Here is a 57025-nt window from a genome sequence, read left to right on the forward strand (position 1 = left end):
TTATCTATTTTAAAGAGCGTTGCTGACTTAGTTTGTTTGGCTAGCTGCTTCGTTGTTTTGAAGCGCTGCCCGTGTCAGCGAGGGCGTATATTAAGGATCTACAGATTTAGTGCAAGTACTTTTTCAAAAAAGTTTAAAAAAATTCCTTCAAACTGCAAAAACTAACTGACTTCAATAATGCGAAGCTCTTTCGGCATTGAAAATGAGATGTTTTCTTCACGCCCATCAAGCTCTTGGGGCGCTTCACCACCTTCTTGCTTCAAACGCTCAATCACTTCATTAACAAGAACTTCAGGAGCCGAAGCGCCCGCAGTAATACCAATGGAGCCAATACTTTCTAACCACTCCGCTTTTACCTCCGACGCATTGTCGATCAGGTAGGCTTTTGTCCCCATGCGCTCAGACAGCTCACGCAAACGATTGGAGTTAGAACTGTTCACAGACCCAACGACTAAAACAAGGTCACATTCTTGTGCCAATGTTTTTACTGCATCTTGTCGGTTTTGAGTGGCGTAGCAGATGTCGTCCTTTTTAGGGCCCTGAATCAGTGGAAAGTGCTGACGCAATGCATCGATTACGACAGAGGTATCATCCATTGATAACGTTGTTTGGGTCACAAAGGCCAAACGACTTGGATCATCAACTTTTAACTTAGCCACATCCGCTGGGGTCTCGACTAGGTAGATCGCTCCGCCTTTTGAAGCGTCATATTGTCCCATAGTGCCTTCTACTTCGGGATGGCCATCGTGACCAATGAGCACACATTCCATGCCATCTCGAGAGTAGCGTACAACTTCCATATGCACTTTGGTAACTAATGGGCAGGTAGCATCGAAGACTTTTAAACCTCGTCGGTCCGCTTCGGCACGAACTGCTTGAGAAACACCATGTGCACTGAAGATCACAATGTGGTCATCAGGAACTTGATCAAGTTCGTCAACAAATACGGCTCCGCGCTCTTTAAGAGACTCTACAACGAATTTGTTGTGAACCACTTCATGGCGCACATAGATAGGTGCTTCAAAGATATCAAGACAACGATTTACGATTTCAATCGCACGATCAACCCCAGCACAAAATCCACGCGGGTTCGCCAGTTGAATAGAAAACGACATTACGCCTCCTCTACCGCGATGATTTTCACGCGGTAGGATAATGTATGGCCTGCAAGTGGATGATTAAAATCCACCTCAACTTGGGTATCGCCGATGGTTTTGATCACACCTGGCAATTCATTTTTAGCGGAATCAGCAAAGGATACGACCATGCCTTCCTCTAGGTCCATTGAGAATGAACTACGCGGAAGTGTCTGGACATTACTTGGGTTATGGGCGCCGAACGCTTTTTCAGGCGCCATTTTGAAGTTCGCCTCTTCGCCCACCTCTAAACCAAGCAACACAGCCTCGAAATCCGGCAATAAACTCCCATCACCAAAGACAAACTGAGCAGGCTTAGCGTCAAAATTGGAATCCACTATCTGTCCGTCTTCCAACGCCAATTCGAAATGCAATGTAATCCGGCTTTGCTCGTTAATACTCATTCTGTCTTACCTTTTGGGTCCTTAAACAAGAGCCCTTCCACTAACATTAAAATCACACCTATGGTAATCGCACTGTCTGCCACGTTAAACGCAGGAAAATACCAGGTGGATTGCCAATGTATTTGTAAAAAATCAATCACATGGCCATAGGCCAATCGGTCGTGTAGGTTACCAATGGCTCCCGCCATAATCAGCGTCAAAGACAAGGCTTCGAGCTTCTTAGTATGGCCGATGTTCGCTAAACGCCAACTGATACCAACTACGACACCCAACGCAATCAAGGAAAAGAACCAACGTTGCCATCCACCAGCTTGAGCAAGAAAACTAAATGCCGCGCCCGTGTTGTAACGTAAGGTCAAATCAAAGAAGGGCAGGATAGAGATTTCCTGCCCGTAGTGTAAGTTCGCCTCAATAGCCTGCTTGGTGATCCAATCTAAGGCATAAAGAGCGATTGCCAGCGCCCACCAGCGCTGGACTCGTTTCAACATCACTGACATAAGCATTATGCGTAGTGACGCTCTTCGCCCTCACCTTCCGGCAAGTTCGAAATGCATCGATCACACAATTCAGGGTGCGCTTCACGCTTACCGACTTCTTCACGGTGGTGCCAGCAACGGGCACATTTATTGTGCTCTGTAACTTTTACAACAACCTTCAAGCCTTCTAGCTCAGACGCTACGGCATCAGCCGGCGCTTCTGCTAAAGGTGCGACTTTTGCTTCTGAAGAAATCAGCACAAAACGCAGCTCTTCACCCAATTTGGCAAGGGTTTCTTCCAACTTGGCATCACAGTAAAGAGTGATTTCTGCGCTTAAGCTGGCTTTGATCTTGCCATCTTTACGTGCCGCTTCTAATACTTTGTTTGTTGCCATCTTGGCATCAAGTACCTGTTTCCAGAAATCACGACCAAGGGCCTCATCACCACTTAGTTCAAATAGACCTTCATACCAAGTATCAAGGAATACTGACTCCGAATGTTCACCTGGTAGAGCTTGCCAAATTTCATCCGCGGTAAAGCTTAAGATTGGCGAGATCCAACGAGTGAATGCTTCTGCAATATGATACAGAGCCGTTTGCGCTGAACGACGTGCTAAGCTGTCTTCTTGCGTGGTGTATTGGCGGTCTTTGATGACATCCAAGTAGAAGCCACCCAAGTCCAGAGAACAGAAGTTCTGGATTTTCTGCACCACAGAGTGGAACTGGTACTCGTTGTAAGCTTCGTCAATTTCTTTTTGCAACTGTGCCGCACGATCAACAATCCAGCGATCTAAGGCGATCATGTTTTCTGGCGCCACCAAATCTGTTGCTGGGTTGAAACCACTTAGGTTTGCCAACATGAAACGAGCAGTGTTACGGATACGACGGTAACCGTCTGCCACACGCTTCAAAATCTCGTCAGAGACGGTCATTTCACCAGTGTAATCTGTTGCCGCCACCCAAAGGCGAATGATGTCTGCACCTAGGGTTTCCATCACTTTTTGTGGTGATACGACGTTGCCAAGGGACTTGGACATCTTACGACCATCACCATCAACCGTGAAACCGTGCGTCAGCACGCCTTTATAAGGCGGTACACCACGGATTGCGATAGAGGTTTTCAAAGACGACTGGAACCAACCACGATGCTGGTCTGAACCTTCAAGGTAAAGATCTGCTGGGAAGCTTAGTTCGTCACGTTGATCGATGACTGAGTAATGGGTCACACCAGAATCGAACCACACATCTAAGGTGTCAGTAACTTTACTGTACTTATCTGCATCATCACCTAGTAACTCTGCAGCCTCTAGATCGAACCATGCATCCATACCTTCTTTTTCGATACGCAGGGCAACTTCTTCGATCAAACGAGGCGTTTCTGGGTGAAGCTCTTGAGTTTCTTTATTGATGAACAAAGCAATTGGCACACCCCAAGTACGCTGACGCGATACACACCAGTCTGGGCTGTTGTTCAACATGCCTTCCATGCGGTTTTGGCCCCATGCAGGTGTCCACTTAACCCCTTTGACCGCTTCTTTGGCGTCATCCAAAAGACCTTTTTCATCCATACTTACGAACCATTGAGGCGTCGCACGGAAAATCAAAGGTGTTTTAGTACGCCAGCAATGTGGGTAGCTGTGGAAGATCTTAGATTGGAATACTAGGGCGTTATTACGACCTAGGGCTTCCAGCACAGCATCGTCTACCTTGTAGACATGCATGCCTGCAAACTCGCCGGCAGCATCCGAATAAACGCCGTTATCTTGAACTAGGTTAATGGTGCCGATTCCGTTTGCACGACCAACGTTGAAGTCATCCACACCATGATCAGGTGCCGTATGCACACAGCCCGTACCCGCTTCAGCGGTTACGTGCTCACCCAATAGAACAGGGATATCACGCTCCATAAATGGATGATTCAACACAACACCCGCTAGGTCTGCGCCCACAGCGCGACCAACGATACGATACTCTTCGTGACCGTAGCGTTGCATGATGCCTTCGACCATGTCTTCAGCGAACACTAGACGCTCTTTACCTGCTCCCATATCCACTTCAACTAACGCATAGTTGAACTCAGGATGGATAGACACTGCCTGACTTGCAGGCAGTGTCCAAGGGGTTGTGGTCCAGATCACAACCGACACCTTGCCTTCGCCTGTTACATCAGAAAATTTGCCAAGGAAAGCGGCTTCATCTTGTGGTGCGTAGCGTACGTCTAACGACAAAGACGTTTTGTCTTGGTATTCCACTTCCGCTTCTGCCAAAGCAGATCCACCGACCACACTCCAGTAAACAGGCTTAAAGCCTTTCACTAGGTGGCCATTTTCAGCGATCTTGCCCAGCGCGCGGACAATGTTTGCTTCCGTTACAAAATTCATGGTGAGGTATGGGTTTTCCCAATCTCCCATCACGCCAAGACGGATAAAGTCTTTCTTCTGCTCTTCAATCTGCGTGTAGGCGTATTCACGGCATTTAGCGCGGAATTCTTTAAACGATACTTTATCGCCCGCTTTACCGATCATCTGCTCAACTTTGTGCTCGATGGGCAAACCATGACAGTCCCAGCCAGGAATGTAAGGCGCATCGTAGCCACTAACGGTCTTAGATTTAACAATAATGTCTTTGAGGATTTTGTTAACCGCGTGTCCAATGTGAATGCTGCCGTTGGCATATGGAGGGCCATCATGAAGAATAAAGGACTTACGACCTTTACTCGCTTCTCGTACTTTGTTGTACAAGTCCATATCTTGCCAGCGCTTAAGCATCGCTGGTTCACGTTTTGCCAAGTCGCCGCGCATAGGAAAGGCGGTTTCTGGCAAATTCAGCGTTGATTTATATTCACTCATGGTTTTTCGATTTATCCTCAAAGATCATCGGTCATGGATTAGAGAAAAAGCGAAGCGCTTCTTCTTTGTCACATTGAATCTGTTTTTCTAACTCTTCCAAGCCATTCATTTTGCGCTCGGGTCGAATAAAGTGGCGAAAGGTGACTTCAATATATTGATCGTACAAATCGCCCGTAAAATTAAATAAGTGCACCTCTAAAATAGGTGTTTTACCTTCAACGGTTGGGCGCACTCCAATATTTGCAACACCTTCATAAAGCTGGCCATTCACAGGCACCGTCACCGCATACACACCAGACAGTGCTGGGGCTGTACCTTTCAGATACACATTCGCCGTTGGGAACCCGAGTCTACGAGCTAACTTCTGCCCACCCACAACGCGGCCACTCATGGTAATTGCATGACCAAGGGCTGCTTCAGCGGACACCATATCACCCTGCTGGAGATGCTGTCGCACCAAGGTACTGCTGATACGCAAACCTTCCACATTCAGAATCGATGACGTGTTCTCCACATCGAAGCCATGCATAGCGCCAAATTTTTCTAAATAATGAAAGTCGCCGTGGCGGTCACATCCAAAACGGAAGTCATCACCCACCACTAAGTGTTTCACACCTAGACCGTCATGCAGTACCTGCTGACAAAAGGCATTCGCGTCCAAATTGCGCAAACGGTTATTGAAAGGAACACACAGAACATAATCGATGCCCTGTTCCTGAAGCAAAACCACCTTATCACGTAAACGAGACAAACGACCTGGGGCATTTTGCGGTGCAAAGAACTCTCGTGGCTGAGGCTCAAAAATCATAATGCCTGCCGGCGCCTGATAACGCTCAGCAAGAGCTTTCACTCGATTAAGAATCGCTTGATGGCCTAGATGCACCCCATCAAAGTTACCAATCGTGAGCACACCAAATTTGTGCCTTGCTTGGATATTATGAATACCCCTAACCAGTTCCATACCACTCCGTACCGGCAACTGTTTCGTCTACCGCTGAAAAAATAACCGCGATTATATAGCAGTCCCCTTCGCAAAGGTAGGGATCTGCTCATCTCAACGTCAATCCTCTACCCTTAAATGGCGCACCCTTAAGCCAGACGCCATTAAGCCGAGCCCATAGACAGCCACACCCACCACTACCAGTAACAACATATGCTGCACACGCAGCCAATCGGAGAGGTCCGTCCATTCAATTCCACGTGAACTGTAAAACCATAACCAAACACCTAAACAGGCAACACCTACCAAGAGTACTCGCAATAACACCCACCATTGTCTTGAAAACACATGGTAGCCATCTCGACGCAACCCCCACCACAACAATCCAGCGTTAAGCGCAGCAGAGAGACTTGTCGCGAGAGCCAGCCCCACATGCCCTAGGGGCCAGACCAAAATCAGGTTAAAGACCATATTGGCCACCATAGCGATGATGCCCACCTTCACCGGCGTTTTTGTGTCTTGGCGGGCGTAGTAACCTGGAGCCAACACCTTTATCAACATCATAAACACCAAACCTAGGGAATAGGCCTGCAGACTTCTAGCCGCCATCTCCACATCACCAACGGTCAACTCTCCGCGATAGAAGATGGTCGCAATCAAAGGCTTCGCCAACACAAACAAGGCAATAGAAGATGGAATCGCGATTAACAAAAGTACCCGCAACCCCCAATCCAAGGTATCAGCAAAGCGCTGACCTTTTTCTCCCGCAAAGCTTCTAGACAAGGACGGCAAGATCACCGTACTGATAGCAATCGCAAAAATCCCCAGAGGCAACTCGTACAAACGATCCGATAAATACAACCAAGTGATGCTGCCAGTCTCTAGAAAAGACGCCAGCACTGTGTCCAACAACAAATTAATCTGACTTACCGACACGCCAAACAAGGCAGGCCCCATCAACAACAAAATGCGCCTCACACCAGGATGAGAGAACCCAAAAGTCGGCCTAGGCAATAACTTAAGACGTGCCAAAAACGGCACTTGAAAGAGCAACTGAATCAAACCAGCAAAAAACACGCCCCAAGCGACCGCCAATTCAGCCTGCCCAGCAGTACGAGCAAATCCTAGAGTTGCCACCAACAAAGAGATGTTTAGAAAGATAGGTGTAATAGCAGGCACACCGTATTCCCCATGGGAATTTAGAATCCCTCCAGCCAAAGCCGTCAAAGAAATAAACAACAGGTATGGAAACGTCACCGTCAGCAAGGTTGCCGACAACTCAGACTGAGCCGCATTGTCTGCAAACCCCGGAGCGAACACAAACACCACCCAAGGTGCCGCCGCCATAAACACTGCGGTAACTAACAAAAGCACCAGCGCCAAAGAGCCAGTTACCGCCGCCACAAGTTCACGAACAGCATCGTGCCCATGATTCACTCGATAATCACTTAAAACCGGAACAAACGCTTGAGCAAAGGCCCCCTCAGCAAACAAACGTCGAAAAAAGTTCGGAATTTTAAACGCCACATAAAAAGCATCCGCACTCGCACTGGCACCTAATACGTAAGCCAAAGCCGAATCTCGCGCCAGACCAAGGATACGCGACAGGAAGGTACACACTGAAACCAGAAGCCCAGAGCGTAAAAGTGAACGAGGTTTAACCGATGGAGTGTTGGACATAACATCATGATCTAGCGAAAAATTTGGCCAAGAATAGCATTTCAATTCATAGCAAACAGCTTAAAATTACACTATCCCCCACTAATAATCTGTGTTTTGGGGTTGTAGCAATGCTAAAAACTGGTAAAATCCGCCGCGAGATTTTCAAGTTAAACTTGACATTCACAAGCGACGCAGCAACCCGTTGTGCCGTTTTAATTATAGAAATATTGAAGGAGCCAGACTGTGGCAAACTCCGCCGGTTCAAAAAAACGTGCGCGCCAGGCGATCAAGCGTCGCGCTCATAACGGTAGCCTGCGCTCTATGGTGCGCACATACTTGAAAAAAGTAGATGCAGCTATTGAAGCAGGAAACCAAGAAGAAGCTCAAGCAGCATACTCTGTTGCAGTGTCTAAACTAGACAAAGCAGCTGACAAAGGCCTATACCACAAAAACAAAGCAGCTCGTCATAAGAGCCGCTTGAATGCTAAAATCAAAGCATTGGCCTAATCCCATAAAAAAACCGGCGCTAGCCGGTTTTTTTATGCCTAGAATTTACTAGCCAAACAGTAAGAACAACCACACCACCGCAGCCAACCCAAGTGTTAGCATCACTGCCGCAGAGCCTAGATCCTTCGCCCTTCCTGATAACTCGTGTTTTTCATCACTAATACGATCAACAATGGCTTCGATACTAGAGTTAATGGTTTCCACCACCAACACCAACCCTACCACAAAGATCATTAAAGCCTTCTCAAGGGCCGTATCACCCAGCCAAAGCGCCAAAGGCAGCGCCACAACAAACAACCAGACCTCTTGACGGAATGCCGCCTCATGCTGCCACTCAGCCTTAATACCTTGCACCGAGTAGCGCATCGCATGCATCACACGAATCAAACCAATCTTTCCAGGTTTTGCCATGACGAGCCCATTTCCCCTTAAATAATCACCAAGTCGTCGCGATGAATCAGCTCAGGCTCACCTTCATATCCTAAAATCGCTCCACGCTCGGAGGAAGGCTTACCTAACAACTTCAAGGTTTCCGCGATGCTATAGTTCACTAGACCACGAGCCACAAGCCGCCCCTGCAAGTCGACACACAACACCATATCACCACGGGAGAAAGTGCCTTCTGCATCCTTCACGCCAACCGGCAACAAGCTAGTACCCGACTCACGTAAAGCATTGACCGCCCCATCATCTAAGATCAAGGCACCACGACTCTTAAGATGTCCTGCTAGCCACTGTTTACGAGCAGCCAAGCGACCGTGCTCAGGCTGTAACCAGGTACCAATTCGCTCACCCAATGACACTCGAACAATCACTTGCTCAACACGACCAGAAGCGATCACCGTATCGGCACCAGAGCGCGCTGCTAAGCGCGCCGCGCGCACCTTAGTCAACATACCACCGCTACCTAGAACACCAGCACCACCGCTGGCCATAGCATCCAAACTCTCATCGCTGGCAGAAGCATGCTCGATCAATGTTGCATCTTTATGATCACGTGGGTTTTTGTCGAATAAACCTTGCTGATCCGTCAGGATAATCAAAGCATCCGCTTCCACTAAATTGGCCACCAAAGCCCCTAACGTATCATTGTCACCAAAGCGAATCTCATCCGTCACCACCGTATCGTTTTCATTAACGATCGGCACAGCGCCAAGACTTAACAGAGTACGCAGGGACGAACGGGCATTGAGATAACGACGACGGTTAGATAAATCCTCATGGGTCAAAAGAATCTGAGCAGTCACCAAACCATGGTCTTCAAAGTGAGTTTCGTAGATGCCAACCAACTCCATTTGACCCACCGCAGCGGCCGCCTGAAGCTCGTTGACTTGTGTCGGTCGAGATGAAAAACCTAGGCGCTTCATACCAGCAGCAATGGAGCCAGAAGACACCAAAACCACCTCTTTACCTTGTGCACGCAGCTCTGCGATTTGAGCAACCCACTGCCCAATTCGCGCCACATCTAAACCCTGACCATCATTGGTCAACAAAGCACTGCCTATTTTCACAACCACGCGTTGCGCAGTTGCGATCTTCTCTCTCGTTTCCATCTACTGCTTATCTCACTAAGGGTTAACGAACGTACTCTACGTCCACATCGTAATCATCGTCATCGAAATCATCATCGTCGTCTTGAGCAGACTTACGACGGCTGGCGCGCAGTTCGCGAATACGCTCGCGCCCTTCTTCATCAATCAAATCACGGATTGCACGCTCTTCAGCAGCGGCGTCAGGGTCTTCCAATAGCAACTCACGCTTCTCATCTAACGCTGTCATGAGGTCTAGACAAAGCACCTCCGTGCCTTCGCCAGAGATTGCAGAGATGCGGTAAGTTTTGCCTTCCCAGCCCAAAGCATCAATCACGCTCTGACAACGAGCTTCACGCTCGTCTTCTGGCACCATGTCCAACTTATTCAACACCAGCCAACGGTCACGCTTCTCAGCCAAGGTTGGCGAGAATTCGCGCAATTCGTTCACAGCAATAACAGCCGCTTCGGCAGGAGTCGTTTCATCCCAAGGTGCCATATCAACGATGTGCAACAAAATACGGTTACGCACCAAGTGCTTGAGGAATCGAATCCCTAAGCCAGCACCTTCTGCCGCTCCTTCGATGATTCCCGGAATGTCAGCAATTACAAAACTTTGGTGTTTCTTAACCTTCACCACACCTAGGTTCGGCACCAAGGTCGTAAACGGGTAATCCGCCACTTTAGGCTTCGCAGAGGACACTGAACGAATAAACGTCGACTTACCCGCATTTGGCAAACCCAGCAGACCCACGTCCGCTAATACTTTCATTTCCAGTTTCAGGTTACGCTCTTCACCAACAGTGCCTTTTGTGGTTTGTCGAGGCGCACGGTTGGTACTGGATTTAAAGCGCGTATTTCCTAGACCTTTGTGACCGCCTTGAGCCACTTTTAAACGCTCACCCACAGCCACCAAGTCACCTAACGTTTCGCCGGTGTCTTCATCAATAACCGTGGTGCCTACTGGCACTTTAATCTCTAAATCTGGCGCTTTCGAGCCAGTCATGTCACGGCCCATACCGCCTTGGCCATTTTCCGCGATGTACTTTTTAGTAAAGCGGAAATCGATCAGGGTATTCAGGGACTCATCCGCCACTAGAAATACACTACCGCCATCACCACCATCACCGCCGTCAGGACCACCTTTGGCAACAAACTTCTCTCGCCAGAAGCTTAAAGCGCCATTACCACCTTTACCTGCGCGAACGTAAATCGTGGCTTCATCAACAAATTTCACAAAATCACCTCTTAGGTGCGTTATCAGGGTTCAATTTCCCTGATTATAGAATTTTTCCAAAAAAAAAGCCCCGCATTGCGGAGCTCTTTTTGATAATTCGCTTAGCGATTAGGCAGCTACGACAGAAACTGTACGACGCTTGAATTTACCTTTCACTTCGAATTTCACTTGACCTTCAGCAACTGCGAATAGAGTGTGGTCTTTACCAACACGTACGCCTTCACCTGCGTGGAATTCAGTACCACGCTGACGAACTAGAATGTTGCCTGGTACAACAACTTGGCCGCCAAAGCGTTTAACACCTAAGCGTTTCGACTGACTGTCGCGACCGTTTTTAGTACTACCACCAGCTTTTTTGTGAGCCATGATTTACTCCTAACTTTTGAATCTTTAAACGCTTAGTTGATACCAGTGATTTTCACTTCCGTGAACCACTGACGGTGACCTTGACGTTTCATAGAGTGCTTACGACGACGGAATTTCAAGATTTTCACCTTGTCACCACGGCCGTGGGCAACAACTTCAGCTGTTACTTTAGCGCCTTCAACAACAGGTGCGCCAACTTTTACGTCGTCGCCGTTGCTAACAAGAAGAACATCGTTGAACTCAACAGCGTTACCAGCTTCAACAGCTAGTTTTTCTACTTTAAGAGTTTGACCTTCTTGTACGCGGTATTGCTTACCGCCGGTTTTAATCACTGCAAACATGTTTATCTCCAAATAGATCTGCCCGGCTACTGGATTGTATTTGACCTACTTCTAGTGGCTAATAAATGTAAATCTTATCAAAGACTTACATCCGACCATATGATAGGGAGCAAAATATGGGCAAATCGGACGCCGAATTGTACAAAACGAAGCCAGTAAAAACAAGCGCATTCCGCTTTAGTAAGGGATTTTTACGGTTTTAACTTGACCCACTATGGGAGCTTACCTAGCATGTTCGCCAGCTGCTGTTCAGCTTACTGATTTTTTAGCTTCGGAAGTTCCATGCAACCTACTCGAATTCATGATGTGGTGGCCGACGAGTTTGGCCAAGTAAATGACTATATTCTCTCGCAACTTAAAAGCGAAATCCCTCTGATAGAGCAAATCGGCTATTACATCATCAGTAACGGCGGCAAGCGATTACGCCCTCTGATGGTTCTCTTGGCGGCCCGAGCGGCACAACCCAGCTCACAACTGACAGAGACAGCCTTAAGTAACGCTGTCAAAATGGCCTCTATTATAGAGTTCATCCACACTGCGACACTGCTGCACGATGATGTTGTGGATGAATCCGATATGCGTCGCGGCAAAAAAACCGCCAATGAAGAATGGGGCAATGCTCCAAGTGTATTAGTAGGCGACTTTCTCTACACTCGCGCCTTTCAAATCATGGTGAACGTAGGAAGTTTCCGCTGCATGGAAATTCTGTCTGGCACCACTAACATCATTTCCGAAGGGGAAGTGCAACAGCTTATTAACTGCGGCGACCCAGATACTACGGAAGCAAGCTACATCAAGGTCATTCAATACAAAACCGCTAAGCTATTCGAAGGCGCCGCTTTGTGTGGTGCCGTTGTAGCGGAAGCCGACAATACGGCCCAAGAAGCATTACGCCAATACGGTATGTATGTCGGCACAGCATTCCAGCTGATTGATGACGTCATGGACTATGTTTCTACAGCAGAAGAAATGGGTAAAAGCGTGGGCGATGACTTAGCGGAAGGAAAACCGACTCTGCCGCTCATTTACACCATGCAGCACGGCACAGATGACGCCAGAGCCCGTGTGCGCTCAGCGATTGAAACAGGCGGCCTTGAAAATCTAGACGCTATTCTCGAGGATGTAAGAGCGTGCGGAGCAATCGAGTACACTGAGGCGGAAGCACGCAAACAATCAGAGTTGGCCATCGAAGCCATCTCAGTGCTTGCAGACTCCCCTTACAAAACAGCTTTAATCGACTTGGCAAACGCTGCCATTAACCGTCGTAATTAATAATAAAATCGGCATTGCTCTCTTGAGCAATGCCGTCCTTCCCGTGATCCATAATTCCACGCACCAGTTTTGCTGTCTGTTCTGGGAATTGTTGCATAAAGCAATGCCCCCCCTTCACTTCAACCAAGTGCACATTAGGATTAATGCGATTAATCAGCTGATAAGATTCACGGAAGGTGTCATAGGTATCGGTGCCCCACAGAATATAGGTCGGCGTTGTCACCTTTTTTAACGTACTCCACAGTCGCCTAGGGGCAGAACCAAACACCGCGGCCTCAAGCCAAGTAGGACAATTCAATACCCTTTGTCCGTTATCGTCATCATGCGTGGAATACTCGACATAGTCTCGTAGACCTTGATCCTCCCACCCCTTAAAGGTGCCGCGCCCTTTAAGGGAGTTAAAAGCCTCTTCTGCGCTTGCCCATGAATCACGACGCCGCTCTGTTTGTCGAACTAATGGCAGCTTATGGCGCATGCCAGACATGCGCACACCTCGCAAAATCCAAATCATCCGAGGCGGGTATAGGGCTGGATCCAAGAGGATATTATAGCGGAACAATGAGGGATCCTTAGCACTCATCAGCAACGTCATACAGCCACCGAAGCTATGCCCCATACCAATTAAGGAGCCCAAGGGATGATGCTCTCTCAAGCGCGTCAGAGATTCATGGAAGCGTGCTGCTGAGCCATTCCAACCCACAAACTCAGGGCCAGCTGGCGACAAACCATGTCCCGCCGCATCTTGTAGCAACAGATTTTCGTCCTGAATCAGCTTTTCCAGCATCCCCTCGTAGGTCCGTACCGCAAAGCCATTACCATGGAGAAAATGCACCGTGTTTGGAATGTTTTCCTGTTGGTGTAAATGATATGAGAGTAAGCAATCGGAGGTTTCCGAGAGACCTTGATGAAATGAAAAACGGCTCAAAACCTTCCCCTCTAGATGCAACGCAATAATTTCTGACGACCCATTAGGTTGCACGAGATTTCAAAACAGCGGAAGGTTCAAATGTAAATTTTCAGTATTGTTTACCTAAATGAACAAAAAAACCGCACTTTTCGCGACTCATAATTGGTTTTTTTCCGCCCAAACATTCATATTGAGGTCTCGAACCGATATAATCCTCTGGATTTTTATACTGCTAACTGGACCACACGTTTCACTCCTTTAGAGCACTAAAGCGAGGGCGGTGGAAATAGGACTATAATGACTACAGCTTCATCGTTTGAAAAAGACGAACTTCTAAAGTGCGGATACGGAGAAATGTTCGGCGCAGGAAATGCTCAGCTTCCTGTGGGCAACATGCTTATGATTGACCGAATCACGAAAATTTCCACCGAAGGCGGAGAATTCGGAAAAGGTGAGATCATCGCTGAACTTGATATCACTCCAGACCTTTGGTTTTTCGAGTGTCACTTCCCTGGCGACCCGGTAATGCCTGGCTGTCTTGGCCTAGACGCAATGTGGCAACTTGTTGGCTTCTTCCTTGGTTGGAAAGGCAACAAAGGCCGCGGACGCGCTTTGGGTTCTGGCGAAGTGAAATTCACCGGTCAAATTCTTCCTACTGCTAAGAAAGTGACGTTCCGTATCGACCTAAAACGCGTCATCGAACGTAAGCTTGTAATGGGCATTGCAGACGGAAGTGTTTCTGTTGACGGCCGCGAGATTTACACAGCGAAAGACCTACGCGTAGGTCTATTCACTTCAACAGATAACTTCTAATAGATATAGAGTATAAGAGGCACATTAATATGCGTCGTGTAGTGGTAACTGGTTTAGGCATTGTTAGCTGTCTTGGCAATGACAAACAAACTGTTCTCGAATCTCTTCGCGAAGGCCGTTCTGGTATTCGTTTCGCTGAAGATTACAAAGAAAAAGGCTTCCGCAGCCATGTGTGTGGTCGTATCGATCTAGACGATAGTGTGATTGATCGTAAAGTTCGCCGTTTCATGGGTGACGCTGCGACTTACGCATACGTGTCTATGCAGCAAGCCATCGAAGATTCAGGCCTAAGCGAAGAGCAAGTCTCTAACATCCGCACTGGTTTGATCGCAGGCTCTGGTGGTGCATCCGCACAGAACCTAGTTGAAGCTGCAGACACGCTACGCGAAAAAGGCGTAAAGCGTGTTGGCCCTTACCGTGTTACTCAAACAATGGGGAGTACTGTTTCTGCTTGTCTTGCAACACCTTTCAAAATCAAAGGTGTTAACTACTCCATCACTTCTGCTTGTTCTACAAGTGCGCACTGTATCGGTAACGCGATGGAGCTAATCCAACTAGGCAAACAAGACGTCGTATTTGCTGGTGGCGGTGAAGAAGAAAGCTGGACTCAAACTTGTATGTTTGATGCGATGGGCGCTTTGTCTTCTAAGTACAACGAAACACCTGACCAAGCCTCTCGTGCTTATGATGCCAACCGTGATGGTTTCGTAATCGCTGGCGGCGGTGGCATTCTAGTACTTGAAGAACTAGAACACGCGAAAGCTCGCGGCGCTAAGATCTACGCAGAAGTTGTAGGCTACGGCGCAACCTCTGACGGCTACGACATGGTCGCTCCTTCTGGCGAAGGCGCTGTACGTTGTATGCAAATGGCTATGAGCACTATCGATGGCAAAATCGATTACATCAACACTCACGGCACGAGCACACCTGCAGGCGACATGAAAGAGCTTCAAGCTGTTCGTGAAACCTTTGGTGACGACATTCCTAAAGTCAGCTCAACTAAGTCTTTGTCTGGTCACTCTTTGGGTGCAGCCGGCGTACACGAAGCGATTTACAGCTTGCTAATGATGGAAAACAAATTCATCACGGCATCCGCGAACGTTTCAGAGCTAGACCCTGAAGCAGGCAACATTCCCGTTGTAACCACTCGTGAAGACAATGCTGACCTGAACCTAATCATGTCTAATAGCTTTGGCTTCGGCGGCACAAACGCCAGCCTAGTGTTCAAAAAGTACGACGCTTAATTGCCTAGGCATTAAGCTTCACGCTTACAAAAAAGCCGCACAGTTCAAACTGCGCGGCTTTTTTATTACTCTTGAAAGGCCAACCTTATGGATGCTGCCGCATGGCTTCACGCATCCAGATTTCCATTTCTTCATGGATCTGATTGGTGTCCTTTCCGTCCACTTCGATCAATGGCCCAATGGTAACGGTAATCTTACCCGGATAGCGTAACCAAGTACGTCCAGGCCACACATGGCCAGCATTATGCACCAAAGGCAAAATGGCAGTACCAGAGGACGATGCCAACATAGCAGCCCCTTTGTTAAACGCTCGCTCCTGCCCTGGCAAGGTACGAGTGCCTTCAGGAAAGATCAGAACGGAACGGCCAGCCTGAATACGCTCTTTACCTTGTTTAAGAATCTGCTTAAGGGCACCCGCACGTTTAGATCGATCGATGGCAATCGGCTGAACCATACGCAATCCCCAGCCGAAGAATGGAATCGATAACAACTCTTTCTTCAACACGGTAGAGATCGGCGTTTTAATGACTTGCAGCAAGTAGGTTTCCCACTCGCTTTGGTGGTTCGATGCCAACACCACAGGTCGATCAGAAGGGATATTGTCACGCCCAATCACTTCGACCTTCACCCCACAGATCACACGAAACAAAAACAGCAACGCATGGTTGTGTAGATTTAGCAGTGGCTGGCGCCATGTCATTGGCAGCAACCAAGCCACCAAAGGGGCAAAGATTCCTGTAAACCCCGTTAGTACACCATATACCACAGCAAACAGGGTGGACCCCACCAATGCTCGCAGCGTTTTTTTCGGTTTCATCCGGCTCTCCGTATCCTTTTTATTTAGACTCGCTTAGACCTTTTGCCTGCTGCTGCAGTAAAGGGTTGGCGTACATCGTCAAGACTGTCTCGCGCAGTTCTTCAGGACACGTTTCCATGTACTCTTCAAAAATACGGTCTCCAGCAGCTTCGCCTTTTAACATTTTAGACGCCGCAATATTGGTCGATTGAATGGCGTAATGGCCAATGATCTGACGATCTACCTCAGCCACCATGGCATCTGGTGTGTCGCAATTCTCCGTGATCACATCACCAAACGTAACAATGACCTTACCCTTACGCCCTACAATGCCTTTACGAATACTGTCGATGTCTTCGAATTCCGTTTTCTCATAGGCCCCAGTAGTGGATTTTTGATGCAACTCTCGAGCTTTCTCAAAGGCACAAGGATCATATTCATAGGAGATAGAAACAGGTACGATTTTTAGGTTTGCCATGGCCTCAGGGAAGCTGACCTTCTGCTTCTTCTGACTCATGAAAAACATCTTGATGATGGCTGGATCCGTCTGATCCATGCCATCTTTCGCACGCCCTTCTTTTTGAGCGATCCAGATGTTGCTGTGCTCTTTGGTAAGAGAGTGAGTGATGTAATCAGACAGCTGCCCAAATGCAGCCATCATCTCACGTACGCCATTAACAGAGCGCTTTACAATAAAGCTCTTATTTAAGCGCATCAGGTCAGACACAAAGGGACGACGCAATAGGTTGTCACCTATAGCAATGCGCACCGTGTCTAAACCGTTTAGGTACAATCCATAGTTTACAAAAGCCGGATCCATGGCAATGTCTCGGTGGTTTGATAAAAACAGGTAACCCTCGTTTTTCGCCAGTTTATCAATACCGCGATATTCTACGTCTGTCGTAGTGGTATTGATCATACGTTCCATGTAGCTGGCCACTTGCATTTGGAAGGAACGCACATCACTGATTTTGCCCACTTCCTTGCGCAAGACGCGCTTTACTAGCACTGCTAGCAAACCACGTGTCCATTTCGGCCATTTGGCAAATTTAAAGCCGACAATCGTATCGATAAAGTCCGGCGTATTAACCAAATTGTCCAACACCCCGGCGACCTCATCGTCGTTGTAAGGGCGTATGTCATGAAACTGATCCATTGAATTTTCCATTCAGATTTTCGTTATAATTTATAAGGTACAAATGTCGAAGCCAGCATCCGTTAACATGGTTTTGTTAGCGCTTGCAGTGACAACGGCGGTGTTTTCGTTCTCTTTGGTCAGGTACAGCTTGGCAACACGTTGCAAGTCTTCAATCGTTACTGCCAAGATGCCTGCACGGAAGGCCTCACGGTAGGCTTTCGTTCGACCATGAAGTTGTAGGAAGTAGTCTCCTTGCGCTTCACCGGCTGGCGAGCCTGGCTTATCCATGGAACCAATCACGCCCAATACCGCTTCTTCTAAGGCGTCCTCTGTGTGTTCGTTGCTAAGCAACCACTCAATGGACGCATCAAAGTCCGCTAGGGTTTCTAGCAAACGCGGATCACGGTACGAGTAAAAGCGAAAAGCGCCAGCGCTACCATCAAATGTCGCGCCACCACCGTAAGCGCCACCCTGCTCACGGATCGCACGATGTAGATAACCATTGCGCAAGAAGCCACCTAAAACGGTTAATGGCGCCACATCCGGGTGCTCACCCGCTACGGCCTTAAAGGCTTTCGCGCAGAAGCTCACTTGTGTGGCCGTCACCCAAGCTTGCTTCACTGTGTTGTCCACAGCCGGCAAGGCAAAGGCGGTCAATTGCTCATGGTTCTCAATACTCGCCCAAGCTGGACGAATCGCTTCCAGCAGCGTTTCTTTATGGTGGGGCTCTGCCACCAATAGAACACGCTTCGCACATTGCTGGAGTTTTTCGTGAATGGTTTTTAGGGTTTGACACAAAGCAGTTACAGCCGCTGGATCGGCTTTTAACGCATCATCCATCTCAATCAGGTTACGGATGCCTGTCATGCCTCCCCAAGCTTCTTGCTGGGCAGCGAGACCAGACATACCACTCGTAGCTGCACTCATGGCTAGAGCGTGGCCCTGACCTGTCACGGAACGTTCGCGACGGGCACGGCGCTGAGCAATCAACTCTTTAATACGCCCTACTTCATCAAAACGGACGGATTGAAAAGTATCCACCATCAGTTTTGTCATGGCCGCAGTATTCGGCACAAGGGCCTTAGAACTTAAGACGAAGTAACCGCTCACTCGCTGCTTATCTATGATCTCAGGGCGAATAGAAGAATGCGCTCCCAAACCACCACAAACCTGAGCTTGGCGTGACTGGATCGCCAGATAGTCGTCTTCACCAACACCTAGCTCCGTCATTAACGAGCTATAGAGAGGCAACACATTCGTTTCGTCTTCGGTGAGTTTTGGCAGATCGACAACTAATTGTTGATAGACCAAGCCGTTCGTCCCTTGCGGGTAGAAGGACACTGGCAGTGCAGCGTCTATGGCTTCATGCTCGTATTCAGGCAGGGCTGCTGGCACATCTTCCATGCCAACCTTTGGCAGAATGCTCATGTCATCCACTTGCTCTTGTCGAGCTTTCAAGGCTTGGCTGCGCTCAATGATGTACTGAGTTTGCTCTTCTGAAAGCCCAGCTTTGATGGCACTAAGGCGATCTTTTTCTGCTTGATTACGACGTGCCTCAAGGGCTTCGTCTGGACTCAAGGTCAAGGTGATTCGGTGAGCATTGTCGAGTAACAAGCGTTTCACCAAGGTTGGAATATAGTCTTTATCGGTAACCTTCTCGCGCATTTGCTCGATCACAGGATCCAGATCCAATTGCGCAATCACATCGCCAGAATGAACGGCGGTAGACAAGGCCCCTAGAATCAGCTGCAACCCGTAGGGATAGCTATCACCGCCAATCTCTCGCTGACTCAACTCCAATTGATGCAGCATGGCATCAACCATGTCTTGCTCAACACCATTTTCTACGATGTCTTCTAAGGTAGACAACACCAAGGCTTCTACGTTTGTGGTATCCTCACGCTTCACTCCTTCCAGGCCACACATGAAGCTCATTTCTTTGTTGCTGTCTTCAAGGCCACATAAAGGAGATGGGGAGGAGCCAAGCTCAGAGTTTTCTAATACACGACGTAAGGGTGACGCAGAGTTATCCAGAAGGACGCTCGATAACAAGGACGCTTCAAATTGCTGTGCTAAGTCGATACTTTCACCCAGCAACCAACCTACGACTACGTGGGAGGCATTTTCTTTCGCCTCTTCTGCAGCATAGCCTTCTTCCACTCGTAAAGGAGAGAAGTAACGCTTCGCGTTCGGTACACTGACTTGATCTTTGTCGTCTAGGCGCTCAAAGCGGCTTAAGACTTTTGCTTCAAACTCTTCTTGCAATTCATCCGCCGGAATATCACCAAAGGTCATAAAGACCGCGTTCGATGGATGGTAGTGTTTACGGTAAAACGCCATCAGTTCATCGTAAGACAGATCCGGAATATCGGTTGGCTCACCACCTGAGTTGAAATGGTAGGTATTGCTAGGAAACAGGTATTTGGTCACCGCTTGCCATAGAACCGATGTGGTAGAGCTCATGGCCCCCTTCATTTCATTAAACACCACACCTTTGTAGGTCAGTTCAGAATCAGGGTTAGTCGGTTCCGCGAATTCGAGTCGGTGCCCTTCTTGGGAAAAGTCTAATGGGTCCAGACGAGAAAAGAACACCGCATCTAGATACACATCCAGTAAGTTACGAAAATCCTTCTTATTTTTGCTGGCAAATGGGTAAGCCGTCCAATCAGATGAGGTAAAGGCGTTCATAAAAGTATTTAACGAACGACGAATCATCATGAAAAACGGATCACGCACTGGGAAGCGCTCAGAGCCACATAATACGGAGTGCTCAAGAATATGTGCCACGCCGGTTGAATCCGTCGGCACCGTTTTTAGGCCAACGAGAAAAACATTTTCATCGTTTTCAGAGGCAATGTGAAAATGCTTCGCACCAGTCACCTTATGCTCATACTCTTGCACCGTTACATTTAACGCTTCCACAAACTCGCTGCGAATAGCTGTAAACGCTGGGTGGTGTGCATTCTTCACTGTCATGTTTTACCCCTATTAAAATCTTTTTCTATTACTAGAATCATTGGGAAGTTTTTCGCAATCTCAAGCAATAAAAGCATGCAGATTATACCAAGAATGTGATTTTAACTGCACGAAATACCATCAAATACCTAGCGCTTTTGATGACGTTCCCAGTTTTCCAAACGGGCTTTTTCGCTTTTACGGAACAGGACGTAAACAGCCCCTAATCCCCCGTGGTGTCGCTGGGCACTGTGAAACGCCATCACGTCATCCAGATCCCGTAACCACTTATTGATATAACTCTTGATGGTCGCTTGATTATCCGGCGTACGATCGCCTTTTCCGTGAACAATAATGCCAACACGAATGTCATTTCGCATACAGTCTTCGATAAACTGAAACACATCTCGACGGGCTTGATCCACGGTACGGCGATGGAGATCTAAACGGGCATCCACGCCATATTTCCCCTGACGCAAACGCTTAAACACGCCGTCTTGCACCCCTGGACGCTTATATTCCAGCATGTCATTGGGATCGACACGTTCCACATAGTCTTTGGACAAATGATTCCGATCTTCAACCTTCGCAATCAGGGCTGCTTTTTGCCGCTCCGTAAAATCAATCTCACCTTGCTTTTTACCTAGGTAGATCTCAGTCTTTTTTAGAGGTTTAATACCTTGAACCTCTTGTGCGAACAAAGAGAAATCGCTGTCATCCTCTTGCATACTTCACCTCGATACCCACCTTCCCTAACCCTCTTTCAAGGACAAAAAAGGCTCCCAAAGGAACCTCAACAAACGAGAAGGAAGGAGTTAGAGCCCACGAACCCGCCGCAAGCCCTAATAGCTGTTATAAAAATACTCCTATTATAACAGCTTCACGTTCGAACAACGAACACACTTCAAGACCTATTCTTTGGCAGTTTGTCGTTTTACTGCCCCAGAGAATTGAAAGATCAAAAAGCCAATAATCGATAGCAAAATGGCGATTTCATATCGACTGTAGGCCACCGACACACCAATCGCACCAGTGTTCCAAATACCCGCCGCTGTAGCCGTCCCGGAAATAGAGTCACCACTTTTAAATATAGCCCCGCCACCGATAAAGCCCATCCCTGTGATCACGGCGTACATCACTCGAGCCTCCGCATCAGATCCTTCATATACGCTCATTCCAACTAACATAAAAGAGCAAGACGCTATCGTTACCAATGGAAAGGTTCGCAACCCAGCACCACGATCATGGTGCTCACGATTTAACGCAATCGGCAGAGACAATAGAAACGCCACACCCATCTGGGTTAAATGATGGAGAATCAGAGAGAAGTCCAAATCCAGCATATTGATATCCTTTCAACCAATGATTTTTGTGACATTTAAGCTTACGGAGTGAATTACATATACGATAGTTCCAGTATCAAAATTCACGCTATATGAACAGAATCACCACAATTAAGGCACTAAACAGGGGGATTTCAGAAAGGGAATATAGGAAAAGTACGACGACAAGAGTCTCCCCTTCCCGTCGCAAAGTGTGCATAAGTTAAAGCAGGCTGGCAGCGACCTCGTCTACCGTTTGATCCAGCACCAGCATATGACCCGCAAAGTGCGTAAACAAATAGGCGCCTCCACTATTAGGCAAGACCGCTTGCGGAGTTACTCCACAGGCCCAGAACACCGGCACATAGCCCTCTGGCACGCCACCAAACACACCAAAGTCAGGGTTCTCTAAAGTGTCAATGCCGATCAGCGCAGGATCGCCAATATGAACTGGCGCCCCATGGCCTGATGGGTAGCGGGCAGTAATGGTTGTCGCCAGCGCCACCTTGTCCGCCGCTACGGGACGCATACTCACAGCCATATTGCCCTGAATAGCGCCCACCGACTGACATGGAATATTGGAATAATACACAGCAGGAGCTTCCGCACTCACAGGAATACCTGCTCGGTTTAATGGGGCATCAAAGGTATGACTACAACCCAGCAAAAACGCAACAGAGTCGTCTTGCCAGTACTCGGTCAGATCCAGTGTTTCACCAACATACTCCCCCTCTTTCCACATGCGATAACGGGGTAACATGGTGCACACATTAATCTCAGACCCTTGAAAATGAATCACAGGGTCCCCTACTTCAGACACCGCCAATAGTGGGCAGCTTTTAGGGTTACGCACACAAAACAGCAGGAAGTCGTAGGCTTGATCCTTTGGTACAACAGCCAAATTCGCCTGCTGATAATCACCCAACATACCCGAAGTTGGCTGATCCCACTCGCCCTTTGCAATACTAAGGCGTAACTCTAGAGGCGTTTTAAAATCCTCTTTCTTCATCACTCATTCCTTCCAAAAAATAACACTCAGTAGCTAAATTAGCCCATCACCAACTCAGGCAACCAAGTCGCCACACCCGGCACCAAGATCAATACCCCGATCATGATGAACAAGCCAATGACAAACGGCGTCACGCCAATGATAGTGTCGTGCATAGGGCCAGAGCCGCGAACGTTTTGAACAACAAACAAATTTAATCCCACAGGCGGTGTAATCAGCGCGGACTCAATCAAAACAATCACCAAAATGCCGAACCAAATGGGATCAAAACCGAGCTGAATCATCACGGGAGCGATAATCGGCACCGTTGTGATCATCAGAGACAGAGTTTCCATAAAGCAGCCCAGCAATAGGAACAGACCAATCACTAACAACAGCATCATGTTGGGACTGATACCAAGACTGTAAATGGAACTTACCAGGGCGTCGGTGAGCCCTACAGCCGTCATGACAAAGTTTAAGAAATAGGCGGCCAACACAATCAACATAATCATCGCGGTGGACTTAACCGTATTTTCCACGGCTTCTAACAGCACTCGCCAAGTAAGCCTTTTACTCGCTGCGGCTAAGATCAGCATGGCAACCACACCCAACCCAGCAGATTCCGTGGGCGTAGCGATGCCCGCATATATCGAACCGACCACCACCAGAAACAGTAATAACGGCGGCAATAAATGCACTAAGGAACGCACACGATGGGACCAACTGGCAGGCTCTCGCTTACCTCCCCAGCTTGGTTTCAGGACACAAGCGACCACCAAGATAATCATGAAGATCAAGATCAAACAGATCCCTGGCAATAAACCAGCAAGATACAAACGTGGCACAGAGGTATCCGTTAGCACACCATAGATAATCATGTTGACGGATGGTGGAATCAGAATACCCAAGGTACCACCAGCCGCCAGTGACCCGATAAACAAACGCTCGTTGTATTTGTGCTTTCGCGCCTGAGGTATAGCCACCGTACCCACCGTAGCGGAGGTCGCGACACTTGAACCACTGGTAGCGGAAAACAGACCACATGCCACGATGTTGGCATGATTCAAGCCACCTGGTAGCCAATTCAGCCAAACCGTCAGGGCATCATACATGCGCTCTGCATACCCAGAGCGCAACAGCAATTCCCCTAATAGAATAAACAGAGGGATCGATACCAATAGGAACTCATGACTCGTTGACCAAGACACTTCCCCTAGTGCTCGGGTCACAGGTAGGAACGAATAGAATTTATCCAGCACCACACCGAGCAAACCAATACTGGCGGCCACCGGGATCGACAGCGCCAATAAAAACAACAACACCGATACAGCGGTTAAAATCATACATCCTCCCGATGTGTCGACTGGGATTTAGCAAACGAGGCTTCTTCTTGGGCTTCATCCAAACCAGACTTAGGCGCCAACAGCTGCTGCACACGGTCAACATCCCCTTTCACTAAGGCAAAAAGGCTATTCCACAACAGCGCAATCAGAGTGATAAGAAACAAACAAAAGCCCACAAACCAAAGCCCTTGGGGCAACCAAAGAGGCGTTTGCAATGGTGTATTACTCAAAGAGTTCATATCCCAAGAAGCAAACACAACCTCCCAGCTGTAGCGCACCAACAAGCCCACAAAGGACGCCAGAGCAACCAAAGAAATAATGTTAAAAACTGCCTGAATGGCACAAGGAAAATATTGATAAAGCACATCGATGCGGATATGGCTGCGATTCAATAACACTGAAGAGCTGCCCCAGCTTACTGCGATGGCCAAGGCATAACCGGAGAGCTCATCTGAGCCCCCCATAGTCAGGCCAAATAACTTACGCACAATCACATCGCCGGAAACCAACAAAGCTGCCAACAGCACGGTAATGCCGGCTACTCTGGCGGCCCAGCGGGCCAACCAGTTGCAGATTGCTAATGCTTGATCACCCATCATTATGGGGCAGCCTTAACATCAACCACTTGACCTACTGTGTCATTCCACGCCTCAACACATTCGGCTGTACAGCGCTCCGCCCACTTTGGCACCACTTCTGCCAATAGAGTTTCATGCAACAAAGCACGGTCTTCGTCATCCGCTTTCACCAGTGTCATAGCGCCTTTGTAGCCAATCTCACAGCTATCTAGCCCCTGGTTACATTCGTACCCCTGCTCTGTTTGGTACTTCACTTCGTTCCAAATTCGGGATTCGAGTGCTGCCACTTTATTTTCAATGTAAGCCTGTGTTTCTGGGGCGGTGTTGTTCCAAGTTTTATTGCTCACCACAAGAACAATTTGGTTCCATGCAATAGGTAGCTCCACGATGTGGTCAGACACCTCATACCACTTAGCCAAGTTGCCTGAAAGTGTGGCCGTAATCGCACAATCAACAACACCATTTTGCAGTGCAGGCACCACCTCACCAAATGCCATCGTTACGCCAGTGCCGCCTAGGGCATCAACGAATTCCGCTTGAGTACGAGACGATGTTCGAACCTTCTTACCTTTCAAGTCGGCCAGATCTTGGATATCCCCTTTACAGTACAGAACCTGAGCTGGGTTAGGCCAAAGGCCCAATAACTTAGCATCAAACTTATCGTCGTAGACCTTACTCAAATAAGGTTTAAAACCATCTGTCACGGCTCGAGCACTGTCATAATCCGTTGTTAAGCCTGCCAAATCGATGGCTTCGTTCACTGGATCATCGGAAGACATATAGGCCATGATGGTAGCGCCGTATTCAATGACACCTTGCTTCACCAAACGTAAAATCTCACCACCTTTGAGACCCATCTCATTAAATGGACGGATCTCCGCCGTCACCTGACCGTTAGAATCTTCTGCCAGTTCTTCACCGAAAAATGGCGCTTCAAAATCTCGGTAAGAAGCAGACGTCCCCACCGACCCGACCACTTTCAAATGTGTCGCAGGCAATTCATCCGCATACGCATTGATCGCCAACATACTCGTAACCACCATAGGCAACAGCTTTTTCATGAAAATCTCCGTTGATCTAGACAAATAATTGTTCATTATTTCTTTACAGCAAAAGACGCAATCATCTAATTAACTGTAAAAAAACCTCCTCACAGCGTATTTTCATCATTTACCATGAGATATATTCTGTCTATCGAAGATTTTTAGCCCTACCTGTTAAGAAAAAATAAACAGTTAATGCCCATTTTTTAAGCAGCTTTCTTCACCAACATTGGTCACCGCACAACCTTGAGGCACTTATGAACACAAAATTTGTTGAAACCTTCCTCCAGCTAGCTGAGGTTAAAAGTGTCCGGCAAGTGGCTCGGCAAATGCACACGACCCCTGGCACCGTTTCCATGAGAATCAAGAAGCTCGAGGAGCAAGTGGGCGTGACCCTATTTAACTGGAACCACAAGACTCTCGAGATCACTCCAAAAGGCGCTCAACTTATTAGCTATGCCCAAGCCATTATGGAAGCGACCGAGGCATTTAAAAATGCCAGCTCCACTAAGACCCATACGTCGAAACTAAGGCTGGGGGTAAACGAGTCGATTGTGCTGACAGTGTTGCCAAAAATTATGCGATTTTTAGAACGACTTATTCCGGGGATTCAAATCGATCTCAGCGTAGACCTGACCACGAATTTGAAGGAACGCCTCATATTGCGTGAACTAGATATCATCATGCATGTCAGCGGCGACCAAACTGCGACCCCCTTCTTTAGCAGCTACGACATTTTGGAATTCCCGCAGCATTGGATATCTAAGCCAAGATCTTTAGGGGTTGACCAGCCCCTTGACCAGTTACTGAGTAAGCAGTTTATTACTCAGATGCGAGGAACTGTTCCCTATGAATTAGCCCTCGATACCCTGCGGCAGCTTAGCGAAAAATATGGCCTGCCAGCTTCAGATATTCGCGTATCGGGCTCCCCTTCTCTGGCCGCCATGATCTCCCTCGTTAAAGGCGGCATTGGAATTGGCATCATGCCCGCCATACTGGTGAAAAAAGAACTCCTAGAAGGCGAGCTGATCGAACTGAATCATCCAACCATTCCTGCCACCAAAGTCAGTTTGAGCCATATGCGCAATGCCTCCCCAGCAATCTGCTCGACGGCAGACTTGATCAATAAGATTTGCGCCCACTACTGCCGAAAAGAAAGCCGTCATTACATTCGATTTGTTGGGGACAAGAGTGCGATTCAATACAAACCTTACTAGCCTTGAATCTTTCTCCACAACAAACATCCAGACACAAAAAAACCGCTTAATAGCGGCTTTTTTGAGCAAAACTCTTTAACATTTGTCTTTGGTTAGAACGGAATATCGTCATCAAAGTCGTCAAAGTTTGGCGCAGGCTGCTGAGGCTTAGCCGGCTGCTCTGGCGCTTTTTGTTGTGGCGGCTGTTGAGGTTGGTTACCCCAGCTACCAAATGATTGAGGTTGCGCAGCTGGTGCTGCTTGTTGAGGCTGGCCGTAACCACTTTGTGCTGGCTGCTGACCGTAACCACCTTGCTGAGGCTGTTGCGCTGGTTGCTGGGGCGCACCGTAACCGCCTTGTTGAGGCGCCGACTGCTGTGGCTGACCACCACCGTATCCACCACCCATGTTGTTGTCGTAACCACCTTGCTGACCGTCAGCACGGCCGTCCAACAGTTGCATCTCATTGGCTACGATTTCAGTGGTGTAACGCTTGATACCGTCTTTTTCCCACTCACGAGTGCGTAGAGAACCTTCTACATACACTTTAGAGCCTTTCTTAATGAAATCACCTGCGATTTGACCTAGGCGGTAGTTACCACGATCCATGAAAGCAACGCGGTGCCACTCTGTACGTTCTTGCATTTGACCTGTTTGACGGTCACGCCAGCTTTCTGTTGTTGCTAGGTTCACGTTTGCAACGGCTGCGCCAGATGGCATGAAACGCACTTCTGCATCACTGCCTGCGTTGCCAATCAAGATTACTTTATTTATTCCACGTGCCATGAGGTCACTCCAATGCTTTAACTGTCTAAAATCTTATAACTGAATTTGCGGTGCCACTTGCTGCAGTGCCGCTTTATCTAACTGCTGTTTATCTACCTTCAGATAAGCAGTCTGCTCATCTGCAAAAATCTGCATATCTTCCACTCCTTGGATCGCTTTTAACTGCTCCTTCAAGCGTTCTATATCCTGTTCACTGTGCGTCGCGATACTGAATGCCATACTAGCAATTTTTCTCGGCACAGGCTGTAGTAAGCTAACAATTGACCAAATAAGCCACATACCACCAATCACTGAAAACATGGTCTCTACAGAAGTGTTTTGTAGCAACCAACCGCCGCCAGCACCACCCACAAAGGCCCCCATAAACTGGTGGGTTGAGAAGACCCCCATGGCGGTGCCGCGATAGCCCACCGGTGCCAATTTACTTAAGGTTGATGGCAAAGTGGCTTCAAGGGTATTAAAAGCAACAAAGAACAAGCATACCGCAATTGCAAACAACCATAAATGTGTTGTCCATTCCATTAACAGGGTTGTCAGCCCCATTAAGAAAATCACCAAGGTAAGCACCTGTTTCATCTTTCCTTTACCTTCCGCGGCAATGACCAAAGGCAACATCGCAATGAATGCCGCCGCCATGACGACCAAATAAAGAATACTGTGCTGCCCTAAGGCTAACCCATAGCGCTCAACCAACATGGAGGGGATAGCCACAAACAAAGCCGTTAAACTTCCATGCAATAACAACACGCTCACGTTTAGGAAACGCAAGCGACCATCTTTTATGACACGCCCCAAAGCCTGATAACTGGGGGTCGTATCACGACGGAAGGAATGCTGCGTGACATTTGGCACCGCCCAAATCACCAATGCCATACCAACAAAGGAGAAAGCAAAGGACAAATAGAATAACCCAGACAACCCAACCCATTGGAACAAAATAGGACCTAGAATCAGCGACAACATAAAAGATGCACCAATGCTGATCCCTACCGTTGCCATGGCTTTGGTTCGGTTTTGCTCTTTCGTCACATCGCTAAGCAGAGCCATCAAGGTACTAGCAATCGCCCCTGCCCCTTGAATCGCCCGACCAATAATCAAGCTAGCAATACTGTCTGCGTTGGCACAAATGACGCTTCCCAAAGCAAAAAGAATCAAGCCAAACAGAATGACTTTTTTACGACCAATCTTATCCGACATCATCCCCATGGGGATCTGTAACGACGCTTGTGTAAAGCCGTAAATACCAATAGCCGTCCCGATAAGCGCCGCATCGGCACCATCAAGGCCATCAGCGGCAACACTGATGACAGGCATTATCAGAAACAAGCCCAACATACGGAACAAATAAACCAATGCGAGAGCTAATACTGAACGACGTTCGATGACATCCATAGAAGTTACTACTTGCGTATTAGGAGATGATTGTTGAAAGATCCGGGATTTTACTAAAAATACCGTTGAAGCTCTATTTCAAGTACTGTAAAAATAGACAGTTATTCTATTTTGAATGATTTTTTCCTTGGTTGCATTATTTTTGGAGACGCATGGATACCATAACGATTCGCGGTGCGCGGACACACAATCTAAAAAACATCGATTTAGATATTCCTCGCGACAAGCTCGTAGTGATTACAGGGCTATCGGGATCAGGTAAATCGTCACTGGCTTTTGACACTCTTTACGCGGAAGGACAACGTCGTTACGTTGAGTCCCTTTCTACGTATGCACGCCAGTTTTTATCCATGATGGAAAAGCCCGACATCGACCATATCGAAGGCTTATCCCCAGCGATCTCCATCGAGCAAAAGTCTACCTCCCATAACCCGCGCTCTACCGTGGGAACCATCACCGAAATTTACGATTATCTACGTCTGCTGTTTGCTCGTGCAGGTCAACCACGCTGTCCAGATCATGGAGAGCCACTAGAAGCTCAAACCATTAGTCAGATGGTTGATAAAGTTTTAGCGCTGCCCGAAGAAAGCAAAATGATGCTGCTCGCCCCCATTGTCAAAGATCGTAAAGGTGAGCACTTACACACCATCAGCGAGCTACTTTCCAAGGGGTTCGTCCGTGCACGAATAGACGGCATTGTCGTTGATCTAGACGATGCCCCCGCCCTAGAAAAAAACAAAAAGCACACCATCGAAGTGGTCATTGATCGTTTCAAAGTACGTTCAGACCTACAGTTACGCCTCGCAGAATCCTTTGAAACCTGCTTGGCCCTATCTGATGGCATTGCCAAAGTCATCAACATGGATGACGAGAAAGACGAACTGGTATTCTCAAGCAAATTTGCCTGCCCTGTGTGTGGCTACGCTATCACCGAGCTTGAACCCCGCCTATTCTCCTTCAACAACCCAAATGGCGCATGTCAGACTTGTGACGGCTTAGGCACCCACCAAGTCTTTGATGCGGATCGAGTGATTCAAGATGAAAACCTGACCCTAGGAGAAGGCGCTATCCGTGGCTGGGGCCGTCGCAGTATATTCTACTTCCAGCAGCTCAATGCCTTAGCGAACTTTTATGGCTTTGATATCAATGCCAAGTTCAAAGACATACCTAGTCACTACCAAGATAAAATCCTTAATGGTTCAGGCAAAGACAAGATCGACTTTGTCTACATCAATGAGCGTGGCGATAAAATGACACGCTCCCATGCCTTTGAAGGGGTTTTACCTAACCTAAATCGTCGTTATCTAGAAACCGAGTCAGACAGCGTTCGTGAAGACTTGTCACAGTACATTAGTGTGAAGCCATGCCCAAGTTGTCACGGTACCCGATTAAATCGTGCAGCACGTAACGTCTTTATTGCCTCTGAAACCTTACCGGACATTGTTAAAAAGCCCATTGCAGAATGCCTAGAATACTTCGAGACATTACAGTTAACGGGCGCGAAGGGCGAAATCGCCTCAAAGATCCTAAAAGAAATCCGAGACCGACTCACTTTCTTAGTGAACGTAGGCCTGGACTATTTAACACTCGACCGAAAAGCGGATTCATTATCCGGTGGTGAAGCTCAGCGTATCCGTCTTGCGAGCCAGATTGGCGCTGGGCTAGTAGGTGTCATGTACATCCTTGACGAACCCTCCATTGGCTTGCACCAACGGGACAACGAACGGTTAATCGCCACACTCACTCGATTACGAGACCTAGGTAACACAGTCATTGTCGTTGAGCATGATGAAGATGCAATACGCATAGCAGACCACGTTGTGGATATCGGCCCTGGCGCAGGTGTTCACGGAGGACAAGTGATTGCGTCCGGTACGCCAGATGACATCATGGCATGTAAGAACTCAGTTACCGGGCAGTATTTGACCGGTGAACGCTCAATCAAGATTCCAGAGATAAGGCAGAAAGCCACAGGAGGCCAGCAACTTACCTTGCACGGGGCCAATGGCAATAACTTAAACGATGTGACCCTGAATATCCCTGTCGGTGTCATGACATGTGTCACAGGGGTTTCCGGCTCTGGTAAGTCGACACTCATCAACGGTACCCTGTTTCCACTTGCCGCAACCGCTCTAAATGGTGCCACCACACTCAAACCAGCAGGCTATGAGAAAGTAGAAGGACTGGATCATTTTGATAAGTGCGTGGATATTGACCAAAGTCCTATCGGTCGAACGCCACGTTCTAACCCAGCCACTTACACTGGCATTTTCACTCCTATGCGGGAACTATTTGCTGCGACACAGGAAGCACGGTCACGTGGCTATAAACCAGGACGATTCTCTTTTAACGTAAAAGGCGGTCGCTGTGAGGCCTGTCAAGGTGATGGGGTGATCAAGGTAGAGATGCATTTCTTACCTGACGTGTATGTCCCTTGTGATGTCTGTAAAGGTCAGCGGTACAATCGTGAAACATTAGAAATCACCTACAAGGGTAAAAATATTCACGAATGTCTGGAAATGACCATCGAGGAAGCTCGAGAGTTCTTCGACCCAGTCCCGTCAATCGCTCGCAAACTCCAAACCCTCATTGACGTTGGCCTTGGCTATATTCGTTTGGGGCAAGCAGCCACCACACTCTCCGGCGGCGAAGCCCAACGGGTAAAACTGGCTAAAGAGCTATCCAAACGAGATACCGGCAAAACACTGTACATCTTAGATGAGCCAACAACAGGCCTTCATTTCGCAGACATCGAACTGCTGTTGTCGGTACTGCACCGTTTGCGTGATCACGGCAATACGATTGTTGTCATCGAGCATAATCTTGATGTGATCAAGACTGCGGATTGGATTGTAGACCTTGGTCCTGAGGGAGGCAGCGGAGGCGGCTATATTATTGCTGAAGGCACACCGGAAGAGGTTGCTAAATCTGAGGTTTCCCACACTGGTCGATTCTTAAAAACCATGCTGTAACCATGACAGTGCATAAAAAAGGGACTGCTTAGCAGTCCCTTTTTTTTATCTCAGCTTTGAATATCTTGATAGATACCGCCAAAACGAAAAAAGCCGGGCAAAGCCCGGCCTTTTTAAGCAAATGCTAATTACTCAGCGTCTGCAGCTTCCGCAACTGGACGATCAACCAGTTCTACGTAAGCCATAGGTGCATTGTCACCTGCACGGAAGCCACATTTAAGAATGCGAACATAACCGCCAGGACGACCTTGGTAACGAGGACCAAGCTCAGAGAACAATTTACCTACTGCATCTTTGCTGCGAGTGCGAGCAAAGGCTAGGCGACGATTCGCAACGGAATCTTCTTTCGCCAATGTGATCAAAGGCTCAGCAACGCGACGAAGTTCTTTGGCTTTCGGCAACGTAGTTTTAATAACTTCGTGCTCGAATAAAGAAGCAGCCATGTTTTTGAACATCGCTTTACGATGTGAGCTAGTACGGTTTAAGTGACGTCCACTCTTACGATGACGCATTATACATTCCTTACCAAACTACGGTGGTCAGGGAACAATGATCTAGCGAGCTAGAACTTTGCTATCATCTTTCAAACTAGCTGGTGGCCAGTTTTCCAGACGCATTCCCAATGACAAACCGCGCTGTGCTAAAACATCTTTAATTTCAGTTAATGATTTCTTACCAAGGTTAGGCGTTTTAAGTAGCTCAACCTCTGTACGCTGAATCAAATCACCAATGTAGTAGATGTTTTCTGCTTTCAGACAGTTAGCACTGCGAACGGTTAGCTCAAGATCATCAACCGGGCGTAGCAAAATCGGATCAATCTCATCCTCTTCTTCTTCAACCACTGCTTCGCTTTCGCTTTCAAGCGCAACGAAAACAGCAATTTGTTGTTGAAGAATAGTCGCAGCACGACGGATAGCTTCTTCAGGGTCGATAGTACCGTTAGACTCGATGTCGATGACAAGCTTGTCTAGGTCAGTACGTTGCTCTACACGAGCATTCTCAACACTGTAAGCAACACGGCGAACAGGACTAAAAGAGGCATCCAGCTGCAAGCGACCAATAGGACGAGTCTCATCGTCGCCAGCAACACGAGCGTCAGCAGGCTCATAACCACGACCACGAGACACTTTGATCTGCATATTAAGTTCAGCAGTATCATCCAAGTGACAAATCACGTGATCAGGGTTGGCGATCTCGGAATCAGCAACCAACTGGATATCACCAGCAGTTACGACACCAGGACCTTTCTTACTTAGTGTTAGAGTTGCTTCATCTTGCCCGTGTAGAGCGATCGCAACTCCTTTTAGGTTAAGAAGAATTTCAATAACGTCTTCTTTTACCCCTTCAATCGCACTGTACTCATGCAATACACCGTCGATTTCTACCTCAACAATTGCACAACCAGGCATAGAAGACAAAAGAATGCGGCGTAGCGCGTTACCCAGAGTATGACCAAAACCACGTTCTAGTGGTTGAAGCGTTACTTTGGCGCGGGTGTTGCCCAATTCTTGTACTTCGATGTTGCGTGGGGTTAACAATTCGCTCACTGAACGCTGCATAGATCCACCTATTTCTTAATCCTAACCATCTAGCTATTACTTAGAGTAAAGCTCGACGATTAGGTTCTCATTAATTTCAGCTGATAAATCGGCACGCTCAGGAGCAGCTTTGTAAGTTGCTTCTAATTTAGTTGAGTCAACTTCGATCCAATGGATCGGCGCACGATTTTTAGATAGCTCTAGTGCGTTTTGTACACGCAACTGCTTCTTAGCTTTTTCACGGATAGACACTACATCACCAGCTTTAACTTGGAATGAAGCAATGTTTACCGATTCGCCGTTAACTAGAATAGCTTTGTGGCCTACTAGTTGACGAGCTTCCGCACGTGTAGAGCCGAAGCCTGCACGGTATACAACGTTATCTAGACGTGATTCCAAAAGTTGCAGAAGGTTTTCACCTGTAGCACCTTTAATACGAGCAGCGTCTTTGTAGTAGTTGCGGAATTGTTTTTCAAGAATGCCGTACATACGGCGAACTTTTTGTTTTTCACGTAGCTGTAGACCGTAATCAGAAAGACGACCACGACGTGCACCGTGCACACCAGGAACTGTTTCTGCTTTACATTTTGATTCTAGAGCGCGTGAACCACTTTTAAGTTGTAAGTCTGTGCCTTCACGACGAGACAATTTACAAGTTGGACCTAAATAACGAGCCATGTGTCTGTCTCCTCTTAAACGCGACGTTTCTTAGGCGGACGGCAACCGTTGTGCGGGATTGGCGTCACGTCTGTGATGTTGTTGATGCGCAGACCCAATGCATTCAATGCACGAACTGCGGATTCACGACCAGGACCAGGGCCCTTGATCATAACGTCAACGTTCTTTAGGCCGAACTCTTGAGCAGCAGCTCCGGCACGTTCTGCAGCTACTTGAGCCGCAAATGGTGTACTTTTACGAGAACCGCGGAAACCAGAACCACCGGCAGTCGCCCAAGACAATGCATTGCCTTGACGGTCGGTGATAGTCACGATCGTATTATTGAAAGACGCGTGTACGTGAGCTACACCGTCTACGACCGACTTTTTGACTTTTTTCTTGGTACTGCGCGTTGCTGGCTTAGCCATATTGCACTTTTCCTATATCTAATGCTCAGCTCTAGCAGACTTAATGCACTAGAGCGAAACGCGTTAAATTACTTACGAATAGGCTTACGAGGGCCTTTTCGTGTACGAGCGTTCGTTTTGGTACGCTGACCACGAACTGGTAGGCTGCGGCGGTGACGGATGCCACGGTTACAGCCTAAGTCCATCAAACGCTTGATAGACATGCTGACTTCACGGCGGAGGTCACCTTCTACAGTAAACTTAGCAACTTCGCCACGTAGACGGTCGAGTACTTCGTCGCTCAAAGAACCGATTTTAGCGGTTTCTTCGATACCTGCTGAAGCGCAGATAGCTTGAGAGCGAGTGCGACCGATCCCGAAGATGTAAGTTAGAGAAATGACCGCATGTTTATTGTCAGGAATATTGACACCGGCTATACGGGCCATTCACATTACTCCGTTGTTATGGATGAATAATTCATCACTTTGCTTTCATGAGGGCGGCTGATTATGCCAGCGTTGCGGACAAAAATCAACCACCCTCCCATCATCGAATAATCTTGCTATTAGCCTTGACGCTGTTTGTGTCGAGGCTCAGTGCAGATCACTCGAACTGAGCCGTTACGACGAACGACTTTACAGTTACGACAGATTTTCTTTACAGATGCACGTACTTTCATGTTCAACTCCAACCTATGCTTAACGCATTAGGCCATTTGGACCATAACCAGTCAGATTAGACTTTTTCATTAATGATTCGTATTGATGGCTCATTAAGTGACTTTGTACTTGAGACATGAAGTCCATTACTACTACCACTACGATTAACATCGAAGTACCACCGAAGTAGAAAGGAACGTTCCACGCCACAACAAAGAATTGAGGCATCAATGACACTAGAGTGATATACAAGGCACCAAATAGCGTCAAACGAGTCATAACGCCGTCAATGTATCGGGCTGTATGGTCGCCTGGACGAATGCCCGGCAAGAACGCACCGGACTTTTTCAAGTTATCTGCCACATCTTTAGGGTTGAACACCAGCGCTGTATAAAAGAAGCAAAAGAATACAATTGCTATCGCAAACAACAGCACATAGAGCGGTTGCCCAGGAGCTAGAGCTAAAGAGATATTTTGCAACCATTCCATTCCTTCACCTTGACCGAACCACTGGCCGATCGAAGCAGGGAAAAGAAGGATACTAGAAGCGAAGATTGGTGGGATAACACCCGCCATGTTCACTTTTAGAGGCAAATGGCTCTTTTGTGCGGCAAACACCTTTTTACCTTGCTGACGCTTAGCATAATTGACCGTAATGCGACGCTGACCTCGTTCGATGAAAACAACGAACGCGATGGTCGCAATGGCAAGGATGCCAATCAACAACAAAGCAAGGATATTGATATCACCTTGACGGGCCGATTCGAATGAACGACCTAGAGCAGATGGCAAACCAGCGACGATACCTGCAAAGATAAGGATAGAAATACCATTACCAATGCCCTTCTCAGTCACCTGTTCACCCAGCCACATTAGGAAAACTGTACCAGCTACAAGCGTTACAACCGCAACGGCGTAAAACTCTAAACCTGAACTGAAAGAGATTCCTTGGCTAGCAAGACCAACGGCCATACTAGCGGACTGAACCAAAGCAAGTAAAACAGTGCCGTAACGCGTATATTGCGTAATCTTACGACGACCTGCTTCACCTTCCTTTTTGAGCTGCTCTAGCTGCGGGCTCACCACTGTCAACAACTGCATAATGATCGAGGCAGAAATATAAGGAAGGATACCCAGAGCAAAAATACTCATACGCTCCAATGCCCCACCCGAGAATACGTTGAATAAACTCAGGATTGTGCCTTCATTCTGGTCAAATAAGGCAGACAAACGGTCAGGATTAATACCTGGAACCGGAATGTGTGCACCAATTCGATATACAATAATTGCTATAAAAACGAAGCGGATGCGAGCCCAAAGCTCGCCAAGTCCGCTTTGCATTCCAGCTGGTAGTGAACCACGCTTTGTCATCTATTCCTCGACTTTTCCGCCAGCTGCTTCAATAGCAGCACGAGCACCTTTAGTAACTTTAAGACCACGAACTGTTACCGCTTTGTCGATAGAACCAGACAAGATAACGCGTGCTGACTTAATTTTGTCACCTAGGATGTCGGCGCCTTTAAGAGCAGCCAAATCTACAACTTCTGCATTTACTGCGGCTAGTTCGTTAAGACGAACTTCAGCTACATACTGAGCCTGACGTGAAGTAAAACCGAATTTTGGCAGACGACGCTGCAACGGCATTTGACCGCCTTCAAAACCTGGTTTAACAGAGCCACCAGAACGAGACTTAAGACCTTTATGACCACGTCCGCCTGTTTTGCCCAAACCGCTACCAATACCGCGGCCTACACGTTTAGGAGCATGCTTGCTACCTTCGCCAGGGCGAATAGTATTTAGGAACATGTTACTCTCCTACCACTTTAACCATGTAATAAACTTTATTGATCATGCCACGAACAGAAGGAGTATCTTCTAGTTCACGAACTTGACCGATCTTTTTAAGACCCAAGCCTTTAACTGTTTCACGGTGCTTTGGAAGACGACCGATTGGGCTACGAGTCAATTGAACTGTGATGGTTTTGTTAGCCATTACACATTACCCCAAAATTTGATCGACAGACTTACCGCGTTTTGCAGCGATTTGCTCAGGTGCACGCATGTCAGCCAAACCTTTGATCGTTGCGCGAACAACGTTTACAGGGTTAGTTGAACCGTAGCATTTAGCTAATACGTTATGTACGCCTGCGATTTCAAGAACCGCACGCATTGCACCACCAGCGATAACACCAGTACCTTGAGAAGCTGGCTGCATGTATACCTTAGAGGCACCGTGCGCTGCTTTAACAGGGTATTGAAGAGTGTCACCATCTAGAGCAACAGTTACCATGTTGCGACGAGCTTGTTCCATCGCTTTCTGGATAGCTTGAGGAACTTCACGTGCTTTACCACGACCGAAGCCTACTTTACCGTTACCATCACCAACGACTGTCAAAGCAGTGAAAGAGAAGATACGACCACCCTTAACTACTTTAGCAACGCGGTTTACTTGTACTAGCTTCTCTTGTAGATCACTAGTTTGTTGTTCGTTAACTGCCATTTGCTACCCCTTAGAACTCTAGACCAGCTTCACGCGCTGCATCAGCAAGCGCCTGAACGCGACCGTGGTATTTGAAGCCAGAACGGTCAAATGCTACAGCGCTTACGCCAGCTGCTTTTGCACGCTCAGCAATAAGAGCACCTACTTTTGCTGCTGCATCTTTGTTACCAGTTGCAGTTGCACGTAGGCTCGCATCTAGAGTAGAAGCGCTAGCTAGCACTTTGCTACCACATGGCGAAATAACTTGTGCATACATGTGACGAGGTGTGCGATTTACAGTAAGGCGATTCGCACCTAGGTCACGAATATGCAAACGCGCGCGGCGCGCACGACGAATTCGAGATTGTTTCTTAGTGTTCATGAATGCTTACCTACTACTTTTTCTTAGCTTCTTTACGACGAACAGTTTCGTCAGCATAACGAACACCTTTGCCTTTGTATGGCTCTGGTGGACGGAAGCCACGAACTTCAGCAGCCGCTTGGCCTACTGCTTGTTTGTCGATACCGCGAAGAACGATTTCTGTTTGAGAAGCACATTCAGCAGTGATGCCGGCTGGCAACTCGTAATCTACAGGGTGAGAGAAACCTAGAGATAGGTTCAACACGTTACCTTTTACTGCAGCACGGTAACCAACACCTTGTAGTAGCAGACGCTTTTCAAAACCTTGGCTTACGCCAACAACCATGTTGTTCACTAGGGCACGAGTAGTACCAGCTAGTGCATTGGTTTGTTTTGCACCATCACGTGGAGCAAAAGTTAGAACGTTGTCTTCTTTCTTAACTTCAACGCTTGCGTGTACGTTAAGCTCTAACGTGCCTTTGCCACCTTTGATAGCAACAGCTTGGCCGTTAAGAGTAACTTCTACACCACTAGGAAGCGTCACGGGACTTTTAGCAACTCGAGACATACTAACTCCTAGAATACTGTGCAGATTACTTCGCCGCCGATACCAGCAGCGCGAGCAGCGCGGTCAGTCATAACACCTTTAGAAGTAGAGATGATAGCCACACCTAGGCCAGCTTCTACTTTAGGTAGTTCGGCAGTCGCTTTGTACTGACGTAGACTTGGACGTGAAGCGCGTTTAATTTCTTCAATAACTGGCTTACCGTCGAAGTATTTAAGTTCGATAGTAAGAGTCGGCTTAACACCTTCTTGAACAGAAACGCCAGTTACATAACCTTCTTCGCAAAGAACGTTAGCAACAGATACCTTCATTTTTGATGAAGGCATAGTGACAGATGTTTTTGCAGCCATCTGTCCGTTACGGATGCGAGTGATCATATCCGCAATTGTATCTTGCATACTCATTTAAGAGCTCCTAATAGAAAAAACCATTGTGCAGCAAATAGAGCTCGCGCATAGTACACAGCAGCGAGCGGAATGTCCAGTATTTGGACACCCCCCCACTGCGATGTATTATGATCGTGCTCTACTTGCTTACCAACTAGCTTTCTTCAAGCCTGGTACGTCACCACGCATCGCTGCTTCACGTAGCTTGATACGAGACAAGCCGAAGCGACGGTATACGCCGTGTGGACGACCAGTAACCTGACAACGGTTACGCTGGCGTGAAGAAGATGAATCGCGTGGAAGCGCTTGCAATTTAAGCGTTGCTTCCCACTTTTCATCGTCCGATGCATTAACGTCGTTAATGATCGCTTTTAGAGCAGCACGCTTTTCAGCGTACTTAGCTACTAATTTAGTGCGCTTAGCTTCGCGTTGAATCATTGATACTTTAGCCATGATTCCTACCTCTTATTTCTTGAAAGGGAAACTAAAGGCGGCTAGCAAAGCACGACCTTCTTCGTCGGTACGAGCAGTAGTAGTAATGGTAATATCCATACCGCGTACACGGTCTACTTTATCGTAATCGATCTCTGGGAAGATGATCTGCTCTTTAACACCCATGCTGTAGTTACCGCGTCCGTCAAATGACTTCGGGTTCAAACCACGGAAGTCACGGATACGTGGAATAGCAACGTCAACCAAACGGTCGAAGAAGTCCCACATACGGTCGCCACGTAGAGTAACTTTACAACCGATCGGGTAACCGTCACGGATTTTGAAGCCCGCAACAGATTTGCGTGCTTTAGTTACTACCACTTTTTGGCCGCTAAGTGCTGTAAGATCATTTACCGCATTTTCAAGAAGTTTCTTGTCTGCGATAGCTTCACCAACACCCATGTTCAACGTAATTTTAGTGATTTTAGGCACTTCCATCACGTTTTTGTAGTCAAACTGTTCAGTCAGTTTTGCAACTACTTGATCTTTATAAACTTGCTTAAGTCTCGCCATGGCTATAATTCTCGCTCTTAGGCGTCAATCGCTTCGCTGTTAGATTTGAAAACACGCACTTTAGTGCCGTCTTCGTTCACTTTAAAGCCGACGCGATCCGCTTTACCTGTAGCATTGTTAAAAATGGCTACGTTAGAAACCTGAATAGGTGCTTCTTTTTCAACGATACCGCCAGTCGTACCCTTCATAGGGTTTGGCTTTTCGTGTTTCTTGATCATGTTGATACCAGAAACAAGAATACGGTTCTCGTCTACTACTTTAACAACTTTGCCGCGCTTGCCTTTATCTTTACCAGCAATTACAACGACTTCATCGTCACGTTTAATCTTGCGCATTTTTGGTCCCCTCCCTCTTACAGCACTTCTGGTGCAAGAGAAACAATTTTCATGAATTGCTCAGTACGCAACTCACGTGTCACAGGGCCAAAGATACGAGTACCGATTGGTTGCCCTGAAGCGTTAAGTAGAACCGCAGAGTTTACATCAAAGCGGATTACAGAACCATCTGGACGACGCACACCTTTCTTAGTTCGAACGACAACTGCGTTCATAACTTGGCCTTTCTTAACACGACCACGTGGGATCGCTTCTTTAACTGTGACTTTAATTACGTCACCAATAGCAGCGTAACGACGATGAGAGCCACCCAGTACTTTAATACACTGAACGCGCTTCGCGCCGCTGTTATCTGCTACATCAAGCATCGATTCTGTTTGAATCATTTCTGCTCTCCAATCAAATTAGATAACAAGTCTCATGAAGGAAGGAGCTGCTTATACAGCAGCTGCTTTCTCAACAACCTGAACCAGCTTCCAAGTTTTAGTCTTGGAATAAGGACGTGTTTCCACAACCTTAACTGTATCGCCTACTTGGCACTCGTTGTTTTCATCATGAGCGTGCACTTTAGATGAACGACGAACGAACTTACCGTATAACGGGTGACGTTCAGTACGCTCAACTAGTACTACGATGGACTTATCCATCTTATCGCTTACTACTTTACCAGTAGCTGTACGAGCTTGAGTTTCAACACTTGCCATCTTAGTTACCTGCCTTATCATTTAGCACGGTTTTAACACGTGCGATATTGCGGCGAACTTGCGAGAGCAAATGAGTTTGAGCCAACTGACCAGTGGCCTTCTGCATGCGCAGAGTAAATTGCTCACGTAGCAGTTCGATCAAGGTCTGCTGTAGCTCAGCTACAGACTTTTCTTGCAATTCTTTTGCTTTCATCTACATCACCGTACGCGTTACGAAAGTTGTGGATAGAGGAAGCTTAGCGGCTGCTAACGCGAATGCTTCGCGAGCTAGCTGCTCAGAAACGCCCTCAACTTCATAAAGCATCTTGCCAGGTTGAATCTGTGCAACCCAGTATTCTACGCTACCCTTACCTTTACCCTGACGAACCTCTAGAGGCTTCTGAGTAATCGGCTTATCAGGGAATACACGAATCCAGATTTTACCACCACGCTTGATGTGACGAGTCATTGCACGACGCGCCGCTTCAATTTGACGAGCAGTAATACGACCACGTTCAGTGGACTTCAATCCGAATTCACCAAAGCTAACTTGGTTACCGCGAAGTGCTAGACCGCGGTTACGGCCTTTCTGCATCTTACGGAACTTAGTACGTTTCGGCTGTAACATGACTTACCCCCTACTTAGACTTCTTCTTTTGTGCGCCTTTTTCAGCACGCACTTGTTCAATACCGCCCAAGATTTCGCCTTTGAAGATCCACGTCTTAACGCCAATAATGCCGTAAGTTGTGTGAGCTTCATAAGTAGCGTAGTCAATGTCAGCGCGTAGAGTGTGTAGAGGCACACGACCTTCGCGGTACCATTCTGGGCGTGCAATCTCAGCACCACCTAGACGACCACTTACCATAACCTTGATACCCTTCGCACCAGCACGCATAGCGTTTTGTGTAGCACGACGCATAGCGCGACGGAACATTACACGGCGCTCAAGTTGGCCAGCAATGTTTTGCGCAACCAATTTAGCATCAAGTTCAGGCTTACGAATTTCTTCGATGTTGATGTGAACTGGAACACCCATCATTTCTGATACAGCGTTACGTAGTTTCTCAACGTCTTCGCCTTTCTTACCAATCACGATGCCCGGACGAGCAGTGTGAATGGTAATACGAGCAGTTTGTGCAGGACGCTGGATCTCGATGCGAGAAACAGAAGCCTGTACTAATTTTTCTTCAAGGTACTTACGAACCTGAAGATCGTTTAAAAGTTGCTTAGAGTAGTTTTGGTTGTTCGCATACCAAGTAGAAGTATGGTCTTTAACTATCCCTAGGCGAATTCCAGTTGGATGAACCTTCTGACCCATTGGGTATCTCCTAATTAGTCAGCGACTTTAACTGTAATATGGCAACCGCGTTTTAGAATACGATCAGCACGGCCTTTAGCACGAGCTTTGATACGTTTTAGAGTCATAGCCTCATCAACGTAGATCGTAGAAACACGCAAGTCATCGATATCAGCACCTTCGTTATGCTCAGCGTTAGCTACAGCAGACTCTAGTACTTTCTTGACAATTGCTGCCGCCTTTTTAGGACTGAACGCCAAAATGTTCAGTGCTTCGCTTACAGATTTGCCGCGGATTTGATCTGCTACCAAACGGGCCTTCTGCGCTGAGAGGCGAGCACCCTTCAATGAAGCGCTTACTTCACTCATGATTAATACCCCTTAATTACCGTTTGGCTTTCTTGTCCGCAGCATGACCCTTGTAGGTACGGGTCGGAGCGAACTCACCCAATTTATGACCGACCATATCCTCAGATACTAGAACTGGGACGTGTTGGCGACCATTATGGACAGCGATAGTCAACCCTACAAACTCAGGGAAGATAGTAGAACGGCGCGACCAAGTTTTAATTGGACGACGGTCATTCTTTTCTACCGCAGCCTCTACCTTTTTCAACAAATGAAGGTCGATAAAAGGACCTTTTTTTAGTGAACGTGGCACAGTCGTTTCCTCTTATTACTTAGTACGACGACGTACAATAAGTTTATCAGTACGTTTGTTCTTACGAGTTTTGTAACCTTTCGTAGGAACACCCCAAGGAGTAACTGGGTGGCGACCACCTGAGCTACGACCTTCACCACCACCGTGTGGGTGGTCAACCGGGTTCATTGCCGCACCGCGAACTGTAGGACGAACACCGCGCCAGCGCTTAGCACCAGCTTTACCTAGAACACGTAGAGTGTGCTCAGAGTTAGATACTTCACCTAAAGTTGCACGACACTCGGTTAGAACTTTACGCATTTCACCAGAACGTAGGCGAAGAGTTACGTAACGACCTTCACGAGCGACAAGCTGAGCAGAAGCACCTGCAGAACGTGCGATTTGCGCACCTTTGCCAGGCTTAAGCTCGATACAGTGAACCACACTACCTACAGGGATATTTTGCAAAGGCAAAGTATTACCTGCTTTGATAGGAGAGTTCGCACCGTTGGAAACAACAGAACCAGCTTCCATACCTTTGGAAGCGATAATGTAACGACGTTCACCATCAGCGTATTTTACTAACGCAATGTTTGCAGAACGGTTTGGATCATATTCCAAACGCTCAACTACCGCTGGGATACCGTCTTTGTTACGACGGAAATCTACGATACGGTAATGCTGCTTATGACCACCACCTACGTGACGCGTAGTGATGCGTCCGTTGTTGTTACGACCACCTGATTTGCTTTTTTTGTCAAGCAAAGGAGCGTATGGCGCACCTTTATGCAAATCATTGTTAACAACTTTAACAACGTGACGACGGCCTGCAGACGTTGGCTTACTTTTTACAACAGCCATTGACCTATCTCCCCTTATTCAGCGCCCAAGAAATCAATTTCTTGGCCTTCTGCCAAACGTACGTACGCTTTTTTAACGTCACTACGCTTGCCCAGGCCACGAACTGTACGCTTTGTTTTACCTTTGTGGTTCAACGTACGAACAGACTCAACTTTGACTTCAAACAACGCTTCGATTGCTTGTTTAATCTCTGGTTTAGTCGCGTCTTTAGTTACGCGGAAAACGTACTGACCGTTGCCTTCAGCTACGATCGTTGCTTTCTCAGAGATGTGTGGACCTAACAACACTTTATAAATGCGTTCGCCGATCATGCTAGTGCCTCCTCAACTTGTTTCAGAGCACCAACTGTCACCAACACTTTGTCGTAAGCAATCAGGCTAACAGGGTCAACAGACGCTGCATCAAGAACATCAACGTTTGGAATGTTACGCGCAGCTAGGAACAAGTTATCGTTCAGCTCGTGCGCAACAACAAGCGCGTTTTCAACATTCAATTCAGCCATTTTAGCTTTGAAAAGCTTAGTTTTTGGAGCTTCGATTGAAAGCTCTTCAACTACAACAAGACGGTCTTGACGAGCAAGCTCAGACCAGATGGTGCGCATCGCTGCACGGTACATCTTCTTGTTTACTTTCTGAGAGTGATCTTGTGTTTTCGCAGCGAAAGTCACACCACCAGAACGCCATAGAGGACTACGGATCGTACCAGCACGTGCGCGACCAGAACCTTTTTGTTTCCAAGGTTTACGGCCACCACCAGCCACTTCAGAGCGAGTTTTCTGAGCACGAGTACCTTGACGAGCACCAGCCAGGTAAGCTGTAACAACCTGGTGAACTAGCGCTTCGTTGTATTCACGCGCGAAGGCTACATCAGAAACTTCTACAGTTCCTTCAGCACCTGTAAGATTCAAGTTCATTGTCTACCCCTCTTAGCGAGCTTTAACTGCTGGTTGAACGATTACGTCACCATTAACAGCGCCAGGAACCGCACCTTTTACAAGGATAAGGTTACGCTCAGCATCAACGCGAACAACTTCTAGAGACTGAGTTGTTACTTGAGCTGCGCCCATGTGACCAGCCATCTTTTTGCCTTTCCAAACACGACCAGGTGTTTGACATTGACCGATGGAACCAGGAGCACGGTGAGACAATGAGTTACCGTGTGTAGCGTCTTGCGTACGGAAGTTATGACGCTTAACGCCACCTTGGAAGCCTTTACCTTTAGATTGACCAACAACGTCAACTTTAGAAATAGACTCAAAATCCGCAACTGTTAGCTCGTCGCCAACATTGATTTCTTTTTCGTCACCAGAAAGGCGGAACTCCCACAAACCACGACCCGCTTCTACGCTAGCTTTTGCAAAGTGACCTGCAGCAGCTTTTGTTACACGGTTAGCACGGCGAGTACCAACAGTTACTTGAACAGCTGAGTAGCCATCAGTATCTGCAGTTTTCACCTGTGTTACACGGTTCGGTTCAACCTCGATGACGGTTACTGGCACGGATACACCATCTTCGTTGAAGATACGTGTCATTCCGGCTTTACGTCCGACTAATTGAATAGCCATTTTATACCTCAATTGCCAGTTGTGTACGGGGCTATCACCCGCTACGGCTGATCATTCCAGATCATTCCACTAATGTGCTTAGGCCAACAGATTCCTGCTGGTTATCGCACCCCTAAAACTTTGGGGATTAACCCAAAGAAATTTGTACTTCCACGCCTGCCGCAAGATCTAGCTTCATTAGAGCATCAACTGTTTTTTCTGTTGGCTCAACGATGTCTAGAACACGTTTGTGAGTACGGATTTCGTATTGATCACGCGCATCTTTGTTTACGTGAGGAGAAATCAGTACTGTGTAACGCTCTTTGCGAGTAGGAAGTGGAATTGGACCACGTACTTGTGCACCAGTGCGCTTAGCAGTGTCCACAATCTCTTGCGTTGAAGCATCGATCAAACGGTGATCGAAAGCTTTCAAGCGAATACGGATTTTTTGGCTTTGCATTTCCAACTCCAAATACTATGTTCGATAGGCTGATTGAACAATAATTAACCTACCATCCTTATTTAAGGACGGCGAATGTTAGCCGCTTAGAAATTGGTTGTCAAGTAACCAATTAAAAAACGCCCAATACAAAAAAAGGCCGCCCAAAGAGCGACCTTTTTCGTAAAGCTAAATTAATTAATGCTTAAAGCAAAAATTATTTAAGAACTTTAGCTACAACACCAGCACCTACTGTACGACCACCTTCACGGATCGCGAAACGTAGACCTTCGTCCATCGCGATTGGGTGAATTAGAGTTACAGACATTTGGATGTTGTCACCTGGCATAACCATTTCTACGCCTTCTGGAAGCTCACAAGCACCAGTTACGTCAGTTGTACGGAAGTAGAACTGTGGACGGTAGCCTTTGAAGAATGGAGTGTGACGACCACCTTCATCTTTAGACAGAACGTATACTTCTGCTTCAAACTCAGTGTGAGGAGTGATAGAACCTGGCTTAGCCAATACTTGACCACGCTGAACGTCATCACGCTTAGTACCACGAAGTAGTACACCACAGTTCTCGCCTGCACGACCTTCGTCTAGAAGCTTACGGAACATCTCAACGCCAGTACAAGTTGTTTTAGTAGTATCTTTGATACCAACGATCTCAACTTCTTCACCAACCTTGATGATGCCGCGCTCAACACGACCAGTTACTACAGTACCACGACCTTGGATAGAGAATACGTCCTCGATAGGCATGATGAATGCACCGTCGATCGCACGCTCTGGCTCAGGAATGTACTCGTCTAGAGTTTCTACAAGCTTCTTAACAGCTGTAGTACCCATTTCGTTACCGTCTTCACCGTTCAATGCCATAAGAGCAGAACCTGGGATGATTGGAGTGTCATCGCCTGGGAAGTCGTATTCAGAAAGAAGGTCACGTAGTTCCATTTCAACTAGCTCTAGCATCTCTGCGTATTCTTCAGAGTCTGCACCGCCACAGTCTTCAGCAAGAAGGTCTGCTTTGTTTAGGAATACTACGATGTAAGGTACACCTACCTGACGAGAAAGAAGGATGTGCTCACGAGTCTGAGGCATTGGGCCGTCAGTTGCACCACATACTAGGATAGCGCCGTCCATTTGAGCCGCACCAGTGATCATGTTTTTAACATAATCGGCGTGTCCAGGACAGTCTACGTGTGCGTAGTGACGAGTAGGAGAATCGTACTCAACGTGAGAAGTCGCGATTGTGATACCACGCTCACGCTCTTCTGGAGCATTATCGATACCGTCAAATGCTACAGCTTCACCGCCAAATACTTCTGCACATACACGAGTAAGTGCTGCTGTTAGGGTAGTTTTACCGTGGTCAACGTGACCGATTGTACCAACGTTAACGTGTGGTTTACTACGTTCGAACTTTGCTTTTGCCATGATACATACACCTTATGATTAGTAAGTATGATGATTAAATTTCATTTTTGATGATCGCGTCTGCCACACTAGCTGGCGCTTCAGCGTATTTTAGGAATTCCATTGCATAACTTGCACGACCTTGCGACAAACTACGCACATCCGTTGCATATCCAAACATTTCACCCAAAGGCACTTCTGCTCGAATAATTTTTCCGGATGAGGAATCTTCCATACCCTGAACAAGTCCTCGACGACGATTCAGGTCACCCATCACGTCACCCATGTACTCTTCAGGGGTTACAACTTCTACTTTCATCACAGGCTCAAGAACACAAGGATCAGCATCTGCTGCGCCTTTCTTTAAACCTTGAGAAGCTGCAATTTTAAAGGCCATTTCATTAGAGTCAACATCATGGAATGATCCATCGAATAGCACTACTTTCAACCCAAGTAATGGGTAGCCAGCAATAACACCATTCTTCATTTGCTCTGAAACGCCTCGTTCAACTGCTGGGATGTATTCCTTCGGAATAACACCTCCGACAATCTCGTTAACAAACTCCAATCCTTCCTTTTCAGTTGGGATTAGTTTCATTACGACATGGCCATATTGACCACGACCACCAGACTGCCGCACAAATTTGTGGTTAACTTCCACTTCTTTGCGAATTTTCTCACGGTAGGAAACTTGAGGCTTACCAATGTTTGCCTCCACCTTGAATTCGCGTTTCATTCGATCCACTAGGATATCAAGGTGTAGCTCACCCATACCAGAGATAATGGTTTGACCTGTCTCTTCGTGAGTTTCAACGCGGAAAGATGGATCTTCCTGCGCTAACTTACCAAGAGCAATTGCCATTTTATCCTGATCAGCTTGAGACTTCGGCTCAACGGCTACAGAGATTACGGGTTCAGGGAACTCCATACGCTCCAAGACAACAATATCTTTGCCGTCACACAGCGTATCACCCGTGGTTACATCCTTCATACCAATCAGAGCTGCAATATCACCCGCCCTAACTTCTTTGATTTCTTCTCGGTTATTAGCATGCATTTGAACCATTCGGCCAACACGCTCTTTCTTATGTTTAACTGAGTTAAACACCGAGTCACCAGAGTTCAGAACTCCAGAGTAAACCCGTACAAAGGTTAATGTACCCACAAATGGGTCTGTCGCAATTTTAAACGCCAATGCAGCAAATGGCGCACTATCATCCGCTTCACGCGTGACAGGCGTTTCAGCATCTTGTAAAGTGCCTTCAATCGCCTTCACCTCAAGCGGTGACGGAAGATATTCTACAACAGCATCAAGTACCGCTTGCACACCTTTGTTCTTAAATGCAGAACCACAGGTAACCAATACGACCTCGTTTGCAAGCGTGCGAGCACGCAAGCCAGCTTTAATATCTTCAACGGACAAGTCTCCTTCTTCAAGGTACTTATCCATTAGCTCTTCATTTGCCTCAGCGGCGGCTTCGACCATCTTCTCGCGCCATTCTTCAGCGGTAGTAACAAGATCAGCCGGAATATCTTCCAAGCTGTATGTCATACCCTGATCTTCCTCGTTCCACATAATGGCTTTCATCAGAAGCAAATCAACAACACCCGCGAAGTTCTCTTCGGTTCCGATGTTGATTTGGATAGGCACTGCGTTAGCATTCAAACGCGTACCAAGCTGTCTTACAACACTAAAATAGTCCGCACCCGTACGATCCATCTTGTTGACGAATACCATACGTGGCACTTCATACTTATTAGCTTGACGCCAAACAGTTTCTGTTTGCGGTTGAACACCAGAAGAACCACATAACACAACGACAGCAGCATCCAGTACACGCAAAGAACGCTCCACCTCGATGGTGAAGTCTACGTGCCCAGGAGTATCGATAATGTTAATGCGGTGTTGATCAAACTGCTGACTCATACCACTCCAGAAGCAAGTTGTTGCTGCTGAAGTGATTGTGATGCCACGTTCTTGCTCCTGTTCCATCCAGTCCATGGTGGCAGCACCATCATGGACTTCACCGATCTTATGAGAAAGACCGGTGTAGAATAGAACACGCTCAGTAGTTGTCGTCTTACCCGCATCAACGTGCGCACAAATACCAATATTGCGGTAACGATTGATGGGTGTTTTACGTGCCACTTAAGCTTCTCCGGATTAGAAACGGTAGTGAGAGAACGCTTTGTTAGCGTCAGCCATACGGTGAACGTCTTCACGTTTCTTAACAGCTGAACCTTTGTTCTCAGATGCGTCTAGAATTTCACCTGCAAGACGTAGCGCCATTGATTTTTCGCCACGTTTACGAGCAGCTTCAACCAACCAACGCATAGAAAGCGCGGAACGACGAGCTGGACGAACTTCAACAGGTACTTGGTAAGTCGCACCACCTACACGGCGAGATTTAACCTCAACCATAGGTTGGATTGATTCTAGAGCTTTTTCGAAAACCGCCATTGGATCTTCGGATTTTGTACGCTGCGCAACAGTATCAAGCGCATTGTATACGATGCTCTCTGCTACAGATTTTTTGCCACTAACCATTACGTGGTTAATGAACTTAGCAAGAAGCTGGCTTCCGTGTTTAGGATCTGGAAGCACTTCACGCTTAGCGACGACGCGTCTTCTAGGCATGGATTATATCCTCTTCAGGTGAGTCCGAGACCATTTCTGTGCTCGGCCTTACTGTATTAAAAAATTATGTCTAAACGATTAAAGAAGTTTGAAAACTTACTTAGGACGTTTAGTACCGTATTTAGAACGGCCTTGCTTACGATTTTGTACGCCAGAAGTATCCAAGCTACCACGAACAGTGTGGTAACGAACACCTGGAAGGTCTTTTACACGACCGCCACGAATCAGCACTACGCTGTGTTCCTGTAGGTTGTGACCTTCACCACCGATGTATGAAGTTACTTCGAAGCCGTTAGTCAAGCGAACACGACATACTTTACGCAAAGCCGAGTTAGGCTTTTTAGGTGTAGTAGTATATACGCGAGTGCAGACACCGCGGCGTTGCGGACAAGCTTGTAACGCAGGAACGTCACTTTTTGCCACTTTACGTTTACGTGGTTTACGAACCAACTGGTTAACGGTTGCCATTTAACAAGCTCCACATCCAATCTTTATGGCGGAAATCGCCAAAATTAAGGAGGCGCAAGTGTAATTTGCGCCTATAAAACAGTCAATAGGGAGGCGAACAAAAATTCACCTCCCTTGCATTTACAATGACTTCTAGTCTTTTAGTGCCGCACTCAATGCTTCTTCTACATCAGAAGCGCTGACAGTTGCACTGCTTTCAGTCGTTGTTTCTAGCGCACGCTCTTTCTTAAGCTTACGCTCGCTGTGGTATGCCAAACCTGTACCCGCTGGGATCAGACGACCTACTACAACGTTTTCTTTCAGACCACGTAGGTGGTCTTTCTTACCTGTTACTGCACCTTCGGTCAGCACTCGAGTTGTCTCTTGGAACGATGCCGCAGAGATGAAAGACTCAGTTGCCAAAGAAGCTTTAGTAATACCAAGCAATACGCGCTCGTACTTCGCAGGGAAACGACTTTCGGCTTCAGCAGCTTCGTTCGCTTCTTGCATCTGCGTGTATTCTACTTGGTCACCCTGAATCAGGTTGGTATCCCCTGAGTCAGTGATGTCTACTTTGCGTAGCATCTGACGCACAATGACTTCGATGTGCTTGTCGTTGATACCTACACCTTGTAGACGGTAAACCTCTTGGATCTCATTAGTGATGTAATCAGTCAATGCCACTACACCTTTCAGACGCAAGATGTCATGTGGGTTCAACGGACCATCAGCAATGATTTCACCCTTCTCAACTTCTTCACCATCGAAGATGTTGATTTGACGCCATTTTGGAATCAAGGTTTCGATTGGATCGTTTCCGTCTTGTGGTGTAATAACCAAACGGATCTTACCTTTCGTCTCTTTACCAAAACTCACCACACCAGAAGCTTCTGCCATGACAGCAGGATCTTTTGGACGACGCGCCTCAAACAAGTCAGCTACACGTGGCAAACCACCGGTGATGTCCTTGTTACCTTGAGATTCTTGTGGGATACGAGCAAGTACTTCACCAGTCTTGATCGTCGCACCGTGATCTAGGCTTAACAAGGCCTTCTCAGGCAGCATGTATTGAACCGGCATTTCAGTACCAGGAATCATCACTGGAGCACCGTTTTCGTCTACCACAGAGATCGTAGGACGCAGATCCTTACCTGAAGATGGACGATCACGCATTTCCAATACTTCGATAGTAGTCAAACCTGTCAATTCATCTGATTGGCGACGGATGGTAACACCCTCTTCCATACCAGAGAATTCTAGACGACCTTCCATCTCAGATACGATTGGGTGAGTGTGAGGGTCCCAGTTAGCCAACACTTGGCCTGCGGTCACTTCATCACCTTCACGTACGCTCAATACCGCACCGTATGGAAGCTTGTAACGTTCTTTCTCACGACCTGCCTCATCAGCGATCGCCAATTCAGAAGAACGAGACACTACAACCAATTGGCCGCCTTCACGCTCGATACTCTTCATTTTGTGGAAACGAACAGTACCTGCACTCTTCACTTGAACACTGTCTACTGCAGATGCTCGAGATGCCGCACCACCAATGTGGAAGGTACGCATTGTAAGCTGTGTACCTGGCTCACCGATGGATTGTGCAGCCACAACACCAATCGCCTCACCAATGTTCACAAGGTGACCACGGGCTAGGTCACGTCCGTAACACTTACCACATACACCATGCTTCGTCTCACAAGAAATAACAGAGCGAACAACCATCTCATCGACACCAGCTGCCTCAATCGCACGAACGTTATGCTCGTCAATCAAAACACCTGCTTCAACGATCAGATTGCCTTTCGCATCCATAACGTCCTGAGCAACTACACGACCAAGTACACGCTGACCCAATGGTACTACTACGTCACCGCCTTCAATCAGTGCACTTACCACTAGACCATTGTCAGTACCACAATCTACTTCTGTGATAACCAAGTCTTGTGCAACGTCTACTAGACGACGAGTTAGGTAACCAGAGTTCGCTGTTTTCAAAGCGGTATCGGCTAGACCCTTACGCGCACCGTGAGTAGAGGTAAAGTACTGTAGTACCGATAGACCTTCACGGAAGTTCGCAGTAATCGGTGTCTCGATGATAGAGCCATCCGGCTTCGCCATCAGACCACGCATACCACCTAGCTGACGCATCTGAGCCACACTACCACGGGCACCAGAGTCGGCCATCATGTAGACAGAGTTGAACGACTGTTGTTCTACCTCGTTACCTTCTTTATCGATAACGGTTTCTTTCGCCAAGTTTTTCATCATGGCTTCAGTAACGGTTTCGTTGGTACGAGACCACAAGTCGATTACCTTGTTGTACTTCTCGCCTTGAGTTACAAGACCATCAGCAAACTGGTATTCAATCTCTTTAACTTCTTCTTCTGCACGAGCAATGATGTCAACTTTCTCTGGTGGGATAACAAAGTCATCAACACCAACAGAAGAACCAGAAGCCGTCGCGTACTGGAAGCCTGTGTACATCAATTGGTCAGCAAAGATACAAGTCTCTTTTAGACCTACCTTACGGTAACATTCGTTAATCAAGCTTGAGATTGCTTTCTTTTTCATCGGCTGATTGATAACCGAGAACGGTAGGCCATCAGGCACGATATCAAATAGCAATGCACGACCTACGGTCGTATCAACGATGAATGTTGAAGGAATTTTTTCACCTTCAAGCGTCGTGTCAACTTGATTCACACGAACTTTAATCTTCGCGTGCAGATCAATTTGTTTTGCGCCGTATGCACGGTGTACTTCTTTGATATCAGCGAAGGCCATGCCCTCACCTTTCGCGTTGATTTTTTCACGCGTCATGTAGTACAGACCCAATACCACGTCCTGAGAAGGTACGATAATTGGCTCACCGTTTGCTGGAGACAAAATGTTGTTGGTAGACATCATTAACGCACGGGCTTCAAGTTGAGCCTCGATTGTCAACGGTACGTGTACCGCCATTTGGTCACCGTCGAAGTCGGCGTTGTAGGCCGCACACACTAGTGGGTGCAACTGAATCGCTTTACCTTCGATTAGAATCGGCTCAAACGCTTGGATACCCAAACGGTGAAGCGTCGGCGCACGGTTAAGCATTACAGGGTGTTCGCGGATAACTTCATCAAGAATATCCCACACTTCAGGTGTTTCACGCTCAACCATTTTCTTCGCAGCTTTGATGGTTGTCGCCATGCCGCGAAGTTCTAATTTAGAGAAGATGAAAGGCTTGAATAATTCAAGAGCCATCTTCTTAGGCAGACCACATTGGTGCAGACGTAGAGAAGGACCTACTGTAATTACAGAACGGCCAGAGTAATCTACACGTTTACCCAAAAGGTTCTGACGGAAACGACCTTGCTTACCTTTGATCATATCAGCCAAAGATTTAAGCGGACGCTTGTTTGAACCTGTGATCGCACGGCCACGACGACCGTTGTCTAGCAACGCATCCACAGACTCTTGCAACATACGTTTTTCGTTACGTACGATGATGTCTGGAGCAGATAGCTCTAGTAGGCGTTTCAGACGGTTGTTACGGTTGATCACGCGACGGTATAAGTCGTTCAGGTCAGATGTCGCAAAACGGCCACCTTCTAGTGGAACTAGAGGGCGAAGATCTGGCGGCAATACTGGTAGAACGTCAAGTACCATCCACTCTGGGTTGTTACCAGAATGATGGAACGCTTCGATCAACTTAAGACGCTTAGATAGCTTCTTAATACGTGTTTCAGAGTTTGTCGCATTCAACTCTTCACGCATTGTGCTGATTTCTTCTGGCAGATCCATGTCGCGTAGCAACATCTGGATTGCCTCAGCACCCATGCGAGCGTCGAATTCGTCACCAAACTCTTCTAGCGCCTCGAAGTATTGCTCATCGTTCAACAGCTGACCTTTTTCTAGCGTTGTCATGCCAGGATCAATAACGATGAAAGATTCGAAGTACAATACACGCTCAATATCACGTAGGGTCATATCCATGATAAGACCGATACGAGATGGAAGAGATTTTAGGAACCAAATGTGAGCAACAGGAGAAGCTAGCTCAATATGCCCCATACGCTCACGGCGCACTTTAGACAACGCAACTTCTACACCACACTTCTCACAAATAACACCACGGTGCTTTAGACGCTTGTACTTACCACACAAGCACTCATAGTCCTTGATAGGACCAAAAATTTTGGCACAGAACAGACCGTCACGTTCAGGCTTGAACGTACGGTAGTTGATGGTTTCTGGCTTTTTAACTTCACCAAAAGACCATGAACGAATCATATCTGGAGAAGCTAAGCCAATGCGAATCGCATCAAACTCTTCTGATTGTCCCTGTGTTTTTAGAAGACCTAATAAGTCTTTCATGGATATTCGCCCCACTCGTAAGGCCGGGGAAGCTTAGCTTCCCCAGCAGGTCAAATGTGATTCGTGCCTATTCGTTTTCTAGCTCGATATCGATACCAAGAGAACGGATTTCTTTCACCAATACGTTAAAGGACTCAGGCATGCCTGGTTCCATACGGTGATCGCCGTCTACGATGTTTTTGTACATCTTAGTACGACCGTTCACGTCGTCCGATTTCACGGTTAGCATTTCTTGTAGCGTGTAGGCAGCACCGTATGCTTCAAGTGCCCAGACCTCCATCTCACCGAAACGCTGACCACCGAACTGAGCTTTACCACCCAGCGGCTGCTGAGTAACCAAGCTGTAAGAGCCAGTAGAACGAGCGTGCATCTTATCATCTACCAAGTGGTTCAACTTGAGCATGTACATGTAACCTACGGTTACAGGACGCTCAAACGCTTCACCGGTACGGCCGTTGAACAGCTTGATCTGACCGCTTTCATTGATGCCAGCTAGACGCAACATACGCTTGATTTCAGCTTCTTTCGCACCATCGAAGGCACCAGATGCCATTGGCACACCTTTCTTAAGGTTAGCTGCCAACACTAGAATCTCTTCATCAGAGAAACTGTCTAGGTCTTCTGTGCGAGCTGGGCGTAGATCACCTTCATGACCGTTATAGATTTCGCCTAGGAATTCACGAAGCTCTTTAACTGTCTCGGCTTTTTCGCGCTCAACTTGGATCATTTCGTTGATCTTACGACCCAAACCTTTCGCTGCTGCACCCAAGTGAGTTTCAAGTACCTGACCAACGTTCATACGAGACGGTACACCCAATGGGTTCAGTACGATATCAACCGGATCACCGTTTTCATCGTACGGCATGTCTTCAACAGGCATGATCTTAGAGATTACACCCTTGTTACCGTGACGACCGGCCATCTTGTCACCAGGCTGGATACGACGCTTGATAGCCACGTAAACCTTAACGATCTTCAACACACCAGGTGCCAAATCATCGCCTGTTTGTAGCTTACGTTTCTTATCTTCAAATTTCGCATCAAGGTCTTTACGACGCTCAATCAAAGCAGCTTGCGCTTTTTCAAGCTGTTCGCTGGCTTCTTCGTTCGCTACGCGAATCTTGAACCACTCAGGGTGATCTAGGTTTGCTAGATACTCTTCTGTGATGACTGCGTTGCGAGCAAGGCCAGGACCACCTTCTGCTTGTTGACCTACTAGCGCTTCCGCTAGACGCTCAAACGTCGCTTTCTCAACGATACGGAACTCTTCATTGAGATCTTTACGTACTTGATCAAGCTGCGCTTTTTCAATCGATTTCGCACGCTCATCTTTTTCGATGCCGTCACGAGTAAAGACTTGAACGTCGATAACAGTACCGCGAGTACCTGTCTTAACGCGCTGAGAAGTATCTTTAACATCAGATGCTTTCTCACCGAAGATCGCACGCAATAGCTTCTCTTCTGGTGTTAGTTGCGTTTCGCCTTTAGGCGTCACTTTACCAACTAGGATGTCACCAGGTTCCACTTCTGCACCGATGTAAACCACACCAGAGCTGTCTAGTTTAGACAGAGCACCTTCACCCACGTTAGGGATATCGGCTGTGATTTCTTCAGGCCCAAGCTTAGTATCACGAGCCACACACGTCAGCTCTTGGATATGAATCGAAGTAAAACGATCTTCTTCTACAACGCGCTCAGATACTAGGATCGAGTCCTCGAAGTTGAAACCATTCCAAGGCATGAATGCGATACGCATGTTTTGACCAAGAGCCAAATCACCCATATCCACAGAAGGGCCGTCAGCCATGATATCACCGCGAGATACCTTGTCGCCTTTTAGGACAAGCGTACGCTGGTTGATACATGTGTTCTGGTTAGAACGAACGTATTTAGTCAGGTTGTAGATATCCACACCCGCTTCGCCCGCTTCTGTTTCTTCTGAGTTCACACGTACTACGATACGGCTAGCATCCACAGACTCGATCTCACCACCACGACGGGCAACGATACAAACACCAGAGTCTTTGGCTACGTTTTTCTCCATACCGGTACCAACCACAGGCTTTTCAGCAATCAGTGTTGGTACTGCTTGACGTTGCATGTTCGATCCCA

General features: G+C 47.4%; 63 protein-coding genes (1 of these 63 cut by a window edge). 6 read left to right on the plus strand and 57 right to left on the minus strand.

The features are described from left to right. Positions 1 to 161: 161 nt before the first annotated feature. The 6 genes from ispH to murJ all read right to left on the minus strand — a co-directional run bounded on the left by ispH (position 162) and on the right by murJ (position 7485). On the minus strand, positions 162 to 1115 hold the full coding sequence (gene ispH / locus ACFQ45_RS04350; protein WP_377365709.1) for a 4-hydroxy-3-methylbut-2-enyl diphosphate reductase: 954 nt from the start codon (positions 1113 to 1115) through the stop codon (positions 162 to 164). Further along, positions 1115 to 1540 carry an FKBP-type peptidyl-prolyl cis-trans isomerase gene (locus ACFQ45_RS04355; protein ID WP_377365711.1) on the minus strand — a complete coding sequence of 142 codons (426 nt, stop codon included), beginning with the start codon at positions 1538 to 1540 and terminating at the stop codon, positions 1115 to 1117. Before ACFQ45_RS04355 ends, ispH begins: the two co-directional genes overlap by 1 nt. Beyond that, positions 1537 to 2037: a signal peptidase II gene (gene lspA, locus ACFQ45_RS04360; protein WP_377365713.1), complete on the minus strand. Its 501-nt coding sequence runs from the start codon at positions 2035 to 2037 to the stop codon at positions 1537 to 1539. Before lspA ends, ACFQ45_RS04355 begins: the two co-directional genes overlap by 4 nt. 5 nt (positions 2038 to 2042) lie before the next feature. Next, a complete protein-coding gene (ileS, locus tag ACFQ45_RS04365; RefSeq protein WP_377365715.1) occupies positions 2043 to 4865 on the minus strand; it encodes an isoleucine--tRNA ligase in 2823 nt (940 codons plus the stop codon). 31 nt (positions 4866 to 4896) lie between these two features. Then, positions 4897 to 5826 (minus strand): bifunctional riboflavin kinase/FAD synthetase, encoded by a 930-nt coding sequence (ribF, locus tag ACFQ45_RS04370; protein ID WP_377365717.1) that lies wholly within the window; start codon positions 5824 to 5826, stop codon positions 4897 to 4899. Positions 5827 to 5925: 99 nt separating this feature from the next. Further along, positions 5926 to 7485, minus strand: a complete 1560-nt coding sequence (murJ, locus tag ACFQ45_RS04375; protein ID WP_377365718.1) for a murein biosynthesis integral membrane protein MurJ — start codon at positions 7483 to 7485, stop codon at positions 5926 to 5928. Between the two features lie 225 nt (positions 7486 to 7710). Here murJ and rpsT point away from each other — a divergent pair, with 225 nt between their 5' ends. After that, on the plus strand, positions 7711 to 7974 hold the full coding sequence (gene rpsT, locus ACFQ45_RS04380; protein WP_055462845.1) for a 30S ribosomal protein S20: 264 nt from the start codon (positions 7711 to 7713) through the stop codon (positions 7972 to 7974). 48 nt (positions 7975 to 8022) lie between these two features. Here the strand turns inward: rpsT and ACFQ45_RS04385 are convergent, their stop codons facing one another. The 5 genes from ACFQ45_RS04385 to rplU all read right to left on the minus strand — a co-directional run bounded on the left by ACFQ45_RS04385 (position 8023) and on the right by rplU (position 11447). Next, entirely contained in the window at positions 8023 to 8385 is a 363-nt protein-coding gene (locus ACFQ45_RS04385; RefSeq protein WP_377365721.1) for a diacylglycerol kinase, read from the minus strand. A gap of 17 nt (positions 8386 to 8402) precedes the next feature. Further along, on the minus strand, positions 8403 to 9527 hold the full coding sequence (gene proB / locus ACFQ45_RS04390; protein WP_377365722.1) for a glutamate 5-kinase: 1125 nt from the start codon (positions 9525 to 9527) through the stop codon (positions 8403 to 8405). Positions 9528 to 9549: 22 nt separating this feature from the next. Next, positions 9550 to 10740 (minus strand): Obg family GTPase CgtA, encoded by a 1191-nt coding sequence (cgtA, locus tag ACFQ45_RS04395; RefSeq protein WP_377365724.1) that lies wholly within the window; start codon positions 10738 to 10740, stop codon positions 9550 to 9552. A gap of 108 nt (positions 10741 to 10848) precedes the next feature. Further along, positions 10849 to 11106: a 50S ribosomal protein L27 gene (gene rpmA, locus ACFQ45_RS04400; protein WP_377365726.1), complete on the minus strand. Its 258-nt coding sequence runs from the start codon at positions 11104 to 11106 to the stop codon at positions 10849 to 10851. Between the two features lie 32 nt (positions 11107 to 11138). After that, positions 11139 to 11447: a 50S ribosomal protein L21 gene (rplU, locus tag ACFQ45_RS04405; RefSeq protein WP_377365728.1), complete on the minus strand. Its 309-nt coding sequence runs from the start codon at positions 11445 to 11447 to the stop codon at positions 11139 to 11141. A gap of 282 nt (positions 11448 to 11729) precedes the next feature. Here rplU and ACFQ45_RS04410 point away from each other — a divergent pair, with 282 nt between their 5' ends. Then, positions 11730 to 12719, plus strand: coding sequence for a polyprenyl synthetase family protein (locus ACFQ45_RS04410; RefSeq protein ID WP_377365729.1), 990 nt, complete (start codon positions 11730 to 11732; stop codon positions 12717 to 12719). On the opposite strand, the gene ACFQ45_RS04415 is transcribed toward ACFQ45_RS04410, so the two are convergent. Further along, positions 12703 to 13644, minus strand: a complete 942-nt coding sequence (locus tag ACFQ45_RS04415; protein ID WP_377365731.1) for an alpha/beta fold hydrolase — start codon at positions 13642 to 13644, stop codon at positions 12703 to 12705. The genes ACFQ45_RS04410 and ACFQ45_RS04415 overlap by 17 nt on opposite strands. A 279-nt stretch (positions 13645 to 13923) precedes the next feature. Here ACFQ45_RS04415 and fabA point away from each other — a divergent pair, with 279 nt between their 5' ends. Together fabA and fabB are read left to right on the plus strand one after the other, a co-directional pair. Further along, a complete protein-coding gene (gene fabA / locus ACFQ45_RS04420) occupies positions 13924 to 14439 on the plus strand; it encodes a 3-hydroxyacyl-[acyl-carrier-protein] dehydratase FabA (protein WP_377365733.1) in 516 nt (171 codons plus the stop codon). A 29-nt stretch (positions 14440 to 14468) separates the two neighbouring features. Further along, positions 14469 to 15683 (plus strand): beta-ketoacyl-ACP synthase I, encoded by a 1215-nt coding sequence (fabB, locus tag ACFQ45_RS04425; protein ID WP_377365735.1) that lies wholly within the window; start codon positions 14469 to 14471, stop codon positions 15681 to 15683. A gap of 85 nt (positions 15684 to 15768) precedes the next feature. On the opposite strand, the gene ACFQ45_RS04430 is transcribed toward fabB, so the two are convergent. From ACFQ45_RS04430 to ACFQ45_RS04470, 9 genes are all read right to left on the minus strand, one after another. Beyond that, positions 15769 to 16500, minus strand: coding sequence for a lysophospholipid acyltransferase family protein (locus tag ACFQ45_RS04430; RefSeq protein ID WP_377365737.1), 732 nt, complete (start codon positions 16498 to 16500; stop codon positions 15769 to 15771). 19 nt (positions 16501 to 16519) lie between these two features. After that, positions 16520 to 17635, minus strand: coding sequence for a 1-acyl-sn-glycerol-3-phosphate acyltransferase (locus ACFQ45_RS04435; RefSeq protein ID WP_377365739.1), 1116 nt, complete (start codon positions 17633 to 17635; stop codon positions 16520 to 16522). A 30-nt stretch (positions 17636 to 17665) separates the two neighbouring features. Next, positions 17666 to 20593, minus strand: a complete 2928-nt coding sequence (locus tag ACFQ45_RS04440; RefSeq protein WP_377365741.1) for an insulinase family protein — start codon at positions 20591 to 20593, stop codon at positions 17666 to 17668. A 128-nt stretch (positions 20594 to 20721) separates the two neighbouring features. Continuing rightward, on the minus strand, positions 20722 to 21300 hold the full coding sequence (smrA, locus tag ACFQ45_RS04445) for a DNA endonuclease SmrA (protein WP_377365743.1): 579 nt from the start codon (positions 21298 to 21300) through the stop codon (positions 20722 to 20724). Between the two features lie 183 nt (positions 21301 to 21483). Then, positions 21484 to 21915 carry an MgtC/SapB family protein gene (locus ACFQ45_RS04450; protein WP_377365745.1) on the minus strand — a complete coding sequence of 144 codons (432 nt, stop codon included), beginning with the start codon at positions 21913 to 21915 and terminating at the stop codon, positions 21484 to 21486. A 202-nt stretch (positions 21916 to 22117) separates the two neighbouring features. Then, complete coding sequence (locus tag ACFQ45_RS04455; RefSeq protein WP_377365747.1) at positions 22118 to 22903, minus strand: D-glutamate cyclase family protein; 786 nt, start codon at positions 22901 to 22903, stop codon at positions 22118 to 22120. Positions 22904 to 22941: 38 nt separating this feature from the next. Then, the gene (locus tag ACFQ45_RS04460; RefSeq protein ID WP_377365749.1) at positions 22942 to 24228 is read right to left on the minus strand and encodes a TRAP transporter large permease; all 1287 of its coding nucleotides are present in this window, start codon (positions 24226 to 24228) and stop codon (positions 22942 to 22944) included. Next, the gene (locus tag ACFQ45_RS04465) at positions 24225 to 24827 is read right to left on the minus strand and encodes a TRAP transporter small permease subunit (RefSeq protein ID WP_377365751.1); all 603 of its coding nucleotides are present in this window, start codon (positions 24825 to 24827) and stop codon (positions 24225 to 24227) included. The genes ACFQ45_RS04460 and ACFQ45_RS04465 overlap by 4 nt, the downstream gene beginning before the upstream one ends. Then, the gene (locus ACFQ45_RS04470) at positions 24827 to 25867 is read right to left on the minus strand and encodes a TRAP transporter substrate-binding protein (protein ID WP_377365753.1); all 1041 of its coding nucleotides are present in this window, start codon (positions 25865 to 25867) and stop codon (positions 24827 to 24829) included. Before ACFQ45_RS04470 ends, ACFQ45_RS04465 begins: the two co-directional genes overlap by 1 nt. Before the next feature lie 239 nt (positions 25868 to 26106). Here ACFQ45_RS04470 and ACFQ45_RS04475 point away from each other — a divergent pair, with 239 nt between their 5' ends. Then, complete coding sequence (locus tag ACFQ45_RS04475) at positions 26107 to 27066, plus strand: LysR family transcriptional regulator (RefSeq protein WP_377365755.1); 960 nt, start codon at positions 26107 to 26109, stop codon at positions 27064 to 27066. 92 nt (positions 27067 to 27158) lie between these two features. Here ACFQ45_RS04475 and ssb read toward each other — a convergent pair whose 3' ends face one another. Then, on the minus strand, positions 27159 to 27830 hold the full coding sequence (gene ssb, locus ACFQ45_RS04480) for a single-stranded DNA-binding protein (RefSeq protein ID WP_377365757.1): 672 nt from the start codon (positions 27828 to 27830) through the stop codon (positions 27159 to 27161). 33 nt (positions 27831 to 27863) lie between these two features. Continuing rightward, the gene (locus ACFQ45_RS04485) at positions 27864 to 29222 is read right to left on the minus strand and encodes an MFS transporter (RefSeq protein ID WP_377365759.1); all 1359 of its coding nucleotides are present in this window, start codon (positions 29220 to 29222) and stop codon (positions 27864 to 27866) included. Between the two features lie 152 nt (positions 29223 to 29374). On the opposite strand from ACFQ45_RS04485, the gene uvrA reads away from it, so the two are divergent. Continuing rightward, complete coding sequence (uvrA, locus tag ACFQ45_RS04490) at positions 29375 to 32194, plus strand: excinuclease ABC subunit UvrA (RefSeq protein WP_377365761.1); 2820 nt, start codon at positions 29375 to 29377, stop codon at positions 32192 to 32194. A gap of 128 nt (positions 32195 to 32322) precedes the next feature. Here the strand turns inward: uvrA and rplQ are convergent, their stop codons facing one another. The 34 genes from rplQ to rpoB form a co-directional block, all read right to left on the minus strand. Beyond that, on the minus strand, positions 32323 to 32706 hold the full coding sequence (gene rplQ / locus ACFQ45_RS04495) for a 50S ribosomal protein L17 (protein ID WP_055462827.1): 384 nt from the start codon (positions 32704 to 32706) through the stop codon (positions 32323 to 32325). A gap of 42 nt (positions 32707 to 32748) precedes the next feature. Continuing rightward, positions 32749 to 33753 carry a DNA-directed RNA polymerase subunit alpha gene (locus ACFQ45_RS04500; protein ID WP_377365764.1) on the minus strand — a complete coding sequence of 335 codons (1005 nt, stop codon included), beginning with the start codon at positions 33751 to 33753 and terminating at the stop codon, positions 32749 to 32751. A gap of 36 nt (positions 33754 to 33789) precedes the next feature. After that, positions 33790 to 34410, minus strand: a complete 621-nt coding sequence (gene rpsD, locus ACFQ45_RS04505; RefSeq protein WP_377365766.1) for a 30S ribosomal protein S4 — start codon at positions 34408 to 34410, stop codon at positions 33790 to 33792. A gap of 14 nt (positions 34411 to 34424) precedes the next feature. Next, positions 34425 to 34817, minus strand: a complete 393-nt coding sequence (gene rpsK, locus ACFQ45_RS04510) for a 30S ribosomal protein S11 (protein ID WP_377365768.1) — start codon at positions 34815 to 34817, stop codon at positions 34425 to 34427. Between the two features lie 68 nt (positions 34818 to 34885). Continuing rightward, positions 34886 to 35242, minus strand: coding sequence for a 30S ribosomal protein S13 (gene rpsM / locus ACFQ45_RS04515; RefSeq protein ID WP_377365770.1), 357 nt, complete (start codon positions 35240 to 35242; stop codon positions 34886 to 34888). Between the two features lie 119 nt (positions 35243 to 35361). Next, positions 35362 to 35475 (minus strand): 50S ribosomal protein L36, encoded by a 114-nt coding sequence (gene rpmJ / locus ACFQ45_RS04520; protein WP_082861045.1) that lies wholly within the window; start codon positions 35473 to 35475, stop codon positions 35362 to 35364. Positions 35476 to 35494: 19 nt separating this feature from the next. Further along, entirely contained in the window at positions 35495 to 36826 is a 1332-nt protein-coding gene (gene secY, locus ACFQ45_RS04525) for a preprotein translocase subunit SecY (protein WP_377365773.1), read from the minus strand. Continuing rightward, entirely contained in the window at positions 36827 to 37261 is a 435-nt protein-coding gene (rplO, locus tag ACFQ45_RS04530) for a 50S ribosomal protein L15 (protein ID WP_377365775.1), read from the minus strand. 1 nt (position 37262) lies between these two features. Then, entirely contained in the window at positions 37263 to 37448 is a 186-nt protein-coding gene (gene rpmD, locus ACFQ45_RS04535) for a 50S ribosomal protein L30 (protein WP_377365777.1), read from the minus strand. Positions 37449 to 37454: 6 nt separating this feature from the next. After that, a complete protein-coding gene (gene rpsE / locus ACFQ45_RS04540; RefSeq protein WP_377365779.1) occupies positions 37455 to 37955 on the minus strand; it encodes a 30S ribosomal protein S5 in 501 nt (166 codons plus the stop codon). 10 nt (positions 37956 to 37965) lie between these two features. Further along, a complete protein-coding gene (gene rplR / locus ACFQ45_RS04545) occupies positions 37966 to 38316 on the minus strand; it encodes a 50S ribosomal protein L18 (RefSeq protein ID WP_377365781.1) in 351 nt (116 codons plus the stop codon). Between the two features lie 13 nt (positions 38317 to 38329). Next, the gene (gene rplF / locus ACFQ45_RS04550) at positions 38330 to 38863 is read right to left on the minus strand and encodes a 50S ribosomal protein L6 (protein WP_377365783.1); all 534 of its coding nucleotides are present in this window, start codon (positions 38861 to 38863) and stop codon (positions 38330 to 38332) included. An 8-nt stretch (positions 38864 to 38871) separates the two neighbouring features. Further along, positions 38872 to 39264, minus strand: a complete 393-nt coding sequence (rpsH, locus tag ACFQ45_RS04555; RefSeq protein WP_377365785.1) for a 30S ribosomal protein S8 — start codon at positions 39262 to 39264, stop codon at positions 38872 to 38874. 129 nt (positions 39265 to 39393) lie between these two features. After that, positions 39394 to 39699, minus strand: a complete 306-nt coding sequence (gene rpsN / locus ACFQ45_RS04560; RefSeq protein ID WP_377365787.1) for a 30S ribosomal protein S14 — start codon at positions 39697 to 39699, stop codon at positions 39394 to 39396. Between the two features lie 12 nt (positions 39700 to 39711). Next, entirely contained in the window at positions 39712 to 40251 is a 540-nt protein-coding gene (rplE, locus tag ACFQ45_RS04565; RefSeq protein ID WP_055462814.1) for a 50S ribosomal protein L5, read from the minus strand. 17 nt (positions 40252 to 40268) lie between these two features. Then, positions 40269 to 40586: a 50S ribosomal protein L24 gene (rplX, locus tag ACFQ45_RS04570; protein WP_377365790.1), complete on the minus strand. Its 318-nt coding sequence runs from the start codon at positions 40584 to 40586 to the stop codon at positions 40269 to 40271. 17 nt (positions 40587 to 40603) lie between these two features. Then, positions 40604 to 40972, minus strand: a complete 369-nt coding sequence (gene rplN, locus ACFQ45_RS04575; protein WP_377365792.1) for a 50S ribosomal protein L14 — start codon at positions 40970 to 40972, stop codon at positions 40604 to 40606. Between the two features lie 51 nt (positions 40973 to 41023). After that, entirely contained in the window at positions 41024 to 41290 is a 267-nt protein-coding gene (gene rpsQ / locus ACFQ45_RS04580; RefSeq protein ID WP_377365794.1) for a 30S ribosomal protein S17, read from the minus strand. Position 41291: 1 nt separating this feature from the next. Further along, positions 41292 to 41483 carry a 50S ribosomal protein L29 gene (gene rpmC / locus ACFQ45_RS04585; protein WP_055462810.1) on the minus strand — a complete coding sequence of 64 codons (192 nt, stop codon included), beginning with the start codon at positions 41481 to 41483 and terminating at the stop codon, positions 41292 to 41294. After that, positions 41484 to 41897 (minus strand): 50S ribosomal protein L16, encoded by a 414-nt coding sequence (gene rplP / locus ACFQ45_RS04590; protein WP_013797835.1) that lies wholly within the window; start codon positions 41895 to 41897, stop codon positions 41484 to 41486. A 10-nt stretch (positions 41898 to 41907) separates the two neighbouring features. Further along, positions 41908 to 42588 (minus strand): 30S ribosomal protein S3, encoded by a 681-nt coding sequence (gene rpsC / locus ACFQ45_RS04595; RefSeq protein WP_377365798.1) that lies wholly within the window; start codon positions 42586 to 42588, stop codon positions 41908 to 41910. A gap of 14 nt (positions 42589 to 42602) precedes the next feature. Beyond that, on the minus strand, positions 42603 to 42935 hold the full coding sequence (rplV, locus tag ACFQ45_RS04600; protein ID WP_055462807.1) for a 50S ribosomal protein L22: 333 nt from the start codon (positions 42933 to 42935) through the stop codon (positions 42603 to 42605). A gap of 16 nt (positions 42936 to 42951) precedes the next feature. Further along, positions 42952 to 43227, minus strand: a complete 276-nt coding sequence (gene rpsS / locus ACFQ45_RS04605) for a 30S ribosomal protein S19 (protein ID WP_055462806.1) — start codon at positions 43225 to 43227, stop codon at positions 42952 to 42954. Between the two features lie 15 nt (positions 43228 to 43242). Continuing rightward, the gene (gene rplB, locus ACFQ45_RS04610) at positions 43243 to 44067 is read right to left on the minus strand and encodes a 50S ribosomal protein L2 (RefSeq protein ID WP_377365801.1); all 825 of its coding nucleotides are present in this window, start codon (positions 44065 to 44067) and stop codon (positions 43243 to 43245) included. Positions 44068 to 44081: 14 nt separating this feature from the next. Next, on the minus strand, positions 44082 to 44378 hold the full coding sequence (rplW, locus tag ACFQ45_RS04615; protein ID WP_377365803.1) for a 50S ribosomal protein L23: 297 nt from the start codon (positions 44376 to 44378) through the stop codon (positions 44082 to 44084). Continuing rightward, a complete protein-coding gene (gene rplD / locus ACFQ45_RS04620) occupies positions 44375 to 44980 on the minus strand; it encodes a 50S ribosomal protein L4 (RefSeq protein ID WP_377365805.1) in 606 nt (201 codons plus the stop codon). Before rplD ends, rplW begins: the two co-directional genes overlap by 4 nt. A 12-nt stretch (positions 44981 to 44992) precedes the next feature. Next, positions 44993 to 45643: a 50S ribosomal protein L3 gene (rplC, locus tag ACFQ45_RS04625; protein WP_452600444.1), complete on the minus strand. Its 651-nt coding sequence runs from the start codon at positions 45641 to 45643 to the stop codon at positions 44993 to 44995. A gap of 115 nt (positions 45644 to 45758) precedes the next feature. Further along, positions 45759 to 46070 carry a 30S ribosomal protein S10 gene (gene rpsJ, locus ACFQ45_RS04630; protein WP_012071937.1) on the minus strand — a complete coding sequence of 104 codons (312 nt, stop codon included), beginning with the start codon at positions 46068 to 46070 and terminating at the stop codon, positions 45759 to 45761. A 196-nt stretch (positions 46071 to 46266) separates the two neighbouring features. After that, positions 46267 to 47490, minus strand: a complete 1224-nt coding sequence (gene tuf, locus ACFQ45_RS04635) for an elongation factor Tu (RefSeq protein ID WP_377365811.1) — start codon at positions 47488 to 47490, stop codon at positions 46267 to 46269. Between the two features lie 34 nt (positions 47491 to 47524). After that, on the minus strand, positions 47525 to 49618 hold the full coding sequence (fusA, locus tag ACFQ45_RS04640) for an elongation factor G (RefSeq protein WP_377365813.1): 2094 nt from the start codon (positions 49616 to 49618) through the stop codon (positions 47525 to 47527). 15 nt (positions 49619 to 49633) lie between these two features. Then, positions 49634 to 50107, minus strand: coding sequence for a 30S ribosomal protein S7 (gene rpsG, locus ACFQ45_RS04645; RefSeq protein WP_377365815.1), 474 nt, complete (start codon positions 50105 to 50107; stop codon positions 49634 to 49636). Positions 50108 to 50203: 96 nt separating this feature from the next. After that, on the minus strand, positions 50204 to 50575 hold the full coding sequence (gene rpsL / locus ACFQ45_RS04650) for a 30S ribosomal protein S12 (RefSeq protein WP_013659444.1): 372 nt from the start codon (positions 50573 to 50575) through the stop codon (positions 50204 to 50206). 132 nt (positions 50576 to 50707) lie between these two features. Beyond that, entirely contained in the window at positions 50708 to 54913 is a 4206-nt protein-coding gene (rpoC, locus tag ACFQ45_RS04655) for a DNA-directed RNA polymerase subunit beta' (RefSeq protein WP_377365818.1), read from the minus strand. Between the two features lie 67 nt (positions 54914 to 54980). After that, positions 54981 to 57025 carry the 3' end of a DNA-directed RNA polymerase subunit beta gene (rpoB, locus tag ACFQ45_RS04660; RefSeq protein ID WP_452600445.1) on the minus strand. The gene runs 2059 nt beyond the window's last position, so 2045 of the gene's 4104 nt are visible here — the last part of the coding sequence; its start codon lies off the right edge, out of view; it ends in the stop codon at positions 54981 to 54983.

The sequence above is a fragment of the Rhodanobacter aciditrophus genome (genome assembly GCF_042679525.1).
GTDB classification, from domain to species: domain Bacteria; phylum Pseudomonadota; class Gammaproteobacteria; order Pseudomonadales; family Marinomonadaceae; genus Marinomonas; species Marinomonas aciditrophus.

Excerpts from the sequence above, each read along its gene's own strand:
- ispH (WP_377365709.1), bottom strand. The coding sequence starts at position 1,115 with ATGTCGTTTTCTATTCAACTGGCGAACCCGCGTGGATTTTGTGCTGGG.
- ACFQ45_RS04355 (WP_377365711.1), bottom strand. The coding sequence starts at position 1,540 with ATGAGTATTAACGAGCAAAGCCGGATTACATTGCATTTCGAATTGGCG.
- lspA (WP_377365713.1), bottom strand. The coding sequence starts at position 2,037 with ATGTCAGTGATGTTGAAACGAGTCCAGCGCTGGTGGGCGCTGGCAATC.
- ileS (WP_377365715.1), bottom strand. The coding sequence starts at position 4,865 with ATGAGTGAATATAAATCAACGCTGAATTTGCCAGAAACCGCCTTTCCT.
- ribF (WP_377365717.1), bottom strand. The coding sequence starts at position 5,826 with ATGGAACTGGTTAGGGGTATTCATAATATCCAAGCAAGGCACAAATTT.
- murJ (WP_377365718.1), bottom strand. The coding sequence starts at position 7,485 with ATGTCCAACACTCCATCGGTTAAACCTCGTTCACTTTTACGCTCTGGG.
- ACFQ45_RS04385 (WP_377365721.1), bottom strand. The coding sequence starts at position 8,385 with ATGGCAAAACCTGGAAAGATTGGTTTGATTCGTGTGATGCATGCGATG.
- proB (WP_377365722.1), bottom strand. The coding sequence starts at position 9,527 with ATGGAAACGAGAGAGAAGATCGCAACTGCGCAACGCGTGGTTGTGAAA.
- rpmA (WP_377365726.1), bottom strand. The coding sequence starts at position 11,106 with ATGGCTCACAAAAAAGCTGGTGGTAGTACTAAAAACGGTCGCGACAGT.
- rplU (WP_377365728.1), bottom strand. The coding sequence starts at position 11,447 with ATGTTTGCAGTGATTAAAACCGGCGGTAAGCAATACCGCGTACAAGAA.
- ACFQ45_RS04410 (WP_377365729.1), top strand. The coding sequence starts at position 11,730 with ATGCAACCTACTCGAATTCATGATGTGGTGGCCGACGAGTTTGGCCAA.
- fabA (WP_377365733.1), top strand. The coding sequence starts at position 13,924 with ATGACTACAGCTTCATCGTTTGAAAAAGACGAACTTCTAAAGTGCGGA.
- fabB (WP_377365735.1), top strand. The coding sequence starts at position 14,469 with ATGCGTCGTGTAGTGGTAACTGGTTTAGGCATTGTTAGCTGTCTTGGC.
- ACFQ45_RS04430 (WP_377365737.1), bottom strand. The coding sequence starts at position 16,500 with ATGAAACCGAAAAAAACGCTGCGAGCATTGGTGGGGTCCACCCTGTTT.
- ACFQ45_RS04435 (WP_377365739.1), bottom strand. The coding sequence starts at position 17,635 with ATGGATCAGTTTCATGACATACGCCCTTACAACGACGATGAGGTCGCC.
- ACFQ45_RS04440 (WP_377365741.1), bottom strand. The coding sequence starts at position 20,593 with ATGACAGTGAAGAATGCACACCACCCAGCGTTTACAGCTATTCGCAGC.
- smrA (WP_377365743.1), bottom strand. The coding sequence starts at position 21,300 with ATGCAAGAGGATGACAGCGATTTCTCTTTGTTCGCACAAGAGGTTCAA.
- ACFQ45_RS04450 (WP_377365745.1), bottom strand. The coding sequence starts at position 21,915 with ATGCTGGATTTGGACTTCTCTCTGATTCTCCATCATTTAACCCAGATG.
- ACFQ45_RS04455 (WP_377365747.1), bottom strand. The coding sequence starts at position 22,903 with ATGAAGAAAGAGGATTTTAAAACGCCTCTAGAGTTACGCCTTAGTATT.
- ACFQ45_RS04460 (WP_377365749.1), bottom strand. The coding sequence starts at position 24,228 with ATGATTTTAACCGCTGTATCGGTGTTGTTGTTTTTATTGGCGCTGTCG.
- ACFQ45_RS04465 (WP_377365751.1), bottom strand. The coding sequence starts at position 24,827 with ATGATGGGTGATCAAGCATTAGCAATCTGCAACTGGTTGGCCCGCTGG.
- ACFQ45_RS04470 (WP_377365753.1), bottom strand. The coding sequence starts at position 25,867 with ATGAAAAAGCTGTTGCCTATGGTGGTTACGAGTATGTTGGCGATCAAT.
- ACFQ45_RS04475 (WP_377365755.1), top strand. The coding sequence starts at position 26,107 with ATGAACACAAAATTTGTTGAAACCTTCCTCCAGCTAGCTGAGGTTAAA.
- ssb (WP_377365757.1), bottom strand. The coding sequence starts at position 27,830 with ATGGCACGTGGAATAAATAAAGTAATCTTGATTGGCAACGCAGGCAGT.
- ACFQ45_RS04485 (WP_377365759.1), bottom strand. The coding sequence starts at position 29,222 with ATGGATGTCATCGAACGTCGTTCAGTATTAGCTCTCGCATTGGTTTAT.
- uvrA (WP_377365761.1), top strand. The coding sequence starts at position 29,375 with ATGGATACCATAACGATTCGCGGTGCGCGGACACACAATCTAAAAAAC.
- rplQ (WP_055462827.1), bottom strand. The coding sequence starts at position 32,706 with ATGCGTCATCGTAAGAGTGGACGTCACTTAAACCGTACTAGCTCACAT.
- ACFQ45_RS04500 (WP_377365764.1), bottom strand. The coding sequence starts at position 33,753 with ATGCAGCGTTCAGTGAGCGAATTGTTAACCCCACGCAACATCGAAGTA.
- rpsD (WP_377365766.1), bottom strand. The coding sequence starts at position 34,410 with ATGGCTCGTTATTTAGGTCCAACTTGTAAATTGTCTCGTCGTGAAGGC.
- rpsK (WP_377365768.1), bottom strand. The coding sequence starts at position 34,817 with ATGGCTAAGCCAGCAACGCGCAGTACCAAGAAAAAAGTCAAAAAGTCG.
- rpsM (WP_377365770.1), bottom strand. The coding sequence starts at position 35,242 with ATGGCCCGTATAGCCGGTGTCAATATTCCTGACAATAAACATGCGGTC.
- rpmJ (WP_082861045.1), bottom strand. The coding sequence starts at position 35,475 with ATGAAAGTACGTGCATCTGTAAAGAAAATCTGTCGTAACTGTAAAGTC.
- secY (WP_377365773.1), bottom strand. The coding sequence starts at position 36,826 with ATGACAAAGCGTGGTTCACTACCAGCTGGAATGCAAAGCGGACTTGGC.
- rplO (WP_377365775.1), bottom strand. The coding sequence starts at position 37,261 with ATGTTCCTAAATACTATTCGCCCTGGCGAAGGTAGCAAGCATGCTCCT.
- rpmD (WP_377365777.1), bottom strand. The coding sequence starts at position 37,448 with ATGGCTAACAAAACCATCACAGTTCAATTGACTCGTAGCCCAATCGGT.
- rpsE (WP_377365779.1), bottom strand. The coding sequence starts at position 37,955 with ATGGCAGTTAACGAACAACAAACTAGTGATCTACAAGAGAAGCTAGTA.
- rplR (WP_377365781.1), bottom strand. The coding sequence starts at position 38,316 with ATGAACACTAAGAAACAATCTCGAATTCGTCGTGCGCGCCGCGCGCGT.
- rplF (WP_377365783.1), bottom strand. The coding sequence starts at position 38,863 with ATGTCTCGAGTTGCTAAAAGTCCCGTGACGCTTCCTAGTGGTGTAGAA.
- rpsH (WP_377365785.1), bottom strand. The coding sequence starts at position 39,264 with ATGAGTATGCAAGATACAATTGCGGATATGATCACTCGCATCCGTAAC.
- rpsN (WP_377365787.1), bottom strand. The coding sequence starts at position 39,699 with ATGGCTAAAGTATCAATGATTCAACGCGAAGCTAAGCGCACTAAATTA.
- rplE (WP_055462814.1), bottom strand. The coding sequence starts at position 40,251 with ATGGCGAGACTTAAGCAAGTTTATAAAGATCAAGTAGTTGCAAAACTG.
- rplX (WP_377365790.1), bottom strand. The coding sequence starts at position 40,586 with ATGCGCAAGATTAAACGTGACGATGAAGTCGTTGTAATTGCTGGTAAA.
- rplN (WP_377365792.1), bottom strand. The coding sequence starts at position 40,972 with ATGATTCAAACAGAATCGATGCTTGATGTAGCAGATAACAGCGGCGCG.
- rpsQ (WP_377365794.1), bottom strand. The coding sequence starts at position 41,290 with ATGGCAAGTGTTGAAACTCAAGCTCGTACAGCTACTGGTAAAGTAGTA.
- rpmC (WP_055462810.1), bottom strand. The coding sequence starts at position 41,483 with ATGAAAGCAAAAGAATTGCAAGAAAAGTCTGTAGCTGAGCTACAGCAG.
- rplP (WP_013797835.1), bottom strand. The coding sequence starts at position 41,897 with ATGTTACAGCCGAAACGTACTAAGTTCCGTAAGATGCAGAAAGGCCGT.
- rpsC (WP_377365798.1), bottom strand. The coding sequence starts at position 42,588 with ATGGGTCAGAAGGTTCATCCAACTGGAATTCGCCTAGGGATAGTTAAA.
- rplV (WP_055462807.1), bottom strand. The coding sequence starts at position 42,935 with ATGAGTGAAGTAAGCGCTTCATTGAAGGGTGCTCGCCTCTCAGCGCAG.
- rplB (WP_377365801.1), bottom strand. The coding sequence starts at position 44,067 with ATGGCTGTTGTAAAAAGTAAGCCAACGTCTGCAGGCCGTCGTCACGTT.
- rplW (WP_377365803.1), bottom strand. The coding sequence starts at position 44,378 with ATGATCGGCGAACGCATTTATAAAGTGTTGTTAGGTCCACACATCTCT.
- rplD (WP_377365805.1), bottom strand. The coding sequence starts at position 44,980 with ATGAACTTGAATCTTACAGGTGCTGAAGGAACTGTAGAAGTTTCTGAT.
- rpsJ (WP_012071937.1), bottom strand. The coding sequence starts at position 46,070 with ATGCAAAGCCAAAAAATCCGTATTCGCTTGAAAGCTTTCGATCACCGT.
- tuf (WP_377365811.1), bottom strand. The coding sequence starts at position 47,490 with ATGGCAAAAGCAAAGTTCGAACGTAGTAAACCACACGTTAACGTTGGT.
- rpsG (WP_377365815.1), bottom strand. The coding sequence starts at position 50,107 with ATGCCTAGAAGACGCGTCGTCGCTAAGCGTGAAGTGCTTCCAGATCCT.
- rpsL (WP_013659444.1), bottom strand. The coding sequence starts at position 50,575 with ATGGCAACCGTTAACCAGTTGGTTCGTAAACCACGTAAACGTAAAGTG.
- rpoC (WP_377365818.1), bottom strand. The coding sequence starts at position 54,913 with ATGAAAGACTTATTAGGTCTTCTAAAAACACAGGGACAATCAGAAGAG.